Origin of the sequence: Marinobacterium sp. xm-a-152, from assembly GCF_013282965.1 — a bacterium.
Lineage (GTDB): Bacteria > Pseudomonadota > Gammaproteobacteria > Pseudomonadales > Balneatricaceae > Marinobacterium_E.
This window is the reverse complement of the sequence record NZ_WBYI01000012.1, coordinates 1-57,671: the sequence shown is the minus strand read 5'-3', so window position 1 is coordinate 57,671 and position 57,671 is coordinate 1. Positions and strand designations below refer to the sequence as shown.

The 57,671-nt window shown below is 48.1% G+C and carries 53 protein-coding genes (1 of these 53 running past the window's edge); 21 read left to right on the top strand and 32 right to left on the bottom strand.

Features of this window, described 5'->3' with window-relative positions; genetic code table 11:
* From mnmA to XMA152_RS11405, 4 genes are all read left to right on the top strand, one after another.
* Positions 1-653, top strand: the 3' portion of a protein-coding gene (gene mnmA / locus XMA152_RS11420; protein WP_173483678.1) for a tRNA 2-thiouridine(34) synthase MnmA. 469 nt of this gene lie to the left of the window's left edge; 653 of the gene's 1,122 nt are visible here — the last part of the coding sequence; its start codon lies off the left edge, out of view; its stop codon occupies positions 651-653.
* Positions 654-1,328: a high frequency lysogenization protein HflD gene (gene hflD / locus XMA152_RS11415; RefSeq protein ID WP_173481046.1), complete on the top strand. Its 675-nt coding sequence runs from the start codon at positions 654-656 to the stop codon at positions 1,326-1,328.
* Positions 1,329-1,624: 296 nt separating this feature from the next.
* Positions 1,625-2,989 (top strand): adenylosuccinate lyase, encoded by a 1,365-nt coding sequence (gene purB / locus XMA152_RS11410; RefSeq protein WP_173481047.1) that lies wholly within the window; start codon positions 1,625-1,627, stop codon positions 2,987-2,989.
* Positions 2,990-3,058: 69 nt separating this feature from the next.
* On the top strand, positions 3,059-3,787 hold the full coding sequence (locus tag XMA152_RS11405) for an RNA methyltransferase (RefSeq protein ID WP_173481048.1): 729 nt from the start codon (positions 3,059-3,061) through the stop codon (positions 3,785-3,787).
* A 189-nt stretch (positions 3,788-3,976) separates the two neighbouring features.
* On the opposite strand, the gene XMA152_RS11400 is transcribed toward XMA152_RS11405, so the two are convergent.
* From XMA152_RS11400 to XMA152_RS11390, 3 genes are read right to left on the bottom strand one after another with little or no spacing between them, the layout of a single operon-like run.
* Positions 3,977-4,399, bottom strand: coding sequence for a heme-binding protein (locus XMA152_RS11400; protein ID WP_173481049.1), 423 nt, complete (start codon positions 4,397-4,399; stop codon positions 3,977-3,979).
* Between the two features lie 16 nt (positions 4,400-4,415).
* On the bottom strand, positions 4,416-5,399 hold the full coding sequence (locus XMA152_RS12855; RefSeq protein ID WP_173481050.1) for a VTT domain-containing protein: 984 nt from the start codon (positions 5,397-5,399) through the stop codon (positions 4,416-4,418).
* A complete protein-coding gene (locus XMA152_RS11390; RefSeq protein ID WP_371731437.1) occupies positions 5,396-5,905 on the bottom strand; it encodes a GNAT family N-acetyltransferase in 510 nt (169 codons plus the stop codon). The genes XMA152_RS12855 and XMA152_RS11390 overlap by 4 nt, the downstream gene beginning before the upstream one ends.
* A 104-nt stretch (positions 5,906-6,009) precedes the next feature.
* Between XMA152_RS11390 and XMA152_RS11385 the strand changes: the two genes are divergently transcribed.
* The 6 genes from XMA152_RS11385 (at position 6,010) to XMA152_RS11360 (ending at position 13,936) form a co-directional block, all read left to right on the top strand.
* On the top strand, positions 6,010-6,366 hold the full coding sequence (locus tag XMA152_RS11385) for a hypothetical protein (RefSeq protein ID WP_173481051.1): 357 nt from the start codon (positions 6,010-6,012) through the stop codon (positions 6,364-6,366).
* Positions 6,367-6,391: 25 nt separating this feature from the next.
* Positions 6,392-7,522: a cupin domain-containing protein gene (locus XMA152_RS11380; RefSeq protein ID WP_173483677.1), complete on the top strand. Its 1,131-nt coding sequence runs from the start codon at positions 6,392-6,394 to the stop codon at positions 7,520-7,522.
* Between the two features lie 450 nt (positions 7,523-7,972).
* Positions 7,973-9,577, top strand: coding sequence for an isocitrate lyase (locus XMA152_RS11375; protein ID WP_173483676.1), 1,605 nt, complete (start codon positions 7,973-7,975; stop codon positions 9,575-9,577).
* 233 nt (positions 9,578-9,810) lie between these two features.
* Positions 9,811-13,011: an ATP-binding protein gene (locus XMA152_RS11370; RefSeq protein ID WP_173483675.1), complete on the top strand. Its 3,201-nt coding sequence runs from the start codon at positions 9,811-9,813 to the stop codon at positions 13,009-13,011.
* A gap of 1 nt (position 13,012) precedes the next feature.
* Complete coding sequence (locus XMA152_RS11365) at positions 13,013-13,711, top strand: fumarylacetoacetate hydrolase family protein (RefSeq protein WP_173483674.1); 699 nt, start codon at positions 13,013-13,015, stop codon at positions 13,709-13,711.
* Between the two features lie 36 nt (positions 13,712-13,747).
* The gene (locus XMA152_RS11360) at positions 13,748-13,936 is read left to right on the top strand and encodes a DUF2892 domain-containing protein (protein WP_173483673.1); all 189 of its coding nucleotides are present in this window, start codon (positions 13,748-13,750) and stop codon (positions 13,934-13,936) included.
* A 243-nt stretch (positions 13,937-14,179) separates the two neighbouring features.
* Here the strand turns inward: XMA152_RS11360 and XMA152_RS11355 are convergent, their stop codons facing one another.
* The 4 genes from XMA152_RS11355 to XMA152_RS11340 all read right to left on the bottom strand — a co-directional run bounded on the left by XMA152_RS11355 (position 14,180) and on the right by XMA152_RS11340 (position 18,134).
* The gene (locus XMA152_RS11355) at positions 14,180-15,364 is read right to left on the bottom strand and encodes an NAD(P)/FAD-dependent oxidoreductase (protein ID WP_173483672.1); all 1,185 of its coding nucleotides are present in this window, start codon (positions 15,362-15,364) and stop codon (positions 14,180-14,182) included.
* On the bottom strand, positions 15,361-15,687 hold the full coding sequence (locus XMA152_RS11350; RefSeq protein ID WP_173483671.1) for a hypothetical protein: 327 nt from the start codon (positions 15,685-15,687) through the stop codon (positions 15,361-15,363). Before XMA152_RS11350 ends, XMA152_RS11355 begins: the two co-directional genes overlap by 4 nt.
* Positions 15,684-16,598: a ribosome biogenesis GTPase YlqF gene (ylqF, locus tag XMA152_RS11345; protein WP_173483670.1), complete on the bottom strand. Its 915-nt coding sequence runs from the start codon at positions 16,596-16,598 to the stop codon at positions 15,684-15,686. Before ylqF ends, XMA152_RS11350 begins: the two co-directional genes overlap by 4 nt.
* A 111-nt stretch (positions 16,599-16,709) precedes the next feature.
* Complete coding sequence (locus XMA152_RS11340; RefSeq protein WP_371731438.1) at positions 16,710-18,134, bottom strand: glyceraldehyde-3-phosphate dehydrogenase; 1,425 nt, start codon at positions 18,132-18,134, stop codon at positions 16,710-16,712.
* Positions 18,135-18,433: 299 nt separating this feature from the next.
* On the opposite strand from XMA152_RS11340, the gene XMA152_RS11335 reads away from it, so the two are divergent.
* Both XMA152_RS11335 and XMA152_RS11330 read left to right on the top strand, forming a co-directional pair.
* Positions 18,434-19,219 carry an amidohydrolase family protein gene (locus XMA152_RS11335; RefSeq protein WP_173483669.1) on the top strand — a complete coding sequence of 262 codons (786 nt, stop codon included), beginning with the start codon at positions 18,434-18,436 and terminating at the stop codon, positions 19,217-19,219.
* Entirely contained in the window at positions 19,200-20,894 is a 1,695-nt protein-coding gene (locus XMA152_RS11330; RefSeq protein WP_173483668.1) for a ShlB/FhaC/HecB family hemolysin secretion/activation protein, read from the top strand. The genes XMA152_RS11335 and XMA152_RS11330 overlap by 20 nt, the downstream gene beginning before the upstream one ends.
* Before the next feature lie 4 nt (positions 20,895-20,898).
* Here XMA152_RS11330 and XMA152_RS11325 read toward each other — a convergent pair whose 3' ends face one another.
* Complete coding sequence (locus XMA152_RS11325; protein WP_173483667.1) at positions 20,899-21,810, bottom strand: MBL fold metallo-hydrolase; 912 nt, start codon at positions 21,808-21,810, stop codon at positions 20,899-20,901.
* A gap of 106 nt (positions 21,811-21,916) precedes the next feature.
* Positions 21,917-22,672, bottom strand: coding sequence for a triose-phosphate isomerase (gene tpiA, locus XMA152_RS11320; RefSeq protein WP_173483666.1), 756 nt, complete (start codon positions 22,670-22,672; stop codon positions 21,917-21,919).
* A 198-nt stretch (positions 22,673-22,870) separates the two neighbouring features.
* Here tpiA and XMA152_RS11315 point away from each other — a divergent pair, with 198 nt between their 5' ends.
* On the top strand, positions 22,871-23,851 hold the full coding sequence (locus XMA152_RS11315) for a glutathione S-transferase family protein (protein WP_173483665.1): 981 nt from the start codon (positions 22,871-22,873) through the stop codon (positions 23,849-23,851).
* A 165-nt stretch (positions 23,852-24,016) separates the two neighbouring features.
* On the opposite strand, the gene pgl is transcribed toward XMA152_RS11315, so the two are convergent.
* Together pgl and zwf are read right to left on the bottom strand one after the other, a co-directional pair.
* Positions 24,017-24,703, bottom strand: a complete 687-nt coding sequence (gene pgl, locus XMA152_RS11310; protein ID WP_173483664.1) for a 6-phosphogluconolactonase — start codon at positions 24,701-24,703, stop codon at positions 24,017-24,019.
* Positions 24,704-24,721: 18 nt separating this feature from the next.
* Positions 24,722-26,191, bottom strand: coding sequence for a glucose-6-phosphate dehydrogenase (zwf, locus tag XMA152_RS11305; RefSeq protein WP_173483663.1), 1,470 nt, complete (start codon positions 26,189-26,191; stop codon positions 24,722-24,724).
* Positions 26,192-26,415: 224 nt separating this feature from the next.
* Between zwf and XMA152_RS11300 the strand changes: the two genes are divergently transcribed.
* Entirely contained in the window at positions 26,416-27,261 is an 846-nt protein-coding gene (locus tag XMA152_RS11300; protein WP_173483662.1) for a D-hexose-6-phosphate mutarotase, read from the top strand.
* Positions 27,262-27,688: 427 nt separating this feature from the next.
* On the opposite strand, the gene eda is transcribed toward XMA152_RS11300, so the two are convergent.
* The 5 genes from eda to XMA152_RS11275 form a co-directional block, all read right to left on the bottom strand.
* Positions 27,689-28,324, bottom strand: a complete 636-nt coding sequence (gene eda / locus XMA152_RS11295; RefSeq protein ID WP_173483661.1) for a bifunctional 4-hydroxy-2-oxoglutarate aldolase/2-dehydro-3-deoxy-phosphogluconate aldolase — start codon at positions 28,322-28,324, stop codon at positions 27,689-27,691.
* 14 nt (positions 28,325-28,338) lie between these two features.
* Positions 28,339-30,162: a phosphogluconate dehydratase gene (edd, locus tag XMA152_RS11290; RefSeq protein WP_173483660.1), complete on the bottom strand. Its 1,824-nt coding sequence runs from the start codon at positions 30,160-30,162 to the stop codon at positions 28,339-28,341.
* A 147-nt stretch (positions 30,163-30,309) separates the two neighbouring features.
* Positions 30,310-30,600 carry a hypothetical protein gene (locus XMA152_RS11285; protein ID WP_173483659.1) on the bottom strand — a complete coding sequence of 97 codons (291 nt, stop codon included), beginning with the start codon at positions 30,598-30,600 and terminating at the stop codon, positions 30,310-30,312.
* An 8-nt stretch (positions 30,601-30,608) separates the two neighbouring features.
* The gene (locus XMA152_RS11280) at positions 30,609-31,223 is read right to left on the bottom strand and encodes a YitT family protein (protein WP_254443946.1); all 615 of its coding nucleotides are present in this window, start codon (positions 31,221-31,223) and stop codon (positions 30,609-30,611) included.
* Between the two features lie 84 nt (positions 31,224-31,307).
* Positions 31,308-34,745 carry a response regulator gene (locus XMA152_RS11275; RefSeq protein ID WP_173483658.1) on the bottom strand — a complete coding sequence of 1,146 codons (3,438 nt, stop codon included), beginning with the start codon at positions 34,743-34,745 and terminating at the stop codon, positions 31,308-31,310.
* A 130-nt stretch (positions 34,746-34,875) separates the two neighbouring features.
* Between XMA152_RS11275 and XMA152_RS11270 the strand changes: the two genes are divergently transcribed.
* Both XMA152_RS11270 and XMA152_RS11265 read left to right on the top strand, forming a co-directional pair.
* Positions 34,876-36,537 (top strand): VRR-NUC domain-containing protein, encoded by a 1,662-nt coding sequence (locus XMA152_RS11270; protein WP_173483657.1) that lies wholly within the window; start codon positions 34,876-34,878, stop codon positions 36,535-36,537.
* The gene (locus XMA152_RS11265) at positions 36,534-38,771 is read left to right on the top strand and encodes an ATP-dependent DNA helicase (protein ID WP_173483656.1); all 2,238 of its coding nucleotides are present in this window, start codon (positions 36,534-36,536) and stop codon (positions 38,769-38,771) included. The genes XMA152_RS11270 and XMA152_RS11265 overlap by 4 nt, the downstream gene beginning before the upstream one ends.
* Positions 38,772-39,055: 284 nt before the next feature.
* Here XMA152_RS11265 and ureG read toward each other — a convergent pair whose 3' ends face one another.
* The 16 genes from ureG to uraH form a co-directional block, all read right to left on the bottom strand.
* On the bottom strand, positions 39,056-39,673 hold the full coding sequence (gene ureG / locus XMA152_RS11260; RefSeq protein ID WP_173483655.1) for an urease accessory protein UreG: 618 nt from the start codon (positions 39,671-39,673) through the stop codon (positions 39,056-39,058).
* Between the two features lie 8 nt (positions 39,674-39,681).
* A complete protein-coding gene (locus XMA152_RS11255) occupies positions 39,682-40,341 on the bottom strand; it encodes an urease accessory UreF family protein (RefSeq protein WP_173483654.1) in 660 nt (219 codons plus the stop codon).
* A complete protein-coding gene (locus XMA152_RS11250; RefSeq protein WP_173483653.1) occupies positions 40,331-40,543 on the bottom strand; it encodes a hypothetical protein in 213 nt (70 codons plus the stop codon). Before XMA152_RS11250 ends, XMA152_RS11255 begins: the two co-directional genes overlap by 11 nt.
* 38 nt (positions 40,544-40,581) lie before the next feature.
* Positions 40,582-41,070, bottom strand: coding sequence for an urease accessory protein UreE (gene ureE, locus XMA152_RS11245; protein WP_173483652.1), 489 nt, complete (start codon positions 41,068-41,070; stop codon positions 40,582-40,584).
* Between the two features lie 16 nt (positions 41,071-41,086).
* Positions 41,087-42,790 carry an urease subunit alpha gene (gene ureC / locus XMA152_RS11240; protein ID WP_173483651.1) on the bottom strand — a complete coding sequence of 568 codons (1,704 nt, stop codon included), beginning with the start codon at positions 42,788-42,790 and terminating at the stop codon, positions 41,087-41,089.
* Positions 42,791-42,799: 9 nt separating this feature from the next.
* Complete coding sequence (locus tag XMA152_RS11235) at positions 42,800-43,108, bottom strand: urease subunit beta (RefSeq protein ID WP_173483650.1); 309 nt, start codon at positions 43,106-43,108, stop codon at positions 42,800-42,802.
* A gap of 11 nt (positions 43,109-43,119) precedes the next feature.
* On the bottom strand, positions 43,120-43,422 hold the full coding sequence (gene ureA / locus XMA152_RS11230) for an urease subunit gamma (RefSeq protein ID WP_173483649.1): 303 nt from the start codon (positions 43,420-43,422) through the stop codon (positions 43,120-43,122).
* A 213-nt stretch (positions 43,423-43,635) separates the two neighbouring features.
* Positions 43,636-44,460, bottom strand: coding sequence for an urease accessory protein UreD (locus tag XMA152_RS11225; protein WP_173483648.1), 825 nt, complete (start codon positions 44,458-44,460; stop codon positions 43,636-43,638).
* A gap of 8 nt (positions 44,461-44,468) precedes the next feature.
* Entirely contained in the window at positions 44,469-45,164 is a 696-nt protein-coding gene (gene urtE / locus XMA152_RS11220; RefSeq protein ID WP_173483647.1) for an urea ABC transporter ATP-binding subunit UrtE, read from the bottom strand.
* Between the two features lie 4 nt (positions 45,165-45,168).
* Entirely contained in the window at positions 45,169-46,005 is an 837-nt protein-coding gene (gene urtD / locus XMA152_RS11215) for an urea ABC transporter ATP-binding protein UrtD (protein WP_173483646.1), read from the bottom strand.
* Positions 46,005-47,087 carry an urea ABC transporter permease subunit UrtC gene (gene urtC / locus XMA152_RS11210; RefSeq protein WP_173483645.1) on the bottom strand — a complete coding sequence of 361 codons (1,083 nt, stop codon included), beginning with the start codon at positions 47,085-47,087 and terminating at the stop codon, positions 46,005-46,007. The genes urtD and urtC overlap by 1 nt, the downstream gene beginning before the upstream one ends.
* 4 nt (positions 47,088-47,091) lie before the next feature.
* Positions 47,092-48,705: an urea ABC transporter permease subunit UrtB gene (gene urtB, locus XMA152_RS11205; RefSeq protein ID WP_254443043.1), complete on the bottom strand. Its 1,614-nt coding sequence runs from the start codon at positions 48,703-48,705 to the stop codon at positions 47,092-47,094.
* A 69-nt stretch (positions 48,706-48,774) separates the two neighbouring features.
* Entirely contained in the window at positions 48,775-50,058 is a 1,284-nt protein-coding gene (urtA, locus tag XMA152_RS11200; protein ID WP_173483644.1) for an urea ABC transporter substrate-binding protein, read from the bottom strand.
* A gap of 511 nt (positions 50,059-50,569) precedes the next feature.
* Positions 50,570-51,868 carry a uracil-xanthine permease family protein gene (locus XMA152_RS11195; RefSeq protein ID WP_217364038.1) on the bottom strand — a complete coding sequence of 433 codons (1,299 nt, stop codon included), beginning with the start codon at positions 51,866-51,868 and terminating at the stop codon, positions 50,570-50,572.
* 221 nt (positions 51,869-52,089) lie between these two features.
* Positions 52,090-52,812: a GntR family transcriptional regulator gene (locus XMA152_RS12665; protein WP_173483643.1), complete on the bottom strand. Its 723-nt coding sequence runs from the start codon at positions 52,810-52,812 to the stop codon at positions 52,090-52,092.
* A gap of 15 nt (positions 52,813-52,827) precedes the next feature.
* Positions 52,828-53,184: a hydroxyisourate hydrolase gene (gene uraH / locus XMA152_RS11185; RefSeq protein ID WP_173483642.1), complete on the bottom strand. Its 357-nt coding sequence runs from the start codon at positions 53,182-53,184 to the stop codon at positions 52,828-52,830.
* 194 nt (positions 53,185-53,378) lie between these two features.
* On the opposite strand from uraH, the gene puuE reads away from it, so the two are divergent.
* Genes puuE through XMA152_RS11160 form a run of 5 tightly spaced genes read left to right on the top strand, consistent with a single transcriptional unit; the run spans position 53,379 to position 57,523 of the window.
* Positions 53,379-54,287, top strand: a complete 909-nt coding sequence (gene puuE / locus XMA152_RS11180; protein ID WP_173483641.1) for an allantoinase PuuE — start codon at positions 53,379-53,381, stop codon at positions 54,285-54,287.
* Positions 54,287-54,808 (top strand): 2-oxo-4-hydroxy-4-carboxy-5-ureidoimidazoline decarboxylase, encoded by a 522-nt coding sequence (gene uraD / locus XMA152_RS11175; protein ID WP_217364037.1) that lies wholly within the window; start codon positions 54,287-54,289, stop codon positions 54,806-54,808. Before puuE ends, uraD begins: the two co-directional genes overlap by 1 nt.
* A 10-nt stretch (positions 54,809-54,818) precedes the next feature.
* Entirely contained in the window at positions 54,819-55,805 is a 987-nt protein-coding gene (gene alc / locus XMA152_RS11170) for an allantoicase (protein WP_173483640.1), read from the top strand.
* A 12-nt stretch (positions 55,806-55,817) separates the two neighbouring features.
* Positions 55,818-56,336 carry an ureidoglycolate lyase gene (locus XMA152_RS11165; protein WP_173483639.1) on the top strand — a complete coding sequence of 173 codons (519 nt, stop codon included), beginning with the start codon at positions 55,818-55,820 and terminating at the stop codon, positions 56,334-56,336.
* Between the two features lie 8 nt (positions 56,337-56,344).
* A complete protein-coding gene (locus XMA152_RS11160) occupies positions 56,345-57,523 on the top strand; it encodes a urate hydroxylase PuuD (protein ID WP_173483638.1) in 1,179 nt (392 codons plus the stop codon).
* Positions 57,524-57,671: the final 148 nt, after the last annotated feature.

Here is a 57,671-nt window from a genome sequence, read left to right as displayed (position 1 = left end):
TACACCAAGTGGGCCACCAAGAGCTGGCCATGACGCTATTCCCTGTTGGTGAGTTGGAGAAACCTAAGGTTCGTGAGATTGCTGAAAAGCTTGATCTAATTACTGCCAAGAAGAAGGACAGCACGGGTATCTGCTTCATCGGTGAACGTCGCTTTACCGATTTCTTAAAACAGTACATCCCCGCTCAACCAGGCAATATCGTCACACCCACTGGGGATGTCATCGGAAAACACCAGGGCTTAATGTACTACACCCTTGGCCAGCGTCAGGGCCTCGGCATTGGTGGCCTGGCCAACTACTCCGAAGAGCCGTGGTTCGTGGCGGGTAAAGATTTGAACGCTAATGAACTGATCGCAGTGCAAGGCATCGATAATGAGCTGCTCTACAGTGATTGGCTCTATGCGTCCGAGATTTTTTGGATCAACGGTGAAGAGCCTCAGCTACCGATGAGTTGCACCGCAAAAGTCCGTTACCGACAAGCGGATCAAGCCTGCCGCATCGAAAAGCATGAAAAGGGCTACAAAGTCTATTTCGACCAACCTCAACGAGCAGTTACACCGGGACAATCACTAGTTCTCTATCAAGGCGATCTCTGCTTAGGCGGCGGTGTCATTGAACAGAGTTCACGAGATCTGACTTGGGGGGATAGATAGATGTCGAGGGCAAAACAGGAGCAGGCGATCGCAATGGCTGCCATCTTTCAAGCAGCCCACCTCGTCGATCAGATTGCGCGCCAAGGGAGCTGTTCAAGCAGCAGTTTCGAAGTCTCTATCGCGTCACTGTTCGAGATGAACCCAGCTACGACTGAGGATATCTTCGGCGGCCGGCAGCAACTTAAAATCAATCTTAATGACGGCTTTAATTCAATACAGCAAATTATTGATAAAAAAGAGAATGCTTACTCACCAATGGTGATGCGCTACGCACTAAGCCTGATCACATTGGAGCGCAAACTGGCCAAGAACAGCGACTACCTGAATACCATTTCAGAGCGTCTGGATGAGCTTGCAAAAAAAGCGGACTACTTCTGGCTGAACAATCACCGTGATGACGAACCGACCGATGCCAGTCGATTTACTCACAGTTCAGTACTAGCTGGTATTGACGCTCTCTATCAAGAGACGATCAGCAACTTTAATTTCAGAATTCAGGTACAGGGTGACCCACGCAATCTGCAGAACAATGAAAATGCAGCCCGCATACGCGCCCTTCTACTGGCAGGCATTCGAGCGGCTATTCTTTGGAGACAGGTTGGCGGCCAACGCTGGCATCTGATCTTCTTTAGATCGCGCGTCGGTGACGCTCTTCAAGAGCTGAAGCGTCTTTAAATAGAGACCTCTGCCAGATCCTTTCGCGGTTTCAGCTTTGCTGAATTCGCTCCTACAATTGTGCTTCGTAGAAATATAGTACGGAACTCGGATGTGGGAGCGAATTAGCGCGAAGTTGCGGTGACTGGCTTTTAGCCTGTCATCCACTGACGGGCTTCCAATGGAGGCGCTGGAAATTGCTGATAGAGCGGATGACAGGCTAAAGCCTGTCACCCTAACCTTAGACACTCCCCAACCTCTGCTTTTTTCTATATAATCTCGACCCTTAAATTCACGCTATTCAAGAGACCCCATTCATGGAACTCACTGCTCTAACAGCCGTATCGCCCGTTGATGGCCGCTACGGAAGCAAAACCTCTGCCCTTCGTACTATTTTTAGCGAATTCGGATTGATCCGCTTCCGTGTTGAAGTTGAGATCCGTTGGTTGCAGCAATTAGCTTCACATCCGCAGATCACTGAAGTCCCTGCATTAAGCAGCGAAGCCAATGCACTGTTAGATACACTGGTTGCAGAATTCTCTTTAGAACAGGCTGAGCGCATCAAAGAGATCGAGCGCACCACCAACCACGATGTAAAAGCGGTTGAGTATTTCATTAAAGAGCAGATCTCTGGCAATGCAGAGCTAAACGCGATCAGCGAATTTGTTCACTTTGCTTGCACCAGTGAAGATATTAACAACCTGTCTCACGCACTGATGCTGAAAAACGGCGTCGCCGTAATGCGCACAGAGATGGAAGCGATTGAACAGGCCATTGCAAAGATCGGACAAGATTTTGCCACTCAGCCAATGCTATCGCGCACCCACGGCCAGACAGCTTCACCATCGACCTTAGGTAAAGAGATGGCTAACGTAGCTTACCGTCTGCGTCGTCAAATCAAGCAGCTAGACAGCATCGAGTACCTTGGCAAGATTAACGGTGCCGTTGGTAACTACAATGCCCACCTAAGCGCATACCCAGAGATCGACTGGGAAGAGAATGCCAAGAGCTTTATTGAAGGTCTAGGATTGAACTTCAACCCCTACACGACGCAGATTGAACCTCACGACTACATTGCTGAGTTGTTCGACCTAGTCTGTCGTTACAACACCATCCTGATCGACTTTGATCGTGACGTTTGGGGCTACATCGCCTGGGGTTACTTCAAGCAGAAAACGATTGCTGGCGAAGTGGGTTCATCAACCATGCCACATAAAGTTAACCCAATTGATTTTGAAAACTCAGAGGGCAACTTGGGCATCGCGAACGCAGTAATGGGCCACCTGACCATGAAACTGCCAATCTCTCGCTGGCAGCGCGATCTAACAGACTCAACCGTACTGCGTAACCTAGGTGTCGGGTTTGGCCACAGTCTGATTGCCTATGCATCGACACTGAAAGGCATTAGCAAACTTGAAGTGAACGCGGCACGCCTAGATGAAGATCTAGACAACAGCTGGGAAGTGCTAGCTGAGCCTATCCAGACAGTGATGCGCCGTTATGCGATTGAAGAGCCGTATGAGAAGCTAAAAGCACTGACTCGCGGTAAAGGGATGACTAAAGAGGTGATGCTCGATTTCATCGAAACACTTGAGATCCCAGAGTCCGCTAAAGCAGAGCTTCGCACACTGACACCGGGTACTTACGTCGGTAATGCAGCAGAACAAGCGTCTCGCATCTAATCGATGAAGCGCTGAATAAAACGCTCCTTATGGGGCGTTTTTATTGTTTAACACAACAGATCACCCATCATGCTGAACAACATTCGAATCGTTTTAGTCGAGACCTTCCACCCTGGAAACATTGGAGCGGCGGCTCGCGCACTGAAGAACATGGGACTGGGCCAACTCTGGCTAGTCAACCCTCGTGAGTTTCCAAGTGAAGAGGCCACTTCGCGTGCCGCTGGCGCTAAAGATTTATTGGAGAGTGCGAAGGTGGTTGCAACCCTCGAAGAGGCGATTGCAGACTGTCAGCTGGTGGTCGGCACCAGTGCTCGTGAAAGAACCTTCGACCTCCCCTTGCAAGACTTAGAGAGCGCTGCACAACAGATTCATACTGAATCACACTCCGGCGAAATCGCGATCATCTTTGGGCGCGAGACTATGGGTTTAAACAATAAAGAGATGCTGATGTGTAATCGACACCTGTTTATTGATGCCAACCCGGACTACCCGGTTTTGAATGTTTCACAGGCGATTCAACTGGTCTGCTATGAGTTACGCCGTGCCAGTCGCCTAGCACCTGAAAAAGTTGAAGAGGCACCCTACCCGCGCCAACATGAGATGGTTCTATTCTTTGAACACCTAGAGCGCGTGCTACGTCGCGTCAGCTTTATCATCCCTCAACACGAAGGACGCGTATTGGATAAACTGAAACGCTACTTCAATCGCACCCGTCCAGAGAAAACCGAGATGGGTATGTTACGAGGCATTCTCAACGCCGTCGAAGAGACCCTGGATCGCGAAAACAAGGGAAGCTAACGCGCGAAACCGGACATCGCCTCATCTTCGATAAGGCTCCAACAACAATCCATCGAACGCATTCTCGATCGCAAATGGCCGAACCCCCGTAGGAGCGATCTCGCAGAGGTCGCGAAACCGGACATCGCCTCATCTTCGATAAGGCTCCAACAACAATCTATTGAACTCGTCTTCCCTTTCACACACGCATTAAGGCTTTTCCAAAAACGCCTCTAAACCCGCAGCGGCAACCGCATGATCCTCTGGCGCTTTAGCACCTGCTACCCCTAGCCCCCCGATGGTTTCATCGCCCAGCTTAACGGGTAGACCACCAGCGATCAGAGAGACTTTAGGATTTTGCGCTAGCCCCTGCATCACCAATGGACGCTCACCCACAATCTCCTGCCACTTAGCGGTTGGCCAGCCATAGCTCGCAGCGGTGTAAGCTTTACGCTCCGCAAACTCCAAAGAGGCATCCGGCGCCTTAGGGTTTCTGAGTACCACTAAAGGCAGACCTGAGCGATCGACGACAACCACATTCATGGCGAACCCTTGAGTATCCGCTTCAGCTTGAACGGTTTTAGCCAATTCAAGTGCCGCTTCCATTGTTAAAGAACGAACCGATTCAAACATAACTTCCCTGGTTACCTCATACCACTCTATGACTTTGCTTGTGGTACTGATCAAAGAGCACAATGATCAGTAACAGCCCCAACAAACTTAAACTCAGGTATCCCAAGAAGCTACCTGCCATTGCAAGATTATCCCCAACGAAATACCCAAAACCAAAATAGATTAACAACCAACCAAGCCGACCTATTAGACAGTTTAGCCAGTATTTTGTTCGACCTAATGAAGAGGCACCTGCCATCAGGCTGACAACCGCACTGATGTGCGCTACCAAAGATCTCGACAGTATTAGTGTCAAAGAGCCCCAACGGTGAAAAAGATGCTCTACCCTGTGACGACTCTTCTTATTGAAACCAAATTTTGCGCCGTGCTTATCGAACCAAGCGGTATCCATTCGTCGACCCAACTCAAACAACAGAACATCACCTAAAAACGCTGCAACCACTATCCCAACAGCCGCAAAAAAAGCATCGAACAGACCTGAGAAGGCCATTAGCCCCACTATTCCGGTCATTGGACCCGCTGGTACAGGCAAACCTAAAGCACCAAGTAATACAACCGCTAGCACGATAGGAAGACCATAAAGAGCCAACCCCTCATACAAGAGCTCATTGAGCGACGCTGACCAAGAGCCATCATCACTCTGCTGCAAATCACCTGACTGGGGAACTAAAGACTGAACCTTAGCAATCAGAGTCAGTTCACTCATACCTCGACTCTCCGCAATCGATTTTAACGTTGAGCTCTTCTCTGGCAACGGCGCACCTAGCACCCCTACCAATCCCTCTAATGAAACCTGATAATGGTCAATTAAATCACTCAGTGTATCTTTAGCACGGATATCTGCAGCGGTCTCAGAACCCAACAACCTCGCATTGTTAAGCACCGTATAGGTTTTATAACTCTTATTCACATTGAACAGAGTAAATGCCGTCAATATTATGAAAACAACCAAAAAGCTCTTTTTAGAGAGCTTGGGGAGGATGATAAGAGGGATTTTCACGACAGTTTTTTCTGCCAAAAGAGGGCTTCACCCCCTAGTTCACCAAGATCGTAGCCTTTATAGCCCAACCGTTTGTAAGCAGACTGAGCAACGCCATTCTCCTCTAATACTTCCAAGGTAATTTTGCAGCAGTTCAACTCCTTAGCCACCGCTTCGATAGCAGCAAAGAGTGCATCGACAACACCCTTACCTCTCGCTTGGGGTGCCACATAAACGTCGTGAATATTGATCAATGGAGCGGCATTAAAGGTGCTAAAGCCCATAAAGGCATTAAGCAGCCCCACTGGCTGATCATTCACATAGGCAATAAAGCTATTTGCACCGTCTACCTCAGCTAATTTAGCAGGAAGAGCCTGCTTCACTTCATCACTAAGCGGAGTGTCACCCCCCAAGGGATCCAATGCATAGGCATTTAATAGAGTGACAAGATCTTTACCCTGTTGCGGGTCTAGGTAATCGACTCGTGTAATCTGTAATTCATTCATCACTGAATAATAGTAGCTCACCCAGGATCGGTCTATCTAATTCATCTATTGGTGACTGGCCTTCAGCCTGTCATCCGCAGTTAGGTTGTTGGAGCGATCTCGAAGAGGTCGCGATTAATTTTCGTATGCATCTAGCTAGTAGCGACGGTGACTGGCCTTCAGCCTGTCATCCGCAGTTAGGTTGTTGGAGCGATCTCGAAGAGGTCGCGATTAATTTTCGTATGCATCTAGCTAGTAGCGACGGTGACTGGCCTTCAGCCTGTCATCCGCAGTTAGGTTGTTGGAGCGATCTCGAAGAGGTCGCGATTAATTTTCGTATGCATCTAGCTAGTAGCGACGGTGACTGGCCTTCAGCCTGTCATCCGCAGTTAGAATTTAATACCTATCTGGAAAACACCGATAAAGCAGATGACAGGCTAAAGCCAGTCACTGGAATTCTTAACAAAGTAGATATCACCCACCGGCCCTTTAATTTAAAATGAAGCGATCATTTTTAAAGGATTGGCTATGTACACAATTAACTGGGGTGATTTAACGGTTGAGACGTTTCTGCGTGGCTATTGGCAACAGAAACCAGTGTTAATTCGCAATGCATTTCCCGACCTTGAACCCGTTGTCAGCTCTGATGAATTGGCAGGCTTATCCCTCGAAGAGGAAGTCGAATCGAGACTGATTCAATTCAAACCGGACAGCTCAGAATACCAGTTGGAATGTGGTCCTCTAAATGAGGAGACCTTCGCACATCTTCCAGAATCGCACTGGACGCTTCTAGTGCAAGCCGTAGACCACTACTCCCCCGAAGCAAAAGCATTGCTAGATGCCTTCAACTTTGTCCCTAACTGGCGCATCGATGATCTGATGATCAGCTATGCAACGCCGGGTGGTGGTGTTGGACCACACTATGACAACTACGATGTCTTTTTAATTCAGGCTAAAGGGACACGTCGCTGGGAGTTGGGTGCTATCGAATCCAGCCAATCACCCCGTTTACCGGATGCGCCGGTTATGATTCTGAGTGAATTCCAATGCCTAGAGAGCTTTGATCTGGAGCCGGGCGATATGCTCTACCTCCCTCCACAAGTCGCTCATAACGGCATAGCAACCAGTGAAGATTGCGTCACCTACTCTGCAGGATTCAGAGCACCATCCGATGCCGAGATACTGCGAACCGTATCAGACAGCATCGGTGAAGCCCTGACTAGCGAACACCGGTTTAGTGATCCTAAACGAACTCTTTGCCAATCGCCGGGGGAGATCGATCAAGCGTCCATCACTCAAATCGAACAGCGCCTAAAAGCACTTTTATCCAATCGGGAACAGCTTGAAAGCGCTTTAGGGTCCTTGTTTTCAGAACCTAAGTATCCTGATCAAACTGAACAGCTTGACCCAGAGGATTACGATGATTGGATACTGGGCGCCACCGAGGACGGTATCGAGCTTCTTCCAAACAACCGCCTGCTCTATTCTGATGGTGAACAGTTCAAACTCTTCTGTAACGGCGTTCAGCTAGAGGTCGATGACGCAGAGATAGAACTTGCTAAACAGCTAGCCAATCAAGGTTACCTATCAGCTAATCAGTACAAGATTGGCGAGTCATCGCTCATCAAACAGCTCTTTACTCAGGGAGCCATTCAGTAGGTAATCGTGCCTTCACATTAAACCAGCGGTTCGCCAAAGGACAGCTTATGTCGCTTTTATACTATTTTCCACCTACAACTTCTTGCCATGCACCAAAGGTCTTATAGAAGAAATTGGTATATAAAAAGAGTATTTAATCGCTGTAAAAACAGACAATTTACGACCATTTACTATTAAACTTAAGTCGCTAAACCATAGTCTATATTAAAGTAAGTTATTGTTTTATATAAATTAAAACAAATATCACCACATTGACTGCTTGTAGTTTAACTACAAGAAATACGACCACCCCCTAACTGACACCCTCCATTCTATGCTGCTATGCACAAAAGCACTTTGACAGCAGGTGCAGCAATCTTCATGATGTCGCCATCGGTCAGGTTTGATTTTTTGAACCGCCAGAGGTTTAACACATTCGGGTGCACAGGTACCCATTATTGAGGATGAGATATGTCTACATACAAACAAGAGATTGAAGCTCAACAAGCGACTTGTAACCAGTACGGCGGCACTTGGTCAGCAATTAATGCTGAATCTGCTGCTCGCATGAAACTTCAGAACCGTTTCCATTCGGGTCTAGATATCGCTAAATACACTGCAGCGATCATGCGTAAAGATATGGCTGATTACGATGCTGATACATCTAAATACACTCAGTCTCTAGGTTGCTGGCACGGTTTCATCGGTCAACAGAAACTAATCTCTATCAAGAAGCACTTCGGTTCTACTGACAAGCGCTACCTATACCTATCTGGTTGGATGGTTGCGGCTCTACGTTCAGAGTTCGGTCCACTTCCTGACCAATCAATGCACGAGAAAACTTCTGTGCCAATGCTTATCGAAGAGCTTTACACCTTCCTTAAGCAAGCGGATGCGTGGGAACTTAACCACCTTTACCGTGAGCTAGACGCTGCACGTGACGCTGGCAACAACACTAAAGAGCAAGAGATCATCGCTAAGATCGATAGCTTCGAAACTCACATCGTTCCAATCATTGCTGATATCGATGCTGGTTTCGGTAACGCGGAAGCGACTTACCTTCTAGCTAAGAAAATGATCGAAGCCGGTGCATGTTGTATCCAGCTAGAGAACCAGGTTTCTGATGAGAAACAGTGTGGTCACCAGGACGGTAAAGTTACTGTACCTCACTCTGACTTCCTAGCTAAGATCAACGCTGTTCGTTACGCATTCCTTGAGCTTGGCGTAGATGACGGTGTAATCGTTGCACGTACTGACTCTCTAGGTGCTGGCCTAACTAAGCAGATCGCTGTGACTAACGAGCCAGGCGATCTAGGTGACCTTTACAACAGCTTCCTAGATGGCGACGTAATCAACGGTCCTGAAGACATCAACAACGGTGATGTAGTAGTTAAAGCGAACGGCCAACTAATGAAGCCTAAGCGTCTACAGTCTGGCCTATTCCAGTTCAAAGCGGGTTCAGGTGAAGATCGTGTTGTTCTTGACTGTATCACGTCTCTACAGAACGGTGCTGACCTTCTATGGATCGAAACTGAAAAACCACACGTTCAGCAGATCGCTGGCATGGTTAACCGCATCCGCGAAGTGATTCCAAATGCGAAACTTGTTTACAACAACTCACCTTCGTTCAACTGGACTCTAAACTTCCGTCAGCAAGTGTTTGATGCTTGGACTGCAGAAGGTAAAGATGTTTCAGCCTACGATCGCGCTAAACTAATGAGCGCTGACTACGATGAGACTGATCTAGGTAAAGAAGCTGATGCTAAGATTCAGAGCTTCCAGGCTGATGCATCACGTGAAGCGGGTATCTTCCACCACCTAATCACGCTACCGACTTACCACACGGCTGCGCTATCAACTGATAACCTAGCGAAAGGTTACTTCGGTGACGAAGGCATGCTTGCATACGCAGGCGGCGTTCAGCGTAAAGAGATCCGTCAGGGTATCGCGACTGTTAAGCACCAGGACATGGCTGGTTCTAACATCGGTGACGACCACAAAGAGTACTTCGCAGGTGATGCGGCTCTTAAAGCGGGCGGTAAAGACAATACAATGAACCAGTTTGCTAACGTTTAATCGTTAGACACTGCTCACAAAAAACGCGCCTTCGGGCGCGTTTTTTTTGCTTATAAAAACCTGTGTATATAAGAATAAATTGGTATGAATTTAGAGGGCATCTCTTCTTAAACTCCAACTATAATGAATTTATAACAATCAGAAAAAGACGAAGAGATACAGACTTAGATGGCACAGAATTTGCTTAGTATACTGTTCTTTTTAACGCTTAATTACTCATAAGTATGCAGTCTATGAATTCATATCTAAGCAACCTGTTACGCCACCCAATCTACTCATTGGCTGCCGCGCTATTCGTCGGATTGGCCAGTGCTGGGTTAACCACTACACTTTTCTTCGACGCTGTTCATCGCATTACTTGGTTCGATATTGGACTGTTTTTACCCATGGTGCTTGTCGCTGCCTCGGCAAAAGCGTCTAAAAGCCTAATCCTGCGTAATCGCCAAATTGGGCTCTACCTTTTGGGGTATCTCCCACTCCTTTGGCATCTGACAGCTGAATCACTAGAGCAAACACTTATCAAAGGGGTCATAGTTGCCATTGTGGTTACCGTCGTTGTGCACACTAGCACACCCATTTTTGATGACTGGAAGAGAGAGATCCTAAGCAAGCGTTTACTGGGTGTGCTTTCGGTTATCATCGGATCGCTTTTCATAGCTTATCTTGATGGCAAACTGAGTTACATTGGCTTTTCTGAACAGTTCTTACCGGCCTTTATCGCGATCTTAAGTGCGCGAATCTTCATCACTTGGCTAAACATCGATAAAACAGAGAGAGAGTCTTTTCAGATCTCTCATCTCATTCCGGTTGCACTCTTCATTGGACAATTACTCTTTGTAAACCTAGCACCCGACGCGTTTTTGAGGCCGGGCATTGTCATATCCCTTGCCCTACTCGCTGCTGCCATCACTCTACCCTACAGGCTATTCTCTCTCTTTTTGCCCATTGCCTTGATAATGAACGCAGTAGAGTTCTCTATCAGCCCCTATACCCAGACAATCGTAACCGATCGAGTTCTGCTTACATTAGCCATGATTGCCTTCGTCGCTAGCTTTATTGCACTTAAAATTAGGCAGCTAAATTTTGCTAAACTGCAACTTATCCAAAACCGCTCTGAATTAGAACAAGCCGTTAACCGCTTTGAGAAAGTATCCGCTGTTTCAGAGATCGCTCTTTTCGAGCAGATGGATGCGCAAGGTTCTTTATGGAGTAACCAACAACTAAACAATTTGTTGGGCATTGATCAACAGACCCATCTTTCATTGCAGGCTCTTTTAGACAAGATATCAATTAACGACCAACCGGCACGACTTGAAGATCTAACACCTCTAGATGATCAACCCTTCAGATCAATGGTCAGCATTAATGACAATGCAATGGCTGCCAAAAAAGTATTACTTACTGCGAATGTCGATCAACAAGGTTTTCTATTTGGTTCACTGGTTGATCAAACCGATACGATTGAACGTGGACTGATAGCTATAAAGGCTAAGCGTCAAGCAGATCAATTTGAGAAGATCAGTACAGCATTAATGCACACATTGGAACAGGCGGCTGAAAAGTCAGGTTTCGATCTGGCCACAGTGCACCAAGAATCAGAGACTATCCACTTCGCTTTCAAGGGGCATAGCGTTAATTTTCCCGCTACCGATGTTGCAGTTCATCAATTAGTAGAGAGAGTAAAAGCATCGCACAAAGAGGCAATCAACTATCTCTTACAGGGCAAAATTGACAGCTGCGAAATTCCATTAAACCTTTCGAAAACTGAGACCATTTGGTGGAAGATCGACCGTATTGGTGTTGACCCTGAGAATAATGACAACCTGTTTATTCAAGATATAAGCACCGATAAACGATACCAAGATAGAGTTTTGCAGTCTCGAACTGATGCAGAACTGGCCATTCGAAAACTCAACATAACGACTGATACATCGGGCATTGGTCTCTTTGAGATAGACCCTATCAATGAAAAAGTGCGTCCATCTGCAACCTTGCGAGAGATACTAGATTTACCGGTTAGTGAATTTATCTCTATTAAGGGATTTTTAGGCCTCTTCGACGAAGAAAATGATAGTGAATTTAAATTGACACTTTTGAGTTTGCTTGCCTTCAAAGGACCTAAACATTTTAACGTCACAATCGATAGTCAAAATGGTAAACGCTATTTTGATATTACAATGACCAGTCAGGGGCTATTGTCAGTTGACCGGCAAATCCTAGGTAGCATGATCGAAACAACGGATCGACAGCGACTCATAGAGGAGTCAAAAGATCTCTTGCACCAGGCAAACCTGTCGTTTGTTCAACTTCAGGAGCGCTTTGACAGTGAAAAACGGCTATTTGGCATTATTGCACATGAGATTAGAACACCCGTCTCAGCCATAAAAATGATGCTTGAAGATGATAACGACCACAGCCTAGAGATCAATCAGAGTGTAAACCATCTATTGAATCTAATAGATGATCTTCGAAATGTTGTTAAACCTGAACAGCAAACTGCAAGACAGAGAAAAACCGGTCAAATTACACAAACTTTGCTAGAAGTGTGTAACTCAATGCAAATCGCAGCCAAAGAGGCTCAAATTGATTTAGTTGTGTCAGAGTTTGACTGGGAAGACCCTGAAACCTATTTTGATACGACCTCTCTTAAGCAGATGCTGATCAACTTTTTGCGCAACGCTTTTATTCATAGCGGGGCTAGCCAGGTCTCTGTTGAACTCTACAGACCGACGATCGACACCAACATCGTCAACTACACCCTTAAAATAAGTGATAACGGACAGGGGATTCCGAAGGAGTTTCAAGCCAATATATTTAATGCCTACTATCGCGGCGACTCAAAAGCGGATGGCAGTGGTATTGGCTTGTATCTCTGTATGCAAATTGCCCGTGAATTGGGCGGCACTGTCCAATACGAAGATACCCCTGGTGGTGGCGCCACCTTCTTGATCAATCTATCCGTGGATCTTATCTCAACGGACTCTAGCACTAGCGAGCTTGATTCACAGAAAACTTCAGAGCCAAAAGAATCAACTCAATCGACTAAGGCTTTGGACCTTACCAATAAGCGCGTCCTGGTCGCTGAAGACAATCTAATGATTCGTACGCTTACCAAAAAAATGATTGAGGGACTTGGAGCCGAGGTGGTTGCCCAGGAAGATGGTCAGTTAGCTCTTGAGGCGGCTAAAGAGAGCGACTTTGATCTAGTAGTGACGGATATTTTCATGCCAAACCTCGATGGATATGGCTTAGCATCAGCGCTTCGTGAGATCGGTTTTACCGGACCTATTGTCGGCGTGTCGGCCGCTACAATCGGTGAAGAGCGTGATCGGTTAATCGAAGCCGGCGCTTCTGCGGCACTGGCAAAACCTATCTCTGTAGAAAAATTGACGGAAGCATTACAATCCATAGATCAACAAAATCAGAGTCTATGATATGTCGGACAGTTATCTATTTACGCCTCGCCCAGTCACCGCCTTAACGATTCGCGGTGACGAACGTCAATTTCCAGTAAATCGCATCTTTTGTGTTGGCCGAAGCTATCAAGCACACGCGGCCGAGATGGGCGATAAGATTGATAAAACCACTCAAGAGCCCTTCTACTTCATTAAAGACCTTAACGCCATTCAGGCGTCAGGAACCGATCTACCCTACCCTCCAGGAACTGAAGACCTGCACTATGAGATGGAGTGGGTCGTTGCGATCGATCAGTCGGGCTTTGAGGTCGATGAAGAGAGAGCGGAAGCGATGATCTATGGTTACGCCTGTGGGTTAGACATGACACGCCGTGACCTGCAGCAGAAAGGTAAAGATAAACGTCGTCCTTGGGATCTAGGTAAAAACTTCGAAGGCGGTGCCATCATTACCGACCTGGTACCAAAATCGGTCACAGGAGTGCTTAAACGTGGCAGGATCGAACTGCGTGTGAATGGTGAAACCAAGCAGTCAGCTGACATCTCTGATCTGATCTGGTCACCCGCAGAGTTGGTCATGCACCTCTCTAAATATTACCACTTACAGCCGGGTGATCTTATCTACACCGGTACCCCTGAAGGAGTGGGCCCCGTTGTCAAAGGTGACCGTATCGAAGGCAGTGTTGAAGCTGTGGGCTCAATTTCCCTTAACATCGTATAACGAATTATTAAAACCCTCTCAAAAGGAGATAGTGATATGAAATGTAATGTCGGTGGAATGGATCGCGCTCTGCGCATTATTGTCGGCTTAATCCTGATTGGGCTAGCCTTCACAGAGACAGTGGGTAACTGGGGTTACATTGGTGTAGTACCGCTGTTAACCGGTGTGTTTGGATTTTGTGGTGCTTACACACTGTTCGGACTGAACAGCTGTAAAACTAAGTAACACTTCATGGGTTGGAGCGGTCTTTCAAAGGCCGCGATTATCGCCTCATCTTCGATAAGGCTCCAACATCAATTCAAAGCTTTAAGCGTTGGAGCGATCTCACAGAGGTCGCGAAAAAGGCATCGCCTCATCTTCGATAAGGCTCCAACATCAATTCAAAGCTTTAAGCGTTGGAGCGGTCTTTCAAAGGCCGCGATTATCGCCTCATCTTCGATAAGGCTCCAACAATTGAACTTAACTTGCCTAAACAACTTCGCCGGCGGCATTTCCTGATGCCCACGCCCATTGGAAGTTGTGTCCACCTAAGTGGCCTGTCACATCCAACGATTCACCGATAAAGTAGAGACCTGGGACACTTTTTACTTCCATGGTTTTTTGCGAGATGGCTTGAGTGTCTACCCCGCCAATGGTCACTTCGGCTGTTCGATAGCCTTCGGTTCCCGAGGGTTTCACCTGCCAGTGAGTCAGTTGCTTGGTGAGCGTTTCAATTTTCTCATTGGAGAAGTCACCCACTGCCCCAGAAATACCCCAGATTGAGCACAATACCTGAGCCAATCGCTTACTCATGTACTCACTAAGCACTCGTTCAATGCTCTGTTTTGGAGTCGCTTGTCGAGCCTCTTTAAGTTGCTCTTCAATATCAAAACCGGGAAGCAGATCAATTTCAACACTCTGACCTGGCTGCCAATAGCTCGAGATCTGAAGAACCCCAGGGCCGCTTATACCTCGATGAGTAAACAGAATAGGCTCTAAAAAGCTCATCCCCGCACAACTGACGCGCGCATTTTGTGCAGTCCCAGAGAGCTCTTTAAGTGGCGTTAAAATGTCAGGTTGCAACGTAAACGGGACCAGTGCCGCGCGGCGAGGGGTAACCGGTAGGTCAAACTGCTCGGCCACATCATAAGCAAAGCCGGTCGCACCACCATTAGGGATGGAAAGCCCGCCCGTTGCGACAACCAGCGACTCACATTGAATTGAACCAGTCGAGGTATCTAGGAGAAAACCATGCTCATTCTGTGTAAGCGAATGGACACTCACCTCTGTCTCAATCTTTACACCCGCCCAATCGCACTCAGTGGTGAGCATCGTCAGAATCTCTTTACTGGATTCATTACAGAAGAGCTGACCTGGGGTCTTCTCGTGGTACTCAATCCCATGACGATCGACCATATCGACAAAGTGTTGCGGTGTATAACGACTCAATGCCGATTTGCAGAAGTGAGGGTTATTCGATAGAAAATTGGCCGGTGTTGAGTGAAGGTGGGTGAAGTTACAACGCCCCCCTCCTGACATTAAAATTTTACGCCCGACTTTTTTAGTGTGTTCCAACACCAGAACAGAACGGCCACGATAGCCAGCCGTTAATGCACACATCAGACCGGACGCACCGGCACCTATAATTAAGACATCAACCCTGCGTTTACTCATTCGCTGCCGCTGGTCTGCTCGCTGCTGTTATCGGCTTTTTTAGCACTCTCTTTGTTAGCGTTGTATTGACGGATCTTATCCGCTAATCGGCCACCCTTGCGCTCACCACGACGGCCGGCCTCGGTATCACGCTCAATTGCTGATTTAGTCGGTTTCGCATTAATACGTTTCTGATCAACCGACACATGCTTTTTCTTCTGTTTTTGCGCACGCTGTTTTCGGCTCTCATAGCTATCGGGGTCGGCTAGACGCTCCTGCTTACGGGGCGTTTTATCCAGCACGATTTTGTTAGCCATGCGTTTCTGCTTTTTTAAACGGGTCACTTAGAACTCTCCTCTGCCTTGGCCGCTTCTTCGGCCTCTTGGGCAGCTAATTCAGCGGCAATACGATCTTTCTCTTGCCACTCTTCCACTGTTTCAAAACTGATGCGCCCTAGCTTACCACCGCGCATCTCGTTCATGAGTATCTCGGCCGCCTTGTGTATATCGACCACACCACCGGGTCGCAAGCAGCCTCGTTTACGGCCTATTTGATCCAATAAGCCTTCACCTAACTCAGGCAACTCTTTAAGTTTATATCGCTCTACCAGTCGCTCAGGGTAAGCATTAAGGATGAAGTTAGCACCATAGACAGCTACCTGATCATAATCGATCGCAGTATCCTTAATCGCACCACTGACCGCCAACCGGTATCCAGAGTCTTGGTCTTCAATTTTTGGCCACAAGATACCGGGAGTATCCGACAGAGCCATCCCCTGAAATACACTGTAACGTTTATTCGCTTTAGTCACGGCAGGTTCATTACCCACTTTGGCAATGCGTCGGCCTAACAGAGCATTGATCAGAGTCGACTTACCCACATTGGGAATGCCCATGATCATGGCACGCACTGGGCGCTCCTTGTTAGCACGGGCAGGCACGGCATCTTTACAGATTTGCGGTATCGACTTGATGGTTCTCTTATCACTTGTCGTTAACTCGATGGCCGTAATGCCCTCTTGCGCATTGAACTCCTGCAACCAAGCCTTGGTTTTGTCGGGATCTGCCAGATCGGATTTATTCAGAATTTTAAGAACCGGTTTGCCTCGACGCAACGAGGTCACCAAGGGGTTCTCGCTTGAGCGAGGCAAGCGTGCATCTAACACTTCAATAACAATGTCGACCTCATCCATAAGTTGCGCAATCTCTTTACGCGCTTTATGCATGTGACCGGGAAACCAGTTAATACGTTCCATAATGACCTATGCCTTTAAGTTGGGCGCATTATACCTGTTTATTAAGAATGAATCAGAGACAAAAAAACCGGAGACCCTCTCGGTGACTCCGGTTTTTTTACAAAAGAGTGATTACTCTTGTGGGAAAGCCTTAAGCGTACAATTGGTAATCTCACGCGCTAGACGGATAACCTGACAGCTGTAGCCGTACTCGTTATCGTACCAAACGTAGAGAACACAGCTCTTACCGCTTGAGATAGTCGCCAATGCATCGACAACACCTGCTGCACGAGAGCCGACAAAGTCGCTTGAAACCGCTTCCGGAGAGTTAGAGTAGTCAACCTGCTTCTGAAGGTCAGAGTGCAACGCCACTTCACGAAGGTAGTCATTCAAAGACTCACGCTCTGTCTCTTTCTCTAGGTTCAGGTTAAGAATCGCCATAGAGACGTTCGGTGTCGGAACACGGATCGCGTTACCAGTTAGCTTACCTTCCAATTGTGGAAGCGCTTTAGAGACCGCTTTGGCAGCACCCGTCTCAGAGATAACCATGTTAAGTGCAGCAGCACGACCACGGCGATCGCCTTTGTGGTAGTTATCGATCAGGTTCTGGTCGTTAGTGTATGAGTGAACGGTCTCGACGTGACCATTGGCAACACCGTACTTGTCATCCATCGCTTTAAGGACAGGCGTAATGGCGTTAGTGGTACAGGAAGCAGCCGATAAGATTTTATCCGATGCTTCGATGTCACCATGGTTAACACCCATAACGATGTTTTTGATGCCTTTACCTGGTGCTGTAAGGATAACGCGATCAACACCTTTAGATTGAAGGTGAAGCGCTAAGCCTTTGTCATCACGCCAGATACCCGTGTTATCAATAACAAGCGCATTGTTAATACCGTACTGAGTGTAATCAACTTGATCTGGGCCATCGGCAAAGATCACTTTGATCGCATTACCGTTAACAATCAGGGAGTTCGTTGCTTCATCAACTTGGATAGTGCCTTTGAACGAACCGTGAACTGAGTCACGACGCAACAAACTTGCACGCTTCTCTAGGTCGTTATCGGCTTTGCCCTTACGTACAACAATCGCGCGCAGACGCAGCGTGTGACCTGCACCCGAGCGGTTCAACATGAATCGAGCCAGTAGACGACCGATGCGACCGAAACCGTATAGGACGACGTCTTGACCACCGGTATCTTCTGTTGATGCGCCAGCGAGTTCAGACTCTAGGTAATCATTCAAATCCGCTGCACCCGATTTACGGAAATTAACAGCCAATTTCCCGATGTCGATGTGTGCGTTGCGGATGCCCATTTGAGACACCTTCTCAAGTACTGGGAAGGTATCTACGACTGAAAGCTCTTCACCCTCAACCTGACGAACGTAACGGTGATCTTTAAGTAGGTCGATCACAGATTTACGAACAGACAGTTGGCCGAAAACAGAAATTTCTACGTTTGATTCACGGTACAAACGACCAACCACAGGGACCATCGCTTCGGCGATCGATTCACGAGCATTCCACTCTGCTAGCATCAGTTCTTGAGACACAGCACACTCCTTTATAAAGGTTAAGTAACCCGTTAATTATGACACAGATTGAAACAAAGGATATACAACTTACTGTTCATAAGTTATTGATATAACTTGTAAAAAACCAACAAATGTCGACTACAAAACTACAAAACCCCTATTTTTTTGTAAAAATTACGTAACTATTACAAAAGTTAATTTTTACTTATTATTGAGTTAAAAAATCGTCATCAATGTGTAATTTTTTATATTCGACAATCTAGCTATGACCTATCAGCGTAATCATTCAAATGAAGACTCTCTTTGCACCCTTACTGATGACTTTAAGCCTAACTAGCTGGGCTTCTACCCTTCCTATTTTCGATACGCACGTTCATCACAATGATAAAACTCAGAGTGAGTTTAATGATCAGATAGTCGTCTCTCTTCTTCGTCAGTACGATATCCAGAAGGCCCTTGTCTCCAGCAGTGGTGATGACAACACTCAACGATTAAAAAGCTTGGCGCCTGATCTTGTGCTGCCAGCGCTTCGCCCCTATCGAAAAAGCGGCGAGCTAAGAACCTGGATGCATGATGAGACGGTCATTGAATATTTAGAGACACAGCTCAAGCGGAACCGTTACTTCGCTATTGGTGAGTTTCATGCGTTTGGCGATGAGATGCAGACACCCGTGTCAAAACGCTTAGTGGCTTTAGCCAAAGAGTACGACTTAGTGTTGCACCTGCATGGCGATCGTCAGGCGATGCAGCAGATCTTTCTGCAGTGGCCCGAGGCTAAGGTACTCTGGGCACACGCTGGGTTTGAAGCCCCTAGTGATCTGGCTGGACTATTTGATCAATACCCAAATCTCTGGGCTGATCTATCCTTTAGACCAGAGATTGTTACCTGGGGAGGCTTCAACCCAGAGTGGGAAAACGCTCTGCTGGCCAACCCCGATCGATTCACCTTAGGAGCTGATACATTCAACCTGGATCAGTGGCAGAAGATGCCGCTTTACACTCTGGATACTCGAGATTGGTTAAGTACACTGCCTTCAGAGGTGGCTAAAAAAATTGCTTACGAAAATGCGGAGAGGCTGTTTGATGTTTCCATTTCAGATTAGACAGCCGCGTTATCATTCACTGATCACCCTAATCACACTGGGTCTTAGTTGCTCTCTAGCTTCGCGAGCATCATTCGCCGATGTCACGACCGGTGTCATGTTGAATCAATTTCAGAGTCAATTTCCAACCATCTACCTACCCTCTGTCGGTGAGGTGGATCGTCGGCGTTTTAAGTTACCAGATGCAGCTCCCGGTGATCCCAGCTTATTCGTTAAGGGGTTTGAATTTACCGGCGTAAACAGCATCGATATCGATTCTCTGCATCAAGCATTCTTGCCCTATGAAGAGAGAGCGTTCACCCCTAAGCAACTGCTTGAGCTGACGGATCTGATCACCGACACCTATCGACAACATGACATTGCAGCTATGGCGCGCATCCCTCCACAGGATGCTAAAAACGGAAGGATTGTTTTTGAAATACACGAGTCAAATTTTGTCGGTGCAATCCTAGATCATGGTTTTGAGGATCATTTTAATGTCTCACTTGAGCGTGTCGAAGCAGTCGCCTCGCTTCCAGGATCTGAAGGGGCACCACTGATTCTCTCTGAACGAGAGCGTCAGCAGTTACTGACCATAGATATGCATGGCATCAGCGTATCAGGTGGACTGCAAGCAAACGATGACGGGGATCAGGCGCTAGAACTCTGGATAGAGAACAGTGACAGATTATCTGGATCCATTGATCTAAACAACCAGGGTCTGAATGGAACGGGTGAAGAGCAAGCCGTTTTAACATCGATGCTATCCAGCCCATTTCAACGGGGTGGTGCTGGCTACCTGAACGCCATTAATAGTGCCCAGTCTCAATTTCTTAGTATGGCTTATAGAGGGCCCATTGGGCTTCGAGGAACGACGTTAGACCTGCAAGCAGGAAGGCTTTCGGCCGATACAGACAGCAAACGACATCAAGCACTCTCCTACTCTCTGGGCGTTCGTCACCCACTGATTCGAACCCTTGGCAGCAATCTATTCCTATCAGGCATCGCTGAACAACGCTTGCTTGAGGAGAGCTCAACAATTAATAACTCTTCACTGACTGACAGCGATTACAAGGTAAACACATTGAGACTGACGCTCGATGGAAACCGCGCCTTACTCAAGGATAGGCTCACGTATCGACTTCAAACCACCTTGGGTAACACCGACCTTGGGGGCTCACCCAACCGCGGTCATGACCTAGCTAATGCTAATACTGCGGGTGCATTTAAAACATTCAGTGGATTCTTAACCTATCGAAAACGGTTAGCCGATAACTGGCAAGTATTGACCCATTTACAAGGCCAAATGAGCCCTAACAACTTAGATGACAGTCAGCGATTAATTGCAGGCGGGTCTCAGGGACTTCGGGGTTTCAGTGCTGACGAGTTGATTGTCGATCAAGGCGCGCTGGTACGTGTAGATATTATTAAACGGCTGAACGATCAATGGCGATTAGCTGGTTTTATCGACTGGGCAAAACTTGAAAGACGCAGCAATAATACCGACGCCAATGCTAGCCCATTGGAGTCTTACAACCTTATATCTGCTTACGATTGGGGCTTTAACTCTAGCTATAGAGTCCATGAGTCACTTCAATTCGACTTATCTATCGCTCAAGCACTATCGAATACTCAAGGGGTGAACACTGAACAGGGTGATCTAACCACACTGCTGAATTTGAAATGGGAATTTTAAAGCGTCACTCCCACTCCATCTCTTCAAAGACACGCTGTGCATTGCGCCCGTGGATCTCTTCGTAGACGTTCAAATAACTGAATGCACTCTGGTCAATGTATGACACACTCTGCATATCACCGCCCTCTTCAATCAACACACCCACTTGTTCACGCAGAAACTTGAGGTAATCAAGAGTATCAGCCTTAGCTTTTTCCAAGGTGGTTGGTGCTCCATGACCCGGAACAATCACCTTAGGATTTAACGACTCAATCACCTCAAACGCCTCTATCCAGGTTAGATGTTGTGATTGGGAGGCCACACCAAGCATCCGATCAACAAACACCGTATCGCCTGTATAGAGAACGGATATTTCAGGTAACCAGACAAAGTTTTCACCCGGAGTATGAGTATGACCGACCGGAATAAATTGAACCGATCGATCACCCAGTGTGAGGGTACTCTCTGAGTCTAAAAGCGTATTGGCGAAGAGAGGTTTTGTGCCTTGATAGGCATCACCAATCAAGTTGGTAATTCGCATGACCTGCTGAGCTTCACGAGCTCTCTGATCGGTTTGGGTCGCAGTGCTACTGATCAATTCAGCACCCTGTTGCGCAAAATAGTCATTGCCAAACCAGCGGTGATCTTGGCCACCGGTATTAATCACTTTGATGACCGGTTGATCGGTGACTGTTTTGATCGCAGCTTCGATTGTCTCAGCCCCTCTCCAGCTACCACCTGAGTCAATCAAAAGAACCCCCTGATCAGAGACTACAAAACCAAAGCTGGCATTGTTTCCGAAATTTTCGGGAGATCGATCAGTCAGCGGCCCCACAATAGAATAGGTATTTGGAGCAACCTCTATCACCTGTAACTCATCAGACTGAGCCAAGGGTGTCAAAGCTAAGGTTATGATAGCGAGGAGTGGTTTTAGCATGGAGGCACCCATTGAATTGAGTGGTTGGAGCCTTACAGGAGATGAGGCGATTTCCCACGTAGTGAGGGTCAGGCTGAAGGCCAGACCCTGATAAGGGTTTATGTGATCAGTTCGCAGCGGCTCGACAGATCGTCGCGAAGCTGTCAGATTTAAGGGATGCACCACCGACCAATCCACCGTCAACGTCAGCCATAGCAAGTAGCTCTGCTGCGTTTTTGTCGTTCATGCTTCCGCCATAAAGAATTGTGACACGCTCAGCGATCTCCGTGTTGTGTTTGGCTATCAAACTGCGAACAAAGGCATGAGCATCTTGAGCTTGTTGTGGTGTCGCGGTTTCGCCGGTGCCAATTGCCCAGACTGGCTCATAGGCAATCACAATTTGCGCGAAGGTGTCTGCACCACATAGATCGACAACCGCATTGACCTGCTCTTCTAATACAGCATTCATTTGCCCCGATTGACGCTCTTCCAGTGTTTCACCGATACAGAGAACCGGTACTAGGCCGAGTTCTAGTGCTTTAAGCGTTTTTTCAGCCACCAATTGACTGGTTTCACCATAGAGAGAGCGACGCTCAGAGTGACCCGTCAATACATAAGCACAGCCAAGATCACGGATCATTTCACCACTCACTTCACCGGTGAAAGCGCCTTTCTCTTGATCACTTAGGTTTTGCGCACCCACTTTTATGGCGGTGTCTGCAGTCAACTCCAGTGCTTGTGGAATGTAAATGAAGGAGGGACAGACCGCGATATCAACGCCTTTCAGAGAAGCGACCTGATCGGCCAAACCAGTCAATAGAGATTCGTTGGCCATCAACGATCCATTCATTTTCCAGTTACCCATAATTAGGGGGCGTCTCATCACGTAACTCCTTAGATCCAAACAAAAAAGACAGCTTAATAAGCCTAGAGAGCCGGATCAACCATTAGTTGCCTAGAAGAGCATTTTATATCAATCTATCTTTCTTATAATTAAGAGTTTCTTTGCGGACCATTAAACAGGTTCGAGCTCTTTGTCGTAGGGCTTAATAAGATTCATTATTAAACGGGTAAACACTCAATGGGACTTCTAATCGACGGTCAGTGGCATGATCAGTGGTATGACACTAAATCATCCAATGGAAAATTTATTCGAACAGAGGCGCAATATCGAAACTGGGTTACCCCTGATGGTGCTGAAGGCCCAACGGGCGATGCCGGTTTTAAAGCTGAACCGGGTCGATACCATCTCTATGTCTCATTAGCCTGCCCCTGGGCACACCGAACTCTGATCGTCAGAGCACTCAAAGGTCTACAAGACCAGATCTCATTTGATGTGGTGCACCCCTTGATGCTTGAGCAAGGCTGGACTTTTGATTCTGACTTTCCAGCTGCAACCGGTGATCGTGTCAATCAGAAGCAGTTTATGCACCAGATCTATACCCAGTGCGATCCAGAGTACACCGGTCGGGTAACGGTTCCAGTACTTTGGGATAAACAGAATCAGACCATTGTTAGTAATGAGTCCTCAGAGATCATTCGTATGATCAACTCAGGTTTTAACGAGATGGGCGCAAATGTTCTGGATCTCTACCCTGAATCGCTCCAAGCGGAGATTGATCAGTGGAATGAGTTCATCTACGAACCCGTTAACAATGGTGTCTATAAGTCGGGTTTTGCAACGAGCCAAGCGGCCTATGACGAAGCGGTGGTGAATCTCTTTGAGCATCTGGACAGACTGGAAGAGAGGCTAACCACTCGTCGTTACTTAGTGGGTCATCAGTTAACCGAGGCTGATATCCGACTCTTCACGACTTTGATTCGCTTTGACCCAGTGTATGTTCAGCACTTTAAGTGTGACCGTAAACGAATCGCAGAGTACCCGGCCCTGTCAAACTACCTGCGTGATATCTACCAACAACCCGGCGTTGCAGAAACCTGTGACCTTGATCATATCAGGCACCACTACTACCGCAGTCATCCGACCATCAACCCGCATGGCATCATCTCCTATGGTCCAGAGTTTGATCTGATGGCGCCACACGGACGCGAGTTTTTGTAGTTGTTGGAGCCTTATCTTAGATGAGGCGATTGGTTTGAAGTGCATCGCGGCCTTTTCAAGACCGCTCCAACAGCAAGCAGCTAACCATGTTGGAGCCTTATCGCAGATGAGGCGATTTTAAAGAGCATCGCGGCCTTTTCAAGACCGCTCCAACAGATTGGATGATTAAGGTGCCCAGTAGATATCGACAGGGGTTTTGCTCTGGCGTAGAACAGCGCGCACAGGCATCTCTTCGGTGTCGCCCTCACCCATCGCTTGCTCAAGTACCGGCAGTTTTGAATCGCCACAAAGGTGAATAAAGATACGTTTAGCATGCAACAACCTTTGCAAGGTCAATGTCATACGCAAATGGGGAGCGACGGGCGGAGTCACACCCATACAGGCTTTAAAACCATAAGGGTTTAACGCTGCCGTTAGCTCTGGTGCATTGGGAAAGAATGATGCGGTGTGACCATCCTCACCCATGCCTAAAATCACGGCATCAAACTCTTTTGGAAGTTCACTCAGAACCTCTTCTAGCTTGGTTTGACCCGAACAGGGGTACTCGGCGTCATTAAAGTGTGGAATAAAATGCGCATCCGCCGCTCGATTCTGTAGTAGGTGTGTTTTCACAGAACGAGCATTGCTGTCCTCATGCGTATCAGGAACCCAACGCTCATCAGCCAGGGTAATCCAAACCTTAGACCAATCGAGTTCTTGTACAGAGAGCGATTGGAATAGTGCCGCCGGTGTTCGACCACCCGACACCACCAGTGTCGCACGGCCACGCTCTTCAATTCCGGACTTTAGTAGCGCGACTATCTCTTCCGTTAAGCGACTTTCAAGTGACTCTCGTGTATCAAATTGAATCATATTGGACATCATCAAACCTCACTCGTGCCAAGAACGACCATCACGCTCGATCAGAGCGATTGAACCAATAGGTCCCCATGTACCGGCGTTGTAAGGTTTCACTTCGTCACCGACATCTTTCCATGCCTGAATCAACTCGTCACACCAAGCCCAAGAGGCTTCAATCTCATCACGACGAACGAACAGTGACTGGTCACCGACCATCGACTCTAGAAGCAGACGCTCGTAAGCATCCGGAGTTCGTTGGTTAGGATCACTTTCGCTGAAGTCCAGGTTGAGCGCACGGTTTTGTAGATCCATGCCTTGGTGCATACCCAACTGTTTAGTGACCACGTGAAGACGAATGCCCTCGTCAGGCTGCAGGCGAATAACCAGACGGTTGTTGACGATGTCACGCTGTTTAGGATCGAAAATAAAGTGTGGGTTATTTTTATAAACCACCACGATCTCGGTCATCTTTTGCGGCATACGTTTACCGGTACGCAGGTAGAATGGTACGCCAGCCCAACGCCAGTTATCGACATTGACTCGTAAAGAGACAAAGGTTTCAGTGTTGGACTTAGTCGCAGCACTGCCCTCCTCTTCACCATAGCCAACCACCGCTTGACCACCGATAGACCCGGCTGTGTATTGACCACGCACGGCACGTTTAGTGACATTGGAAGAGTTAATTGGGTGAAGGGCTTTCAAAATCCTGACTTTCTCATCGCGAATCGAGTCTGCATCCAGCTTGCTCGGCGGGTTCATTGCGACCATGCAGAGAAGTTGCAACAGGTGGTTTTGAACCATGTCACGCATCTGCCCCACTTTATCGTAGTAACTCCAACGCCCTTCAAGACCAACGGTTTCAGAAACCGTAATCTGAACGTGATCGATTGCCGAGTTGTTCCACTGTGAACCAAACAGGTTGTTGGCAAAGCGCAGGGCAATAAGGTTTTGAACCGTATCTTTACCTAGGTAGTGGTCAATGCGGTAGATACGGTTCTCATTAAAGTATTGAGCAACCGTATCGTTGATCACCTTAGAACTCGCCAAATCGTGACCAATCGGCTTTTCCAATACGATACGCGTCGTCTCATTGATTAACTCTGCACTGCTGAGGTTTTTACAGATGTCACCAAACACAGCAGGCGGTGTTGCAAGGTAGTTAACCATGATTCGACTGTCATCAAGCTTAGCTTTGATCTTCTTGAAATCATCGGCGGAGGTCATATCGACCTGAACGTAATCAAGACGCGCTGAGAAACGTTGCCAATCTTCAGAGCTCATCTCACCAGGCTCTAAAAATCGAACCAGTGTTGCTTCCACCGCTTCAACAAAGGCAGCCTGGTCCCAATCCGCACGTGCAACGCCGATGATCTTAGACTCAGGGTTCAGTAGCTTCGCTTTGTCGAGCTGGAATAGCGCAGGAAATAGCTTACGCATTGCCAGGTCACCCTTGGCACCGAACAGAACAAAATCACAGGCTTGATGCATTGCATCGTTCATGAGCTACACTCCTTTGGAGGTGGAAAGAGTAAATGTAAAAAATTTATGTAATTTTAGTACATGTTGTAGCAAATGATCTACAAAAGTGACGAGCTAATTTTATATTTAAATGCACTATACCCCTTTCATTTTGGTGATTAGAGCAGTAAAACCTACTATTTTCCTTGAAACTGATACACTTAACAGACTGTTAACTTTTTTGTAATTTTTATACGTAATCCAATATGAGCATCGATATTACCCGTTTCAAAGAGCAGCTAGACGCTGTTCAACTGACTTTCAAGAGTGACCTTGCCATCATCTCCCTTTCAGGAGGGCACATACTAAGCTATCAATCCAATGGCGAGGAGCGGCTCTGGATGAGCCCTAAAGCCAACTTAGAGGCGGGCAAGTCGATACGCGGTGGCATCCCAGTCTGTTGGCCTTGGTTTGGTGCACACCTAAGCGATGAGAGTAAACCAGCCCACGGCTTTGCGCGCACGTCAATCTGGACTCTGGTTGATGCTCAAGATCACGAGGAGTTTGCCTCTGTCACGCTTGGACTTGAGAACAGCGTTGCGAATCCCCTATTCCCATACGACTGCAGCCTAGCGATAAAGGTCACTCTGACCGACAAACTCAGTGTTGAACTGATTACTACCAACCTTGGCAATCAACCGATAGAGATCACACAGGCACTGCATACCTACCTCCCCATCTCTGATCTAGACAATGCCCGTATTGCGGGTCTGAAGGGTGTGGACTATGCCGATAAGCTAAAAGGTTTCGCGCGCGCAACGGAAGATCGAGATTCAGTCGATCTAAAAGAGCCAACGGATAGAGTCTATTTTGACGATTCAAATTGCCTGATCTTGAATGACAAGAACCAAGAAACGCGAATCTACAAACAGAACAGCGGTACCACAGTGGTTTGGAACCCAGGAAAAGAGACGGCCAAGAATATGGCGGATATAGGCGCCGAAAACTACCGTGGCTTCTTGTGTATTGAAGCGGCCAATGCGATGGAAGATAAGGTCCGCATCGAGCCGGGTGAAAGTTTTACCCTAAGGCAAGGGATTTACGCAGCGTAGGAGCGGTATTGCAAAGGCCGCGATGCTTTTCGAAAAATCGACTCATCTTCGATAAAGTACTGGTGTCTGGCTTTAGCCTGACATCCACTCTTTCCGCGTTTTCCAGATAGACTATAAAGTTGACCCTCGGATGACAGGCTGAAGGCCTGTCACCTTAGATCGCCTCATCTACGATAAGGCTCCAACAACTTAAAGCGAAATGTTGGAGCGGTCTTGCAAAGGCCGCGATGCTTTTCATCCTGGACATACCCTACTCCTTTCCATCCGTGGAACCGCAGGATACCGTCCGTCCTGGACATGCCCTGCTCCTGCGCGTCCTGCGCTCGCAGGATACCGTCCGTCCTGGACATAAAAAAGCCGCCCGGGATGGGGCGGCGAAGGGAGTGCAGATGCACTCAGTTTCCACGACCTTTAGGAAACAGGAGGTCTACAGTGCAGAGGCCTTAGCCACTGCGTCTGAAGCTAGCTTGGTAATACCCTCCCAATCTTTTGCATCGATCAGATCGGTTGGTACTACCCATGAACCGCCAACCACGCTAACGCTCGGCAGGCTCAAGTAATCGGTAAAGTTGTTTTCATTAATGCCACCCGTTGGGCAGAAACGAACCTGTGGGAATGGACCTGAAATCGCTTTAAGCATCTTAGGTCCGCCCGCAGCTTCCGCTGGGAAGAACTTGAACGCCTCAAAACCAAATTCCATACCGCGCATCATCTCGGCAACCGAGCTGATTGCAGGTAGGTAGGGCATATCAGATTCCAAGCCCGCCTTAAACAGAGCATCAGTTGCACCAGGGCTAATGGCAAACATGCCGCCCGCCGCCTGAACCTGTTGAAACTCTTCCGGTTTCGTCACCGTGCCCGCACCGACAATGACATCGTCGACTTTGTCAGCAATCTCTTTGATCACTTCAATCGCTGAATCGGTGCGCAAAGTCACTTCAAGAACCTTTAAACCACCCGCTTTTAATGCTTCTGCCAAGGGCACAGCATCTTCCACGCGCTCAATGACAAGAACGGGCATGACCGGAGAGGTAGTTAACAACGCATCAACGTTAATGCTCATTATTCGAAATCCTTTTACTGTTTAGTTCCGAAGAAGATTGAGGCACCCTCTTCCGCACCTGATACTAGAGAACGCATGCCTGCAAACATCTCACGTCCCATACCGAACTGGTGGGCCGATAGATCCTGTATCGCGCATTCACGTGCCGCCAATTCAGCCTCATCAACCAGCAGCGTCAGCTCACCGGTATGCGCATCAAGACGAATCATGTCACCGTCTTGGATCTTAGCAATTGCACCACCATGCAAAGCTTCTGGTGTTAGGTGAATCGCCGCTGGAATCTTGCCAGATGCACCCGACATGCGGCCATCTGTCACCAGTGCAACCTTGTACCCTTTGTCTTGCAGAGATCCTAAGAAGGGCGTCAGCTTGTGCAGTTCAGGCATACCGATAGCCGCAGGCCCCTGGAAGCGAACAACCACTACACAATCTTTATTGAGCTCACCTGCTTCATAGAGGGCTTTAAGATCATCCTGCTCGTGAAGCACCACAGCAGGCGCTTCCACGACGTAATTCTCTGTCGGTACTGCCGAAACCTTAATCACGGAGCGACCAAGATTACCGCGCATCACTTTAACCCCACCGTTATTGGAGAACGGCGCTTTTGCAGTTGAGATAACCTCTGCATCCAAAGAGGCTTCAGGGCCTGATCGCCAAACCAATTTACCCTCTTCTAGGAAAGGCTCTTGGGTGTAGTCTTTTAGGCCATTACCCGTCACTGTCAGAACATCCTCGTGCAACAGACCTGCACTAAGCAGCTCACGGAATAGAAGAGACATGCCACCGGCCGCTTGGAAGTGGTTGATATCAGCAGAGCCGTTGGGATAGATACGGGTTAATAGAGGCACTACATCAGATAGATCAGACATATCGTCCCAGTTCACAATGACACCGGCTGCACGAGCCATCGCAATGATGTGCATGGTGTGGTTGGTAGATCCACCGGTAGCCAGTAACGCCACAATACCGTTTACAATCGCCTTCTCATCAATCACCTGATAGAGCGGACGATAATCAGAACCCAAAGAGGTAATACGACAGACCTGCTCCGCTGCTGCTTTCGTCAGTTCGTCACGGAGCGGTGTGTAAGGGTTGATGAATGATGAACCTGGCAGATGAAGACCCATCGCCTCCATCAATAGCTGGTTTGAGTTCGCTGTACCATAGAATGTACAGGTGCCTGCACTGTGGTAAGAGTCTGATTCACACTGTAATAGTGCATCTCGACCCACCTTACCCTCTGCATACTCCTGACGAATACGCGCTTTCTCTTTGTTAGGCAAACCACTTGGCATTGGGCCTGCCGGTACAAAAATAACAGGAAGATGGCCAAAGCTAAGCGCACCAATCAACAGCCCCGGTACAATCTTGTCACACACCCCTAAGCAAAGAGCAGCATCAAACATGTTGTGTGATAGACCAACCGCCGTAGCCATGGCGATGGTATCGCGACTGAATAGACTCAACTCCATGCCATCTTGACCCTGAGTCACGCCATCACACATTGCAGGTACAGCACCTGCCACCTGCGCAACGCCACCCATGCCATTGACCGCTTGTTTAATCAGCTCAGGAAAGTGTTGGAAAGGCTGATGCGCCGAAACCATGTCGTTGTAGGCAGAGATAATGCCGACGTTGGCACTCTCCATCATCTTTAGGGTGTTTTTATCTTGCTCACCACAGGCGGCAAAGCCATGAGCAAGGTTGCCACAAGCGAGTGTAGAGCGAGTTACTTTAGAGCTTTTTGCGGCCTCCATACGAGCGACGTAGTCAGCACGTGAAGCACGGCTCCTTTCAACTATACGTTCAGTAACTTCAGCTAACTTAGGATGTACCACTTCCCACTCCTCTGCACCTAAAGGCGTTCTTATATGTAATTTAATTACATTTTAGTGTGGAAGCATCGATCAAACAAGAAGATTTTAAATAAATTACGTAATAAAAATAAAAAGAGTCGCGGATGCGGCTATCAATACCCTATGATATTAGGCTTTCACGTAACGAAAACGAACAATGACTCCAATAACACCTACAAGCGTCAATAGACCTGAGCCGGTCATTAAGGTCTCTGCTAGGCGAGTTTCAGTGAGTTGTTCTGACAACATGGAGATTGGCAGAACTTGAAAGGCTAGCAACACCCATAAGTAAACATCATTGGCCAGCTTAAGCGGCGTTTCACAGGATGGACAGTCAAATGCTGTTAGGTAGGATTGGCGCTTTCGTGAGTATTCTGGTCCTCTAAGGGACGTTTGGCAGACAGGACAACGACGATTCATTATGACTCCTAGAAACCAGTATAGCGGCCCGGTTTATGATTGGTGGTCAGGACGAAATTCAATACGATGGCGCCGAGTACAGAGACCGCCAAAAGCCAGGGGGTGACTAACCACAATCCAGCAATCACGATCAGTGAATCCAGCACCATCTGTAATTTACCAGCACGAATACCGTAGCGTTCTTGAATGAAGAGCACGAGAACATTCAATCCACCCAAACTCGCTTGATGTCTGAAGACAATCAGAAGGCCAATTCCAATTAGGAGGCCGCCACCGATACTGGCAAATAGAGGATCGATTCCCTCTATGACCAACCAGTTTGGAATCAATTCTGTCAGTAAGGAGACCAGTGCAACAGAGAGCATGGTTTTTAAGGTGAAAGACCACCCCATCTGAGCGATGGCCAGTAGGTAAAATGGCAGGTTGGTTAGAAACAGGGTCAACCCAAAATTAAAACCGGTTGAGTAGTGAATTAAGATCGCTAACCCCGTGGTTCCCCCTGTTAATAAGCCCGCCTCTTTAAGAAAAAGAACACCCATTGCAACCGCAAGGGTACCCGTCACTATGGCTTGCAGATCTTCAAACAGTGTGTGCTTGGTCGGTTCTAATTTGAGTTTTTCCAAGGTTTCATCCCTGTAACTTAGGCACAATCGCCATCGGTTCGTTTAATTCGTAGCGACGATTGTACCTTAGGAATGGGTTGAGAGTTACTGGGTATACTGATCGATGAAACGCCAAGTTTCATCGAGTATCGTCTTAAGTTCATCGATTAATAGATCAACATCTCCAAGACTTGGTGAGTTGTAGACATCCATCAACGCTTTAGCCTTATGAGTGATTGCTGGTAAACCCAACACCGCTGACGCCCCTTTTAACTTGTGTGCTAACTGTTCAGCTGCAACAGGGTCCAGTGTTTTTAGCTGTTCATCAACCGATTGATATTCCGATTTAAACCTAACCAAATAGCTCTTGAGTTTGGCCTCTGTTTTCCAATATGAGAGTGCCTGCTCTCGATTGAAAAATTCGGAATCAAACTCTTCAGCATCCTTTGATTGTTCTGTAGAGATGTTTGCAGCTTCTATTGAAAGCTCATCGACCTTGGTTGCAGTTGACACCCATTTGTTAATGACTTCGATCGACCTATCGATATCAAAAGGTTTGGCGATAAAGTCGTTCATTCCGGACTTCAGAGCTGCCTGCTTATGCTGTTCAAAAGCGCCCGCAGTCAAAGCCACAATTGGAATATCCAGTTTCAACTCTTTGCGTATCGTCTCTGTTGCCTGATAACCATCCATGATGGGCATCTGCACATCCATTAAGATAAGATCGACCTCAGTCGCATGACTCTTCAGCCAATTTACTGCCTCTTGCCCATCATTTAGGGTAATAACACTCGCCCCTTCTGATTCAAACGAGAGAACCGCCACCTCGCGGTTAAACTCATTATCATCTACCACCAACAGTCGTATGTCCTGCAATGAGTGGGCTGCATGATCTTTATATTGAATCGCGTTCGGTTGAATTGTTTTTTGATAGGCATCGTACAGATCTGATGCTGTGATCGGTTTTTCGAGTATTAGATCTACGTATTGACTGTCAGATGAACTTTTAACTTGATCCATTCCGTAAGCGGTCACCATGACGATGATCGGCGTTTTATCGCTAGGCAAATGAGTTTTCAACTGCTTTGCAACCGTTAATCCATCCACATCAGGCATATCCCAATCTAACAGGATGATATCTTTAATTTCTGATCCCTTGATCACTTTATCAATGACCATAGCGCCACCATTGACCACTTCAGAGCGCCAACCAATCGAGTCGACAATGGATCGAATCGCTTCACGCGCCACCTCATGATCGTCTGCAATTAATACATCCAATGAGCGGCTCTGGTGTCTAACGGACGCATCACCCAAAGGCATGGTTAGAACAAATGAGAAAGTACTGCCCCTACCCTGCTGACTCTCAACTTTCAGTGTAGATCCCATCAAGTTGAGGAGTGATTGACTGATTGAAAGTCCTAAACCACTTCCCCCAAATTTTGAATGGGTGCTTGCCTCGCCCTGTTCGAAGGCTTCGAATATCAGATTCAAATTCTCTTCGGCGATGCCAATACCACTGTCTTTGACCGAGAAAAGCAGCTCAACAGAATCGGTCGTTTTACTGAGCGTAATGATCTCTAATTTGACGTAGCCCGACTCAGTAAACTTAATCGCATTGCCGATAAGATTCACTAAGACCTGTTGAATGCGAACTTCATCACCCACTACCTGATTTTCCAGATGGGTGGCATTGTTAATCACCAACTCAACCTGCGGTTTATTCAGTGCAGCGCTGTGCATAATCGCCGATAGGTTGTTAACCAATTTTTCTAAATCAAAAGTACTGGGCGATAAATCCAGTTTATGAACACCCAGTTTTGAGTAGTCCAAAATGTCATTAATCACCGCAAGTAGGGATTGTCCTGCGGCCATTAATCGAGCACCAATGTGTTCAGCATCTAACTCACTGCCTTTGCGCTGTAACATCTGTGACATGGCAATGATTGAGTTCAGAGGTGTGCGAATCTCATGACTCATATTGGTTAAAAATTCACTCTTAACCGCGGCGAGCCTTTCCGCCTCTTGCGAACGACTGATCAGCTCTTCGTTCGTTGCAGCCAATTCCATTGTGCGCTGTTCTACTGCTTGCTCTAGCTCTTCTCGATAGGCTTGAGCTTGGCTTTCCAGTTTATACTCAGCCGTCAAATCACGCAGGTTACCGACAAAATAGGGTTTCTCACCAATCCAGATCTGAGTCACGGCAATTTCGACTGGGAAGGTTTGCCCCTCTTTCGTCAGTGCAAAACTTTTTCGCGAGCTTTCGACTACATGTTTAACGCCGGTTCTTTTATAGCTGTCTAAATAGCCATCGTGATGTGACCTCATAGGATCCGGCATCAGCATTTTGACGTTTTGATTGAGCACCTCTGAGTGTGTATATCCAAAGAGCTTCTCGGCCGCCTGGTTAAACTCAACAATCAGTCCTTTATCGGTGATCAAAATGGTCGGAATCAGTGAATTACTGATGATTTTTTCACGTATCGCAGACTCTTTTTTTAAAGTATTTTCTGCAATCAACTCGTTAACGGCCGCGCGGCTCCATAACAGGCTCAATAACGCCAGGGTTAGTCCAACGCCAATGGGAATGGGTTGAAGCAACTCCTTTAGTACCAGCTTCGGAAGGTTGAGGGGCTCAAACTCGGAGATAAGATAAAGTGATCGGGGTGATTCAACGACCAGACTTCCGATAGAACGTGGGTATTGAAGCCTTAACACCGAGGCTTCCTCTATTTTATTGACCTGGTTATCGTTAGTGGCTTTGAGTGAGTACCAGATCGCCTGGTGAGTATCGGCAAAACTGCTTTGCCCCCCGAGTTGGCGACTCCAATTAAATTGACCTGTCTCATCAAAGATCCAGTAGCCCTCATCATCAACCAACTCAATATTCCCTGGGAGCGTTGCTGCCACATCCATCTCATGCAGAATGTTCTCAGCTAGATAGTTCAGTATTAATACACCCACCAGATCGCCGGCATCGTTTATCAGTTTGTGACTTAAACGAATCATCGGTTTATGGGGCTGTTCTATCTGACCATTCTCAACATTCAAGTCAAGCTGTGATGCATAACTCTCATTCGGACCTAGGTTTAACGCTTCGAAAAAATAGTAACGGTTGGATTTGTCTTGCAGAAGTTCAGTGGGAGTGATGACAGCCTCGCCTGAAGAGTAGTTCACTCGAACGGTTTCATACCCAAGATTTGAGAGGATTCGAACCTGATCGTAACGTCGACTGACCGTTGAAAGAAGCGCGAAGTAGTTTTCAACACCTTGTCTAGCCTCTTCGCTGGGGTTATTGGTGTACTCTATGATCTCTTCGGAGTTGATCAAGGTCTCTAAATCTTGTGATAGAAAATCAAGATCCTCTTGAAGGACGACCCCAACGGATTCAAGCAGGTCATCAGTGACTTGACGCTCACTGTCATAACGCGCTGTCTCGGTCTCAATAATCGTGTAACTGTATAGCCCTATTGGGACTAACAGCACGATTAATAATCGTAAAAAGGCATTGATGAATAAATTGCTACCAAGAGAGAACTGCATTTATAACTTCCGATAGAAAAGGGATTTATCCTCATTTAAGAGTAGTCCATTTCTGGCATAATGAAACCAATGTTTTGGTTTTTTTCTTTCTACTTTGTAGCCTTTTCGGTTTAGAGATAAGTTCATTAAGATGACCCATTCAATCACTACAGCCGAGTTAACCAACCCTCTCTATTACCTGCAAAATGCACAGACACTGATCGGCTGGGTCGTTAAGGTTTATCAGGATCTTCTTACAGAAGAAGAGTTAGATAGACTGTCTCAATTTCAGTCATTGAGCGAGCCAGCGAAGGCACTGTTAATAAGAATGGTGATGCGCAGCCAATCTCAATTTTTGATGCGCCACATCGATCACTACCAAGAGATCATAGAGCCAACTGAAGCGCTAATTGATTCATTAGTAAGTGCCAAACTGATAGCACTCAACCAACCGCTATCCGTTCAAGAGTGTTTCAAACTGCTTAATCGGCAAGAGTTGTTGATGCTTCACAACCAACTGAGCTCAAAGCCATTGAGTAAAAGCAGTTCAAAACAGACCCTGTATGACTCACTGCAAAGGAGTAGCACTGCCCCCCTTCCCCTTCACCAGCATCTACCTGTGCTTGGTGATACTCTCCATCTTTTGTGTGATCCGCTGTTTGAGCGTCTCAAGTTGATGTTTTTTGGCAACCTGCATCAAAGCTGGAGTGAATTTGTCGTTACGGAGCTAGGTTACTTCAAATATGAGCCCGTTGAACTTAGCCTAGAGAGTCGAGCGTTTCATCGCAGAGAGGACCTTGATCAATACATCGAATTAGAGCATCTGTTGACCGGCGATAGTCTCTTATCGATTGAAGAGAGAGTCCTAGCCACCCAAAGAATCGAACCGATAAGCAGTTGGCTGGCAGGTCGCAAAGATCGCGTCCTCTATCTATTGGCGAGAGAGTTGGAGCGCGAGGATCAAACAGAGGCGCTAAGGGTCTATCAGCAACTGAGTATTCAAGATGCTCACATACGCGAACTCCGCCTGTTAGAGCGCTTAGGGAAACTGGAAGAGTGTCATGAGCGGACACGGCTATTTCAACAGGACAATCCTACCCCGCTAACTCAACTTGCCTACCAGCGTCTGTTAAAACGTAGCAGTAAAAAACTGGGCGTTGAATACAGTGCGTCTACACTCCTAGCCCCGCCTCAACAGAGATTAACCCTGGATCAAATAGAGGGGGTATCCGTTGAACGACAGGTTGCAGAGCACTTAACGAGCGAAAACTCGCACAGCCATTACGTCGAAAACCACTTAATCAATGGACTCTTTGGCTTGCTCTTCTGGGATGTGATCTATGCCCCGGTTCCTGGCGCTTTTTTTAACCCCTTCCAATCCCGCCCAGCCGACCTCTACCGAAGTCACTTCAAAGAGAGACGCTACCCTCTCATCACTGAGGCGATGACTCAAATAGAAACGGGCCAGTATCGTGAAACCATTCGGCAACGATTTAGAGAGAAACAGGGTATAACAAACAGCTTCATCCATTGGTCTGTACTGACAGAGGAACTTGTTGAGCGGGCATTAAATTTTATCCCTGCAGATCATTTAAAAAGGATTTTTGAACGACTTTTGATGGATATTAGAACGCATCGTAGCGGTCTTCCTGATCTGATTCGATTTAACAGTGACGACGAGAGTTATGAACTGATCGAAGTGAAGGGGCCAGGCGATCGCATTCAAGACAACCAAAAACTCTGGCTCGATTTTTTTGTTCGTCATGACATCCCCTGCTCCGTCTACTGGATCGAGTGGAGCCACCCCGAATGAGAGCCCTCTCCGTTCGCACTTTATGTGAGTTTTGTGATCGATCTGGTGATATCGATCTAAGATATACGCCGGCCCCTACAGCGCTGGAGGGAATACAGGGGCATAAACGACTGCAAATGCGTCGTCCCAAGAGCTATATCCCAGAGTTCCCCCTGGCAGTGGATATCGAAGATTTCCAGCTAAAAGGCAGAGCCGATGGTTGGGACCCTAACCAGAATCGTGTTGAAGAGATAAAGACACACCGAGGGGATCTTGAACGCCAGTCAACGGGACAGCGACAGCTTCATCTGGCACAACTTCGTAGCTATGGTGCCATGCTATGCATGAGTGAATCACTGCATGAGATCCATCTAAGATTGAGCTACTTGGAGATCGCTTCCGACGAAGTTACACACTTCGACTTTACTGTGAATGCTGCAGAGCTGATCGAAGAGCTCAAACAACGAGTGACTCACTATCAAACCTGGCAGAGCACTCTCGATCAACACCGAGCGGCTCGGCAAAGCCATATTGCGTCGCTCGTTTTCCCTTTTCCCCATTTCAGAAAAGGGCAACGGGAGCTGGCTGAAGCCGTCTACAAAGCGAACAACAGAGCTAAACAACTACTTATAGAGGCACCCACTGGCTCAGGAAAAACCTTGGGCACCCTGTTTCCAGCGATTAAGGCGCTTCAGACCGAGTCGTTGGACAGCCTCTACTATCTGACAACCCGAAATACAGCCCGTAGAGTGGCACTGGATGCCTTTGAGTTAATTCAAAGCGACTCACCCATTCCACTCACGCTCATTGAGATGACCTCAAAAGAGGCGGGCTGCATCGAACCTGACAAACTCTGCCAGGGCGATAGCTGCCCACTGGCAAAAGGCTTTTTTGATCGCCTACCGGCTGCTCGTGATGAAGCGTTTACAAAACAACTACAGACCTTTGATCAGACCGCTCTGCAAAGGCTCGCCAAGCAGCACTCTCTCTGCCCCTACTTTTTAGGGCAAGAACTGGCGCGCTGGGCGGATATTGTGGTGGCTGATATCAATCAATTTCTGGCATCTAGTGCTATTTTGTATGGCTACCTTGTTCAAGATGAACGAAAGGTCTCAGCACTGGTGGATGAGTCTCACAATTTGATCAGCCGCTGTCGCGACCTCTACTCGCTTGATCTTCACCAGAGTGATTATCGTTTTGATACTAACAATCAGGATTTACAACGCGCCTTGGATTCTGTGCAACGTGCCTGGCAACAGCTATTTAGTGATCGAACAGGTGAACAAGAGTTTATTAACTACCTACCAGACAAACTAGAGAATGCACTGCAGAAACTCTGCTCAGTCATCGGTGAAGAGCTGGCCATGGACCCATCAAGCATGGAGCTGCAAAATCTACTCTTTGCCTCTTCGGCCTATTTAAAGTTGGCTGAACAGTTTGGCGAGCACTCCATTGCCCGAGTAGAGAAACGCCTTAGAGGCAGAGGCGAGTTAGCCATACTCAATATGGATCCATCGCTATTCCTTGTTGAGCGCTGGCAATCTCTTCACAGCTTGACGCTCTTCTCTGCCACGCTAAAGCCGTTTGGCTACTACCAACAACTGCTTGGCCTAAATGAACCCGTATCAGGGTCACTGCCCTCTCCCTTTGAACCTGACCAGATCCGATTAACCCTTCGCAGAGATATCGATACTCGTTATCAATTCAGAGAGCGTTCGATACAACCTATCGCAGAGTTACTGGTGGAGCTGTATCACCAAAATCCTGGCAACCACCTCTTCTTTGCCTCCAGCTTTAGCTATCTAAACGAGATTGAAAAGGCTATTGCTGAGATGGATCCAGAGATTGATCTGCATCCGCAAAGGCAGGCCATGTCCAATGCCGAGCGACAGGACTTTTTAGATGCTTTTTCACCAACGAGTCGAAAACTGGGTTTAGCAGTACTGGGTGGTCTTTTTTCGGAAGGGGTCGATCTTCCAGGAGATCGACTGATTGGCGTAACGGTTGCCACCTTGGGCCTACCACCCTTTGATGAGTTTCATGATCTGATGCGAAACAGTTTTGATGAACGATTCGGAAAGGGGTATGAGTACACCTACCTCTATCCAGGTTTGCAAAAGGTAATTCAAGCTTGTGGGCGTTTAATACGCACGGCTGAGGATCGAGGAACGCTGACGCTGATTGACCCTCGATTTGCATCGCCTGAGATACAGGCAATGCTACCGAGCTGGTGGCCATCGCCTCATCTTCGATAAGGCGCCAACACCAACTCGGCGAACGAACCGTTGGAGCGGTCTTATAAAGGCCGCGATGTTTACTGATAGAAATCGCCTCATCTTTGATAAGGCTCCAACACCAACTCGGCGCGCGAACCGTTGGAGCGGTCTTATAAAGGCCGCGATGTTTACTGATAGAAATCGCCTCATCTTTGATAAGGCTCCAACACCAACTCGGCGCGCGAACCGTTGGAGCGGTCTTATAAAGGCCGCGATGCACTGGTTAGGGTGACTGGCCTTCAGCCTGTCATCCGCTGCTTCAATTAACTATCCAACATCCCCTGATGCACGATGAAGTCGATGATATCTTGCAGCCCTTTACCCTCTTTTAGATTGGTAAAGACCCAAGGTTTCTCGGGGCGCATTCGATTGGTATCCGACTCCATTACCGATAGATCTGCACCGACGTAAGGTGCCAAATCGATTTTGTTGATCACCAACAGATCCGATTTAGTGATTCCCGGTCCACCTTTACGAGGAATCTTTTCGCCCTCTGCCACATCGATGACGTAGATCGTAAGATCCGCCAACTCTGGACTGAAGGTTGCACTGAGGTTATCACCACCAGACTCAACAAAGACAAGATCCAGCGTTTTATGTCGTTTAGCCAGCTCTTCAACTGCCGCTAGATTCATTGAGGCATCTTCACGAATAGCGGTATGCGGGCAACCACCCGTTTCCACACCAATGATGCGATCAGGCTCTAGCGCTTCAGCGCGAGTCAAAATCTTTGCATCCTCTTGGGTGTAGATATCGTTGGTCACAACGGCAAGGTTGTAGTGATCTCGCATCGCTTTACACAACGCCTCGAGAAGTGCTGTTTTACCGGAACCTACTGGACCACCTACGCCAATTCGAAGTGGGGATTTATAGTCACTCATGACTGCTCCTAAGATCTAAATAATCGTGTGTATTGAGTTTCGTGTCGACTGCTCGCTATCGCTAAAGCTGGCGTCACGCTACTGGGGTTTAATACCCGCTTGGAATGTTCAACTGACTGCTCTATTGAAGAGGCCATTCGTTGCAGCGTCTGCTGACCTTGTGTCTGACCGAGTGGAATCAGCTTAACTCCAGCCATAACGGCATTCTCTAGCCAGCTCCACAGATAACCGGCAAACAGTTTATCCCGAGGGATTTGCCATTGATGCGCGGCAATTGCGATACCTGCTAACTGCGTTCGCTGACAGGCCTCCAACAAGAGACCTTCTAGGTTTACATCCAACTGAGGAAGCAGGCGCGCTAACGCGGCTCCACGCTGCTTCTCTTCAAGACGAAGCTCTTTGGTTTCGCGCCAAGCGATCAACTCTTTTGTCAGTTGGTTAAATGCCTGTGCATCGGCTTCATCTAATGCGTTTAGCATACGATCCAGCACCGGTAGCTCAAGTGTCGTTAGGGAGTGATTTAACTGTCCTGTTAACCAGGCTTCAAATCGCTCTTGAGAGTCTACCCAGCCCGCTTCAACCGCCAACTCCAACCCTTGCGAGTAGGTGAATGCACCGACCGGCAGTGACGGACTGATCAGCTGAAAAAGACGAAGATCACTTAGCACGTTGCGCCAGTGCTTTGGTTTTAATACGGGTCGCTAGGGCCAGTGTTGCTGCGATGGAGCCAACAACCGCCACAGAGAGTGCTGCATGCTCAACTGAGGAGAAGGCATGCCCCAAAGCTGAAGCCAAATTAGAGTGATCACCCGTATGAGCAAAGGCCGCAGTTGGGGCGATCATAAGAAGCGACGATAATTTAATGTTCATTGTATTAGGTTCCTGTTAAATACTTAATCTATAAAGAGTTAATGTGAATGTTGATGATCATCTGAATGGCTGTGTGAATGGCTGTGCGAGTGTCCATGACTAGAACCACCATAAGCGCCAGCCTCAGGTTCAAACGGCATTGACTCACAGGTCACTGCACCACCCAATCCAACCACCATGTCGTCCAACACATGGTCATGTTGGTAGCTAACATACTCATCATTGATCTCAAGCGGCACGTGTCGGTTACCTAGGTGATAACAGATACGTGATTTTAGAAGTGGGTCACTGGTTCTAACCACTGACAGAGGTTCAGCCGCGGCCTGCACTGTCACAACCACCCCGTCATCATTCGTTAACTGTTCGCCCCCACGAAGTATCTCCCCGCGTGGTAGATCCAAACCGGCCTCTGTACCATTAGAGAGCGTTACTCTCAGACGGCTGCGTATGCGCTGATCAATGGTCAACTCAAGCGTCAGATCGGTTTCAACTGAATGGGACTCCAGCTTTTTATTCAGTTTAATCATCTCGTTACTGTCTTACTTAAAATAGGAAATAGCGCTGCGCCATCGGCAATATTTCGGCCGGTTCACAGGTTAACGTCATGCCATCTGCAGTGACCTCATAGGTTTGAGGATCCACCTGAATATCGGGCTGCCAATCGTTATGAACCATCTGATCTTTGGTGGCGGTTCTACACCCTTTTACAACGCCGATCATCGACTGCAGACCAAGCTCTTCAGCCACTCCAGCAGCGACAGCTGCTTGAGATAGGAAGGTCATTGACGTGCTTTGAGCCGCTTTACCAATGCTGGCAAACATTGGACGATAGTGAACAGGCTGAGGCGTTGGAATGGATGCATTAGGATCGCCCATAGGGGCCGTCGCGATCATACCCGCCTTCAACACCAGACTGGGTTTAGTGCCAAAGAAAGCCGGTTTCCATAACACCAGATCGGCCAGTTTGCCGACCTCAATTGACCCCACTACGTGTGAAATCCCGTGGGCGATGGCCGGGTTAATGGTGTATTTAGCAATGTAGCGTTTCAAACGATGGTTATCGTTGCGCTCAGAGTCCGCCTCTAAAGGGCCTCTCTGTACTTTCATCTTATGCGCAGTCTGCCAGGTACGAATGACAACTTCCCCTACTCGACCCATCGCTTGTGAATCCGATGAGATCATCGAAAAAGCGCCAAGATCGTGAAGGATATCCTCTGCGGCGATGGTTTCACGACGAATACGTGACTCTGCAAAGGCGACATCCTCAGCAATACTTGGATCTAGATGGTGACAAACCATTAGCATGTCGAGGTGCTCATCCACCGTATTAATGGTGTATGGACGTGTGGGATTGGTCGACGAAGGCAGCACATTTTTAAGCCCTGCAGCCTTGATGATATCTGGTGCGTGACCACCACCCGCTCCCTCTGTGTGGTAGGTGTGAATGACTCGGTCACCGATCGCATCCAGTGTCGCTTCGACAAAGCCTGATTCATTTAATGTGTCAGTATGAATCGCAACCTGAACATCGTATTTCTCTGCAACGCTCAGGCAGTTATCGATTGAAGCGGGCGTAGTGCCCCAATCTTCATGCAATTTAAGCCCGATAGCACCCGCTTCAACCTGCTCGATTAACGGCTCGGGAAGACTGGCGTTACCCTTACCTAAGAACCCGAAGTTCATTGGTAAAGAGTCTACTGCTTCCAGCATTCGAGCAATGTTCCATGCACCCGGTGTACAGGTGGTTGCATTAGTACCGGTGGCTGGACCTGTACCCCCACCGATCATCGTGGTGACACCTGAGCAGAGCGCTTCATCGACCTGCTGCGGACAGATAAAGTGAATGTGAGCATCAATCCCGCCAGCCGTTAGAATACTGCCTTCACCGGCAATCACTTCTGTGCTGGGACCAACGACAATATCTACATTAGGTTGGATATCTGGATTACCGGCTTTGCCGATCGCAAAGATACGACCATCGCGAACGGCAACATCGGCTTTTACTATCCCCCAGTGATCAAGAATCAATGCATTGGTAATGACCAGATCCGGTGTATCAACACGGCAGGCTTGGCTCTGCCCCATACCATCACGGATAACCTTACCGCCACCAAACTTAACCTCCTCACCGTAGGTCGTGTAATCCTTCTCGACCTCTAACCAGAGCTCGGTATCCGCTAAGCGAACACGGTCGCCTGTGGTGGGACCAAACATTTCTGCATACGCGGTGCGATCAATAACAGACATTCTGATCTCCTAATCCAATTGGCCACTGACTTTGGCTTGAAATCCATAAACAACGCGGTCACCCGTCAGTGCCACCAACTCGACTTCGCGCGATTGACCTGGTTCAAATCGGACCGCTGTTCCCGCGGCAATGTTTAGTCTAAAACCCCGTGCTTTTTCACGGTCAAAAATGAGGGCTTCATTGACCTCATAGAAGTGGTAGTGAGAACCAATCTGAACCGGACGATCACCGGTGTTCGCGACGCTGACTTTGATGGTCTCTCGACCCTCGTTGAGATTGATACTGCCCGTATCAACTTTGTATTCACCTGGAATCATTAAGCCACCTCTTAAACAATCGGTTCATGGACGGTGACCAATTTGGTCCCGTCAGGGAAGGTCGCTTCAACCTGAACGTCATGGATCATCTCAGGCACCCCCTCCATAACCTCTTCACGAGTCAGCAAGGTGCGGCCATAGTCCATCAATTCAGCAACCGTGCGACCATCGCGTGCCCCTTCCATCACTGCTGCACTGATGAGCGCAACCGCTTCGGGATAGTTCAATTTCAAACCACGATCTTTACGACGTTCAGCGAGCAGCGCTGCGGTGAATATCAGTAGTTTGTCTTTCTCTCTGGGTGTCAGTTCCATGATAGTTCCCTTAAGCGGTGTTCATGAGAGTTAATAAATTAGACTTAGCAAAATAGAGACCAGTTTTTATAAAAAGCCTAAAAATCGAATAAAATCGAACAAATAGCAGACATCATCTTGAAAAATTCAAAAAATCGACAACAAACAGAATAACCCAGCTGAATTTTGGCAAAAAAAACGCACTCTTTGAGTGCGTTTTAGAATTAACTTGGTTCAGGTTGCCCAAATGCGAGGCACTACAGCCTCTTTTCCAAGAGATTGAGGTCGAATGAGACGCCAAACGCTAGAAAAGAGGGAAATAACCTCTTGGCTCTGCTCTGAAATAGTGCGAACGACCAGTAGACCATCTATCAGGGTCGCGCCTGAAAGCGGATCATCTGACAGCAGCTGTTGAACCTGCTCTAACAGATCCTGATCATCAACGGTCGCGACCATCGACGCATAACCTGACACCCCTTTTAAACCGATCGAACTGTCGATCAGGGAAGCTCCATCGGTTGCAAATCGATCGAACAGCACCGGTTCGCCGTCACGATAGATTCGCATCTCTGAACTTAACTGCCCGGTTTCAAAACGCTCTTCATTAGAGGGACGACCAAAGCAGTTGATCTCCCAGCCGATAAAATGAGCGCCCGTCTCTAAATGCACTTCGGTGACAATATGGGAAAGGGTGCCTGGGAAGAATATATTCTCCAGTGGCATCCACTCTAAAGAGCCGCCATGAGCGACCGTTAAGCGCTGAGAGACCTCTGCAACTGGACCGATAGAGCGATAAAACTTAGTCGCCCCTGGTGTTGTCAGTAGAACCTTAGCATCCTTGGAGACCTGCAAATCGATATTCAAATCATCACCGGCCACCACACCTCCGGGGGGATGTAGCAGGTAGGTGTGGCATACCTCGCCTTCAGGATAAAAGGCGCGCTGTACCGCCAAAGGCCCCTCCCGTTTGGAGTCCACCAAGCGCGTTTTATCACCGCGCAGTTGATAACCGAGAGTCAGTTCAGCATGCCACCCTTGGCGGCCAGTCAGTGCGTTCACAATATCCCTTAAACCGTTAGATACTTTGAAACCAATGTATCATCAAGTTGATCCATTGAGCCAGCAGCAACATTGCGACCGCGATCTAGCAGCGTGAAGACATCTCCAACTTTGCGAGCAAACGGGAGCTTCTGCTCAACGAGCAGAACGGTCAGCCCAAGCTCTTGGTTCAATTGGCGAATGATATCGCCGATCTGCTGGACAATATTGGGCTGAATACCTTCAGTAGGCTCATCCAGAATCAACAATTTGGGATTGACTACGAGTGCTCGAGCAATGGCTAACTGTTGCTGTTGTCCACCACTCAGATCCCCACCACGACGAGCCAACATCTCTTTTAAAACGGGGAATAGATCAAAAATATAGTCCGGTATTTTGCGTGCGCCGCGCGGCAATACAGGCAATCCAATCTGTAGATTCTCTTCAACGGTCATCAACGGAAAAATTTGACGACCCTGTGGTACATAACCAATACCAATATTGGGGCGCTTCTCAACGCTAAGCTTGGAGATATCCTCGCCCATGAAACGAATCTCACCCTGTTTGATCTTGTTGTGCCCCATTACACAGTCCAAAAGAGTCGTTTTGCCAACACCATTGCGCCCCATTAAGACACTGCACTCACCCTCTTTAACAGCAAGATCAAGATCCCAAAGGGTGTGGCTTTCACCGTAAAACTGATTCACTTTGTTTAGTTCAAGCATCCCACTACTCTCCAAGGTAGACCTGCTTCACGCGGTCATCATTCTGAACTTGATCCATGGTACCTTCGGCTAACACCGAACCCTGATGCAGTACACTCACGGTGCGACCACCCTCGGCTAGGTTTCGAACAAACTCCATATCGTGTTCAACCACCACCACTGAGTGTTTACCGGCCAACGAGATCAGCAGCTCTGCGGTCTTGTCCATCTCTTGGTGAGTCATACCGGCGACGGGTTCGTCCACCAGAAGAAGTCGTGGCCTCTGCATTAACAGCATGCCGATCTCTAACCACTGCTTCTGTCCGTGCGACAGAGCGCCTGCCAGTTTAAAACTCTGCTCCGCCAAACCGATAAGCTGCTGCACATCGGCTATTCGATCAGACTGTTCAGAGCTTAGCTTGGCTGTGTAAAGCGAGATGAAATCTCGATTTTGTGCCATCGCCAACTCCAGGTTGGCAAACACCGATAAGTTCTCAAACACCGTCGGTTTCTGGAACTTGCGCCCTATTCCCGCCTCAGCAATGGCCGGTTCATCCATGTTGAGCAGGTCAATCGTTTGACCAAAATAGGCGGTACCTGTATCGGGTTTAGTTTTACCGGTAATGATATCCATCATGGTCGTTTTGCCAGCACCATTTGGCCCGATGATGCAGCGTAACTCCCCATCTCGTATGTAGAGATTGAGATCATTAATCGCCTTAAAGCCATCAAAGCTAACCGATAACCCTTCCAGATAGAGAAGAATCTGCTTATCGACATTGAGTCGCTCACTCTGTGCAGCATTCACAATATCGAACACCTGATCACGACGCATAAACTCCTGCAGTGAGAATCCAGACATTAGACGCTCTCCTTTTTACGAATCAGTCCCACCACCCCTTTGGGTAAAAAGAGCGTGACTAGTACAAACAGACCACCCAGAGCGAATAGCCAAACATCGGGTAGCTCGACGGTAAAGTAAGATTTTGCATAGTTAATCAATAGCGCACCGATCACCGCGCCATAGAGCGAGGCACGACCACCCACCGCAACCCAGACCACGACCTCAATGGAGTTCAGAGGCGAAAATTCATTCGGGTTGATGATGCCTACTTGAGGCACGTAGAGTGCACCGGCGACACCGGCAATCATGGCCGAGATCGTGAATACCCAGAGTTTTATGTTCTCCACACGGTAACCCATAAAGCGAGCACGCGATTCAGCATCTCGCACTGCAACACAGGCTCTGCCCGCACGGCTTTCAGTTAACGCACGACTGATCAGGTATCCGACCATTAAAGCCACAGCACTGGCGATAAAGAGTCCGATCTTGGTCGCATCATCAGACAGACTGAATCCGATAATGTCTTTAAAGTCGGTCAGGCCGTTGTTACCACCAAACCCCATCTCGTTACGATAAAACGCCAACATTAATGCGTAGGTTAACGCTTGAGTGATGATCGACAGGTAGACCCCTGAAACGCGAGAACGAAAAGCCAGAGCACCAAAGACATAAGCCAGCAACCCTGGTACCAACAAGACCATTAAGGCTGCGAACCAGAACTGATCAAAACCGCTCCAGAACCAGGGAAGCTCCTGCCAGTTTAAGAAGACCATAAAGTCCGGCAGATCGGGATTCCCATAGACACCGCGATCACCAATTTGACGCATTAGGTACATACCCATTGCGTAGCCGCCCAGCGCAAAGAATGCAGCATGCCCTAGAGTAAGGATGCCCAAATAGCCCCAAACCAGATCGACAGCCACCGCTAGAAGCGCCAGCGTCAGGTATTTACCCAGTAGAGAGATGGTATAAGTCGGCACATGAAGAGCTGAATCCGCTGGCAGACTGTTCAGCACTGGAACCGCAACAATCAGAGCGATCAAGAGACCAATAAGCCAACGTCCGCCCTTATCATTTTTAAGAATCTGTAATAGAAACATCGAATTAACCCTCCGCAGCTCGACCGCGTTGTGGGAACAAGCCACGTGGACGTTTTTGGATAAAGAGGATGATGAACACAAGCACGAGAATTTTCGCTAACACGGCACCCGCCCAAGGCTCCATGACCTTGTTTGCCAGTCCTAAACTCAAGCCTGCAACCAGGGTTCCCCAGAGGTTCCCTACACCACCAAAGACCACCACCATAAAGGAGTCGATGATGTAGGCCTGGCCTAAATTGGGCCCCACATTGGTCAGCTGTGAAAGTGCTACACCAGCCACACCGGCAACACCCGACCCCAAACCGAAGGTCATCGCATCAACCCACTCAGAGCGAACGCCCATAGCACGAGCCATCGCACGATTCTGTGATACCGCTCGCACCTGAAGACCCAAGCGGGTTCGCTTCATGACTAGCGACAGAGCAACAAAGACAAACAGACAGAAGAAGATGATGTAAAGACGACTCTCAGTCAGCGAGAGAAGTGGATTGATCTCAATAGAACCGGCCATCCATGAGGGTGTTTCAACACTACGGTTCAGTGGTGAGAAGATCGAGCGCACAGCTTGTTGTAATACCAGTGAGATACCGAAGGTCGCCAACAGCGTTTCCAGCGGTCGACCGTATAAGAAGCGAATCACACCTCGTTCAATCGCAATACCTACCAGACCAGAGACAACAAACGCTGCTGGAATGGCGACAAATAGGGAGTACTCAATCGAGTTAGGCATCAATAGTTGCACGACATAGGTCGTGTAGGCGCCGATCATGATCAGCTCACCATGGGCCATATTAATAACCCCCATCACACCAAAGGTGATGGCCAAGCCAATTCCAGCAAGTACCAATACCGACCCCAAACTGAGTCCAAAGTAGACAGTCTCAACACCCGAGTAGAAAGAGGCCTGATCTTGGTGAGTCTGTATAGCCTTATTAGCAGCCGCAACAAGCACCTCATCACTGGAGCGCTCAACAAACTGTGTCAGTGCCGCCAGAGCCGCGGGCTCAAGGGTATCCGCAAGTGTTGTAATGGCTTTCGCTGCTCGTGTTGTGTTATCACCGTTTAGGTCCGCCACAGCTAGCACGATATTAAAGGCCTCTAGAACAGAGGAATCGGATTCAGACTTGATGAGCTCACGCAATTGACCCACCACCTCTGGAGTTGCGGTTCCAATCAAATCCAGGGCAGCACTGCGTCGATCCGCTGGACTCTCTGCAAGCAGAGCCGCGGTTGAAAGCAGCGCACCAAATTCAGAACGCAAAGTGTTATTGATACTGACACGTTTAAAGTGGCGCTTATTGTCGATCACAACCAAACTGCCATCACGCAGCCTGATTGCCTCAGCCCCCTTTTCAGCCTTCTCAACTCGATAGAGCTGCTTCTCTTTTTTGTGGTAGTAGAGTTGGCTGTCGAGCATCAGTTGAACTAAGGATAGGGCCTCGCCTGAATCGGTAGCCATCCAGTCGCTAATAATGCGTGATTTTTCAGTAAACTTTGCTTTTGTCAGCTTCTCTTCGTACTGATTAAACTCAGCCTCGCCTGCTAGAACTGGCAGAGCAAGCAGCGAGATGATCAGCATCAGAGAGCTTAGAAGCGATTTTCTAACAGATCGCATCATAATGAGATTCCTTACAGGTGGAAAAAAGGCGGCAGTATCTGCCGCCTGGTCTTTTCTTGTTAAGAAAGATTAGAAGTTCTGACCAGAACAGGTTGCGGTTTTCACGTTGTAGTTCCCGCAAGAGAGTGGCTGGCGCCAGTCTGAGATAAGGTCTTTAGAACCCTCTAGGAAATCAGACCATGCATCACCAACCACCAAACCTGAAGTTGAAGAGACCACTTCAAATTGACCATCATCTTGGATCTCACCGATCAGAACCGGTTTAGAGATGTGGTGGTTTGGCATCATAGTGGATAGGCCACCTGTAAGGTTTGGTACAGAGACACCGATGAGAGCATCTTGGACAGCCGATGGATCCGTTGTACCAGCTTTTTCAACCGCTTTAGCCCACATGTTGAAGCCGATGTAGTGCGCTTCCATTGGGTCATTGGTTACACGATCTTCGTTACCAATGAATGAGTGCCAGTTCTCGATAAACTCATCGTTCACTTCACTATCAACGCTCATGAAGTAGTTCCAAGCAGCTAGGTGACCTACAAGCGGTCCAGTATCCATACCAGATAGCTCCTCTTCACCGACAGAGAAAGCAACCACTGGAATATCTTCAGAGCTGATGCCCTGTGAACCTAGCTCTTTGTAGAAAGGTACGTTGGCATCGCCGTTAATGGTAGAGACAACCGCAGTCTTCTTACCCGCTGAACCGAACTTTTTAATGTCCGATACAATCGACTGCCAATCAGAGTGACCGAATGGCGTGTAGTTCACCATGATGTCCTCTTCAGCAACACCCGCCGCTTTTAGGTAAGCATCCAAGATTTTGTTAGTTGTACGTGGGTAGACATAGTCAGTACCGGCTAGCACCCAACGCTCAACACCCAACTCGTTCATTAGGTAATCAACCGCTGGAATCGCCTGCTGGTTTGGCGCAGCACCTGTGTAGAAGACGTTTTTAGACGACTCTTCACCTTCATACTGAACTGGGTAGAACATGAGGCTGTCTAGCTCTTCAATAACCGGAAGAACCGATTTACGCGACACTGATGTCCAACAACCGAAGATCGCGTCCACCTTCTCTTTCTCAACTAGCTCACGTGCTTTCTCAGCAAACAGTGGCCAGTTAGACGCTGGGTCGACAACCACAGGCTCAAGTTGTTTACCTAGCAAACCGCCCTTCTTGTTCTGCTCTTCGATCAGCATCAGCATGGTGTCTTTCAGTGTTGTCTCACTGATCGCCATTGTGCCCGACAGTGAGTGAAGCACGCCCACTTTGATCGTATCAGCCGCCATTGCAAGATTCGTTGCAGAAACAGCTAAGGCTAGCGCAGCAGATTTAAACATAGTTGATTTAGACATCAGGGTCTTCTCCTTTGATTAGTAACCTAGATGTTTTTCTTATTGCAGAGTGCGTGCCAGTTTTTGAAATAGTCCGTAAATTAATTTTATTTATGTTTAAAAACAATAAGATAAACAATTAATATTATTCTATTTGACGCATATGAAGAGATTTTGCAGTGCACCATTAAGTGACATTTGCGACAGGAATGCGCACCAAAAGATCGCAAAAGTAAATTTTTAAGGGTATTTTGGTGCACTTGTTTGGGGTTGTGGGATTAGCCATATAGCGGCTGACAGGCGAGAACTCAACTACGGAGCTGCCGTGACTGGCTTCAGCCTGTCATCCGCAGTCAGAAACGATCGCCTCATCTTCGATAAGGCTCCAACATCAATTCAGCGTGCGAACCGTTGGAGCGGTCTTGAAAAGGCCGCGATGCGTGCTGATAAAAATCGCCTCATCTGTGATAAGGCTCCAACTGAAAAGGCCCCATAAGGGGCCTTTGATCGATTAGAAAGGTAAGTTAAAAACTTACTCCTCTTCCTTCTTAGGATGAGGCATAAACAGGTTGAGTACGATGGCGCAGACTGCTGCTGGTAGTAGACCTGTTGTTAAAAGCGCCTTAACTGTACCGTCTAGGTGCTGAAGCGCTTCTGGAACCTGCATTAGACCCAGGCCAAGTGATAGTGATACTGCAAAGATCACCATGTTACGGCTGTTCCAATCCACATCAGCCAGCATCTTCATACCTGAAGAGGCAACCATGCCGAACATCACGATAACACCACCACCCAATACTTCGATTGGCACAGTAGAGATAAGAGCACCCACTTTAGGGATCAGACCACAGACGATCAGGAAGATCGCACCAATGGTTGCCACGTGACGGCTCATCATACGCGTCATTGCGATCAGACCAACGTTTTGCGAGAACGATGTATTTGGCAGTGCACCAGCTAGAGCAGATAGCGCTGTACCTAGACCGTCTGCATAAGTTGCGCCTTTGATCTCAGTATCAGTTGCTTCACGATCCGCACCACCTTTGGTGATACCCGATACGTCACCCACTGTCTCAATCGCAGAGATGAATGACATGAGTGCGATACCGATGATGGCACCTGCGCCGAACTCGATTCCGAATGGGAAGAGCTGTGGCAGCGCAAAGCTTGCAGCACGGCCGACGTTACCGAAGTTAACCATACCCATAAAGTAGGCCAGAACGTAACCTGCAATCAGACCGATCAATATAGCCGCTGAGCTGATCATGCCTTTACCGTAGAATTTCAGACCTAGGGTCACCACAATAACGGTACCAGCAACAGTCCAGTTCTCTAACGAACCAAACTCAGGCTTACCAATCGCCGGAACGCCACCTGCCGCGTACTGAATACCCACTTTAAGAAGTGACAAACCGATCATCAGCACGATCAGACCTGTTACCAATGGAGGCAAAGCAAAACGAAGGCGACCAATAAATGGCCCTAGCGCTGCTTGGAATAGACCACCGACTAGGACACCACCGGTCACCATAGCCATCGCTTCTACACCCTTACCCGCTACCAATGGGATAAGAATAGGAATGAATGCGAAACTGGTACCTTGCACAATCGGAAGACGTGCACCCACAGGGCCTGCACCAATTGTCTGAAGCAGTGTTGTAACACCCGCAAGGAGCATACACATCTGCATCATGTAGATCATGTTAGGGAAGTCAGGTGAATTTGAACCAAAGCCAAATCCCGCTGCACCCGCAACGATGATCGCTGGGGTTACGTTTGCGATAAACATCGCCAGTACGTGTTGAATGCCTAGCGGAATTGCTAGATGCATCGGTGGGGTCTAATTCGGATCGCGCATCTGCGCTGCCGAAATCTTTTCATTGCTCATTATTGCCTCCAAACAACTGCTCAATGCAGCCTTCTTATTTTTGTTAGCGCATCAAATGCCAACTTCACTAACCCATTGATATAAATGAATAAATCATTAACCAACAGGTCAGAAACTCAAGCTGTTGCACCTTTAGTGTGCATCCAATTTAACTTGACGCACCATTATGCGCCAGCTTTTTCAGTTCGGCGCCCAAACACCTTAGCCAAATTTCGGTTACCCGGTGACTCATCCAGAGCCAAACGCTCTTCAATATGATCTAGATGCTCACCCATTAAACGCTTCGCCTCCTCGGCATCACCCAGCTTCAGCGCATCCAGCAGACGACTGTGCTCATCAATGGCACAACGACTCCCCTCTTTGGCCTGATAGAGGGCGATGATTAACGAGGTTTGCGGTACCAGGGAGTGAAGAAACCCCTCCAGGGGTTTATTGCCAGAGAGGCGTGCTAACTCTAGGTGGAATTCACCCGACAAACGAATAGCCGTGCCTTTGTCGGCAGCCGCACTGCTTTTATGCTCCTGCTCGATCAGATCATAGAGTTTCTTAAACTCGTCTTTGATCGAAGAGGCACGTTCTGCCACCCTCTCAACAATGGCTAACTCCATAAGACGACGAGCATCAAGAATCTGACGAGCATCCGAGACATCGGGCTCAGCAACAAAGGCACCGCGGTTGGGTTCAAAAACCGCAACACGCTCGTGCGCTAATCGACTGAGCGTGCGTCGTATAATGGTTCTAGATACACCAAAGATTTCACCCAAGGACTCCTCTTTCAAGCGAGTACCGGGCCAGAGCCGCTGCTCTAAAATAGCGTCAAAAATCTCCTCGTAGATGTGCTGATCTTGAGTCTTAGATTTTTGACGTGTGGATTTAGGCTCAACCACTGTGAAAACTCTTACTTAGCTACCGCGGTAAGTTGAGTAGCTGTAGGGCGAGATCAGAAGCGGTACATGGTAGTGCGCCTCTTCGTCAGCAATACCGAAACGGATAACAACCTGATCCAAAAAAGCAGGCTCAGCGAGCTCAGTGCCGCGACGTCTAAAGTAATCACCCGCCATGAAGTGCAACTCATAGACCCCTTTGACACACTTCCCCTTAGGAAGGATTGGAGAATCAACACGACCGTCGTCATTCGTCACCGCTGAAACCACTTCGATTAATTGCCCCTCTTCCACCTTAAAAAGGGTTAGCTCAATCCCTTCACCAGGACAACCGTTGGCAGTGTCTAAAACATGGGTTGTTAGATAACCGTTCATATGAACTCCTCAATATTGATTAATTATGTATACCGATTTGTATACATAAAATCTAACAAATAGAGCAATAGTCGACTAAAGTCTATCGGATAATTGGCATTATCTGCATGATTAGAGCCTGTTTAATGCTTTTACGCTATTTACCTGACTGACAAATTGTATACAATCTGCTCATCAATATTGGAGTTTTAGGTATGAACAACTACCCTCGCGATCTGGTCGGTTACGGAAAGAATCCACCGCACGCAGCTTGGCCGAATGAATCGCGCATTGCTCTCTCATTTGTACTCAACTACGAAGAGGGAGGCGAGCGCTGCATTCTGCATGGCGACTCAGAGTCTGAAGCCTTTCTATCGGAAATGCCCTCTGCTGTCCCCTTCCCAGGTCAACGCCATATGAGTATGGAGTCGATCTATGAGTACGGCAGTCGCGCCGGTGTATGGCGCTTATTAGATACCTTCCAAAAACGGGATATCCCTCTGACCATTTTTGGGGTTGCGACTGCATTGGAACGCCACCCTGATGTCACCCAAGCGTTCGTTGATGCTGGATATGAGATCTGTTCACACGCTCTAAAATGGATTACCTACCAAGAGATGCCGATGGAACAGGAGCGTCAAGAGATGCAGGAAGCCATTGAGATCATCGAACGAGTGACCGGACAACGACCACTGGGTTGGTACACCGGTCGAGATAGCCCCAACACTCGTCAGTTAGTTATGGAAGAAGGTGGATTTCTTTACGACTCCGACTCCTACGCTGATGACCTGCCCTACTGGGTAGATGGACCGAAAGGCAAACATCTCGTTGTCCCCTACACACTGGATACCAACGATATGCGTTTTGCGCAGGTGCAAGGCTTCAATACCGGAGAACACTTTTTCCAATACTTAAAAGATGCCTTTGATGTCCTCTACGCAGAGGGTGAGACATCCCCTAAAATGCTATCGATCGGCATGCACTGTCGTCTGCTGGGTCGCCCTGGACGTATTGCCGCGCTGCAACGTTTCTTAGATTACGTTCAAAGTCATGACAAGGTCTGGTACGCACGTCGCATCGATATTGCCCGTCACTGGCATCAACACCACAAACCTGAGGCTTAATGATGAGTGTCACCTTTGCATTTGGCTCACCTAGCGAGCTAACAAAACAGGAATTCGTTACCAAATTTGGTGGCATCTATGAGCACTCCGCTTGGATTGCTGAACAAGCATTTGATCAAGGGATCACAGCAGAGCACGATGTCATTGATGCGCTTCACCACTTAATGGCCGACTGTTTCTTGAGTGCTAGCCATGAGGAGCAGCTCGGTGTCATTGTTGCCCACCCTGACTTAGCCGGCAAAGCGGCACGAGCAGGCAAACTAACGGCTGAATCGACGTCAGAACAGGCCAGCGCGGGTATCGATACGCTGACCGACGAGGAGTTTGCTCGATTTACCGAGCTCAATGATGCCTACAAAGCCAAATTCCAATTTCCATTTATCATGGCCGTTAAAGGGAGCAACAAACATGCAATCCTCTCTGGCTTTGAGGAGCGTATCAATAACACGCCAGAGCAAGAGTTTGCTCGAGCTTTAGCTGAAATTAATAAAATTGCCGCATTCCGTCTGGCTGATTTGTGAGGTTGTATAGATGAACGAACAGAAACTGAAACGCCTAGTTAACCTTGCAGATGCTCGCTTAGGAGCCAAAGCGACCTTTGTTACTGACGACTGGTTTGCTGAAGTGAATCGCATGCTAAATCCTGAACCCCCTGTCTGGAAAGAGGGTGTTTACGATGATGCTGGTAAGTGGATGGATGGCTGGGAATCACGCCGCAAGCGTTTTGAAGGCTATGACTACGCCGTTATTCGTCTTGGTGCACCGGGCATGATTCAAGCCCTAGAGATCAACACAAACTTCTTTACCGGAAACTTTCCTCCGTCAGCTTCTGTCGATGTCTGTTACTCGCCAGATCAGGATCCAGATGATAAAACTAAGTGGTACACACTGCTTCCATCGGTCGATCTTCAGGGCGATAGCGAACACCTATTTGAAGTGAACAACGATCAGCCTTGGTCTCACGTTCGCCTAAACATCTACCCAGACGGTGGCATTGCGCGTTTCCGAGTCTATGGACGTCCGTTTATCGACTGGGATTCGGTCGACAACTCACAAAGCATCGATCTAGTCTCGGCACTGAATGGCGGTTGTGCCCTATCCTGTAGTGATGAGCATTTCGGGAAAATGGGCAACCTAACCAATCCTGGCCGTGGCGTTAATATGGGTGATGGCTGGGAGACAGCACGCCGCCGCTCACCAGGCTATGACTGGGTCATTCTGGCATTAGGTAGTCCAGGGGTTGCAGAGGAGATCGAGATCGATACTGCTCACTTTAAAGGCAACTTCCCTGACAGCTGTGACATTCAAGCGGCCTATGTTCGTGGCGGTTCACCTGAACAGATCGCCACTCAGAGCCTATTTTGGAAAACACTCTTACCTAACCAGAAGCTAAGCGCCGACTCGATTCACAAATTTTCTGTAGATCCTGAGTTTGGACCGATTACTCACGTTAAGCTCAACATCCACCCAGATGGTGGTGTGTCGCGCTTAAGAGTCTTTGGTAAACCAACCCTTTAATAGGAGTGAATGATGAGATCTCTGACCATTGAACCGTTAACAAAAGAGGCTTTTGAACCTTTTGGCCAAGTAATCGAGACGGAAGGCTCTGATCACTTTCCTATTAACAATGGCTCAACTCAGCGGTTTCATCAATTGGCAACGGTTGAACTGAATCGCCAAGAGGACCAAGCCATTATCAGTATCTTCAAGGCAGATACCTTAAGTTACCCGCTCGAAATCAAGATGCTTGAGCGCCACCCTCAGGGGAGTCAAGCCTTCATCCCGATGGAGCGCCAACGCTTTCTGATCGTCGTCGCGCCACCTGCAGATCAGCCTAACCCAAACGATATTCGCGCTTTTATTAGCAACGGGCGTCAGGGTCTGAACTACGGTAAAGGGGTGTGGCATCACCCTATCCTAGCGCTAGAGAACGGCAGTGATTTTCTGATCGTTGACCGCAAAGGCGAAGGTAATAACTGCGACGAACACTTTTTTGCTGACGGAGAGATCACTCTTCTTGATGCAGATATCAATCATTTAAACGCTTAGAGGTCGATATGGATCCGCACTACACAGAATGGCTCAACCTACTGGTCCGCTGGATACACATGATCGTTGGTATCGCGTGGATTGGTGCCTCTTTCTACTTTGTCTGGTTGGAGAACAACCTAAACCGTAAGAGTCCTAGAGAGGGTCTATCGGGCGATCTATGGGCCATCCACGGTGGTGGTATCTACCATCTAGAGAAGTACAAACTTGCCCCGCCACAGATGCCGGAAAACCTACACTGGTTTAAATGGGAAGCGTACACCACCTTCCTCTCTGGTTTTACCTTGTTGGCAGTTGTCTACTACCTAAATGCCGAACTCTACCTACTCGCCCCTGGCTCAGGCCTAACTGCATGGGAAGGCATTGCGATCAGTATCGCGTCACTGATCGCAGGTTGGTTTATTTATGATTTCTTGTGTGAATCACCCTTAGGTAAACAACCGGCACTGCTTGGATTGGTTCTACTGATGCTGCTGATTATTGCGGCCTGGGCCTTTACTCAGGTGTTCAGTGGTCGTGCTGCCTACATTCACATCGGCGCCATTACCGGCACCATGATGGTGGGTAACGTATTCCGCGTCATCATGCCGGGACAGCGTGATCTGGTTGCAGCAATTAAAGAGGGTCGCGAACCTGATCCAAAACAGCCCGCTCGTGCCCTGCTTCGCTCTCGCCACAACAACTACCTGACGCTGCCAGTGCTGTTCATTATGATCAGCAACCACTACCCAAGCACCTATGGCCATGAGTGGAACTGGGCCATTCTATTTGCGATTGCGTTGTTGAGTGTCGGTGTTCGCCACTACTTCAATACCCGCCACGAGAGTCAAAAATTTGCATGGACACTCCCCTTCGCGGCTCTGGGTATGATCTGCCTTGCTTATGTGACGCACCCTAATCGAGGTATGGAAGCTACCCTAAGCAGTAACAACGTCACCCTGGCGCAAGCGACTCAGATCGTCTATGAGCGCTGCACTAGCTGTCACGCTAAGAACCCAACCAGTGAGATGTTCACTGCTCCCCCTGCCGGTGTCATTCTGGAGACAGAAGAGGATGTTCTAATGAGCGCTGCACGCATTCATGCAAAGTCTGTCGCGACTCAGGCGATGCCTTTAGGCAACCTAACGGGCATGCTACCGGAAGAGCGCGTCATGCTCGGGCAGTGGTTTAACGCTTTAGAGAAATAGTCGAACAATGGGGTCAGACCGAAGGTCATATATGGTCCGTCCCGCGTTATGCAAGATAAAAGTACCAATGGTTAAGGTGAGCTGCAGTCATATATCCGGCTTTTGATGAAGATCTCTTTCTTCTAGCCCCAATGGATTCTGCATACTT

Excerpts from the sequence above, each read along its gene's own strand:
- hflD (WP_173481046.1), top strand. The coding sequence starts at position 654 with ATGTCGAGGGCAAAACAGGAGCAGGCGATCGCAATGGCTGCCATCTTT.
- purB (WP_173481047.1), top strand. The coding sequence starts at position 1,625 with ATGGAACTCACTGCTCTAACAGCCGTATCGCCCGTTGATGGCCGCTAC.
- XMA152_RS11405 (WP_173481048.1), top strand. The coding sequence starts at position 3,059 with ATGCTGAACAACATTCGAATCGTTTTAGTCGAGACCTTCCACCCTGGA.
- XMA152_RS11400 (WP_173481049.1), bottom strand. The coding sequence starts at position 4,399 with ATGTTTGAATCGGTTCGTTCTTTAACAATGGAAGCGGCACTTGAATTG.
- XMA152_RS11385 (WP_173481051.1), top strand. The coding sequence starts at position 6,010 with ATGCATCTAGCTAGTAGCGACGGTGACTGGCCTTCAGCCTGTCATCCG.
- XMA152_RS11380 (WP_173483677.1), top strand. The coding sequence starts at position 6,392 with ATGTACACAATTAACTGGGGTGATTTAACGGTTGAGACGTTTCTGCGT.
- XMA152_RS11375 (WP_173483676.1), top strand. The coding sequence starts at position 7,973 with ATGTCTACATACAAACAAGAGATTGAAGCTCAACAAGCGACTTGTAAC.
- XMA152_RS11370 (WP_173483675.1), top strand. The coding sequence starts at position 9,811 with ATGAATTCATATCTAAGCAACCTGTTACGCCACCCAATCTACTCATTG.
- XMA152_RS11365 (WP_173483674.1), top strand. The coding sequence starts at position 13,013 with ATGTCGGACAGTTATCTATTTACGCCTCGCCCAGTCACCGCCTTAACG.
- XMA152_RS11360 (WP_173483673.1), top strand. The coding sequence starts at position 13,748 with ATGAAATGTAATGTCGGTGGAATGGATCGCGCTCTGCGCATTATTGTC.
- XMA152_RS11355 (WP_173483672.1), bottom strand. The coding sequence starts at position 15,364 with ATGAGTAAACGCAGGGTTGATGTCTTAATTATAGGTGCCGGTGCGTCC.
- ylqF (WP_173483670.1), bottom strand. The coding sequence starts at position 16,598 with ATGGAACGTATTAACTGGTTTCCCGGTCACATGCATAAAGCGCGTAAA.
- XMA152_RS11335 (WP_173483669.1), top strand. The coding sequence starts at position 18,434 with ATGACTTTAAGCCTAACTAGCTGGGCTTCTACCCTTCCTATTTTCGAT.
- XMA152_RS11330 (WP_173483668.1), top strand. The coding sequence starts at position 19,200 with ATGTTTCCATTTCAGATTAGACAGCCGCGTTATCATTCACTGATCACC.
- XMA152_RS11325 (WP_173483667.1), bottom strand. The coding sequence starts at position 21,810 with ATGCTAAAACCACTCCTCGCTATCATAACCTTAGCTTTGACACCCTTG.
- tpiA (WP_173483666.1), bottom strand. The coding sequence starts at position 22,672 with ATGAGACGCCCCCTAATTATGGGTAACTGGAAAATGAATGGATCGTTG.
- XMA152_RS11315 (WP_173483665.1), top strand. The coding sequence starts at position 22,871 with ATGGGACTTCTAATCGACGGTCAGTGGCATGATCAGTGGTATGACACT.
- pgl (WP_173483664.1), bottom strand. The coding sequence starts at position 24,703 with ATGATTCAATTTGATACACGAGAGTCACTTGAAAGTCGCTTAACGGAA.
- zwf (WP_173483663.1), bottom strand. The coding sequence starts at position 26,191 with ATGAACGATGCAATGCATCAAGCCTGTGATTTTGTTCTGTTCGGTGCC.
- XMA152_RS11300 (WP_173483662.1), top strand. The coding sequence starts at position 26,416 with ATGAGCATCGATATTACCCGTTTCAAAGAGCAGCTAGACGCTGTTCAA.
- eda (WP_173483661.1), bottom strand. The coding sequence starts at position 28,324 with ATGAGCATTAACGTTGATGCGTTGTTAACTACCTCTCCGGTCATGCCC.
- XMA152_RS11285 (WP_173483659.1), bottom strand. The coding sequence starts at position 30,600 with ATGAATCGTCGTTGTCCTGTCTGCCAAACGTCCCTTAGAGGACCAGAA.
- XMA152_RS11275 (WP_173483658.1), bottom strand. The coding sequence starts at position 34,745 with ATGCAGTTCTCTCTTGGTAGCAATTTATTCATCAATGCCTTTTTACGA.
- XMA152_RS11270 (WP_173483657.1), top strand. The coding sequence starts at position 34,876 with ATGACCCATTCAATCACTACAGCCGAGTTAACCAACCCTCTCTATTAC.
- XMA152_RS11265 (WP_173483656.1), top strand. The coding sequence starts at position 36,534 with ATGAGAGCCCTCTCCGTTCGCACTTTATGTGAGTTTTGTGATCGATCT.
- ureG (WP_173483655.1), bottom strand. The coding sequence starts at position 39,673 with ATGAGTGACTATAAATCCCCACTTCGAATTGGCGTAGGTGGTCCAGTA.
- XMA152_RS11250 (WP_173483653.1), bottom strand. The coding sequence starts at position 40,543 with ATGAACATTAAATTATCGTCGCTTCTTATGATCGCCCCAACTGCGGCC.
- ureE (WP_173483652.1), bottom strand. The coding sequence starts at position 41,070 with ATGATTAAACTGAATAAAAAGCTGGAGTCCCATTCAGTTGAAACCGAT.
- ureC (WP_173483651.1), bottom strand. The coding sequence starts at position 42,790 with ATGTCTGTTATTGATCGCACCGCGTATGCAGAAATGTTTGGTCCCACC.
- XMA152_RS11235 (WP_173483650.1), bottom strand. The coding sequence starts at position 43,108 with ATGATTCCAGGTGAATACAAAGTTGATACGGGCAGTATCAATCTCAAC.
- ureA (WP_173483649.1), bottom strand. The coding sequence starts at position 43,422 with ATGGAACTGACACCCAGAGAGAAAGACAAACTACTGATATTCACCGCA.
- urtE (WP_173483647.1), bottom strand. The coding sequence starts at position 45,164 with ATGCTTGAACTAAACAAAGTGAATCAGTTTTACGGTGAAAGCCACACC.
- urtD (WP_173483646.1), bottom strand. The coding sequence starts at position 46,005 with ATGTCTGGATTCTCACTGCAGGAGTTTATGCGTCGTGATCAGGTGTTC.
- urtC (WP_173483645.1), bottom strand. The coding sequence starts at position 47,087 with ATGTTTCTATTACAGATTCTTAAAAATGATAAGGGCGGACGTTGGCTT.
- urtB (WP_254443043.1), bottom strand. The coding sequence starts at position 48,705 with ATGATGCGATCTGTTAGAAAATCGCTTCTAAGCTCTCTGATGCTGATC.
- urtA (WP_173483644.1), bottom strand. The coding sequence starts at position 50,058 with ATGTCTAAATCAACTATGTTTAAATCTGCTGCGCTAGCCTTAGCTGTT.
- XMA152_RS11195 (WP_217364038.1), bottom strand. The coding sequence starts at position 51,868 with ATGCATCTAGCAATTCCGCTAGGCATTCAACACGTACTGGCGATGTTT.
- uraH (WP_173483642.1), bottom strand. The coding sequence starts at position 53,184 with ATGAACGGTTATCTAACAACCCATGTTTTAGACACTGCCAACGGTTGT.
- puuE (WP_173483641.1), top strand. The coding sequence starts at position 53,379 with ATGAACAACTACCCTCGCGATCTGGTCGGTTACGGAAAGAATCCACCG.
- uraD (WP_217364037.1), top strand. The coding sequence starts at position 54,287 with ATGATGAGTGTCACCTTTGCATTTGGCTCACCTAGCGAGCTAACAAAA.
- alc (WP_173483640.1), top strand. The coding sequence starts at position 54,819 with ATGAACGAACAGAAACTGAAACGCCTAGTTAACCTTGCAGATGCTCGC.
- XMA152_RS11165 (WP_173483639.1), top strand. The coding sequence starts at position 55,818 with ATGAGATCTCTGACCATTGAACCGTTAACAAAAGAGGCTTTTGAACCT.
- XMA152_RS11160 (WP_173483638.1), top strand. The coding sequence starts at position 56,345 with ATGGATCCGCACTACACAGAATGGCTCAACCTACTGGTCCGCTGGATA.